Below are 55,812 nucleotides of genomic sequence, written 5' to 3'. Positions count from 1 at the left end.
ACAGCCGCGCCACCGCGAAGTCGCGGCTGATGGCGGCGGTGGAGGAGCGGCGCGAGAGCGACCAGGGCGCGCGGTTCCGTTCCGGAGGTCCGGTGTCGGACAGCGACTGACCGAGATGAGGAAGATCACAGAATGACAGCGTTCAGGGTCGGGGATCAGGTGACGATCCACAACAGCCAGACCGGCCCGGAGAGGATCGCCACGGTCGATGCCTTCACCGAGGGCAACCGCTGCATGGTGCTGTCCGACGGCACAAAATGGCGGGCGGACGGCCAGCGCCAGTGGCGTGTCGGCAGCGGCTACTACAAGGGGCCGGTGGTCGAGCGGACGCGGCCGGGTGACATCGAGATCGTGACCCGGCGCCGCGCCATCGGCGTGATCCGCAAGTTTGCCCAGGACCTGAACATGGACAGTTCCCTGGACGCGGCGGCGCTGACCCGCATCGTCGAGCGGATCCAGGCGGAGCAGGCCGCCGCCCCCAATCCCGCAGCGTCCGAAGACTGAGTTTCCATAGCCCCCCGGCCCTTCTTCCGAGAGGGCTGGGGGAAGGCTAGGCGTGTTGCGTTTGCATGCGAATGCGTATCATTATCATGGTATGCAGCCGTGAACCGGCCAAGCAACCGCATTCGGGCTGAATTCACATGATGGGCAAGAGGAAGGACGCGGCGCCTTGTCCAGCGTCGGTGCCGGTGCCGAAACCGGAGGCGTCCGGTCAGGTCAAGGCCGTTCCCCGCGACCAGGAGAACCGGCTGCCGCGCGGACGGTTGATCGTCGCGCTGGACGCGCTGCTGTCGAAACGCAACGTCACGCTTGCCGCCCGCGACCTTGGGCTTCAGACCTCGGCGCTCAGCCGGCTCCTGGCGCAGATGCGCGAGGAGTTCGGCGATCCCCTGTTCATCCGCTCTGGCCGCGGCCTGGTGCCCACGCCCTTCGCCGAAGCGTTGCGCCCGCGGGTCCAGATGCTGGCCCGTGGGATCGACGCTTTGTTCGAGCCGTCGGCGGAGCGCCCGGCGCTTGACGAAACCTTCGATCCGCGCTGGAACGTGCCGACCGGCATCGACGCCCCGCCGCTTCAGGTGCGGCCCGCCGGCCTGCTGGAGGGGCAGCCCTCGCCGGCGCAGATCGACGCGAAACTGGAGAGGATCGCGCCGGACGCGACCGCGCAGGACCGTCTGGCCCGCCACATCGGTGTGCTGGGCATCGCCGGCGGCGGCCACGGACGCCCGCTGACCGCCGAGGAGGCGGAGGAGGCGATGACCATCATCCTGGCGGGCGAGGCCGATCCGGTCCAGGTCGGCGCGCTTCTCGGCATGATGCGGATGCGCGGCTCCACCGCGCCGGAACTGGCCGGACTGGTGCGGGCGATGCGGGCGCATGTCGCCGCCGGGCTGGGCCGGACGATCCAGGCGGACATCGACTGGCCCTGCTTCACCTCGCCCAACTACCACAACCCGCCCTGGTTCTTTCACGCGGCGCGGCTGGTCGCGCAGGCCGGCCATCGGGTGTTGCTGCACGGCGGCACGGGCTGCAGCACGGTCTCCGGCCGTTACGAGTTCATCGCGCCCACCGTGGGCATCCCGGTCTGCACCAACACGCGGGAGATCGCGGCGGCGCTGGCGGCGCAGCGGATCGCCTACGCCCCGCTCGCCGCCTTGTCCCCGCAGATCTACCGGCTGATCGGGCTGCACCGGCTGACCCAGACCCGCTCCGCCGTGTTCGAGGCCGTGCATCTGCTGAAGCCGTCCAAGGCCAAGACCTCCCTGCTGGGCGCGGCCAAGCCGACCTATCGGGAACTGCACCGCGACGCCGCCCGCATCCTCGGCTGGAAGCACATGGCCGTGCTGGGCAGCGTGCGCGACGTCGCCCAGTTCACACCCTTCCGCCCCTCCTCCATCCACCGGCTGGTCAACGGCGAGGCGGAGGATCTCATCCTGCCCGCCTGCATGGAGGAGCCGCCGCCCACACCGCGCCCACGCGGCACCAGCCTGGAATATTGGCAGGGTGTGTGGACCGGTGCCGTGCGTGACACGCGGGCCGAGCGGATCATCATCGGGACTGCGGCCTTCGCCCTGTTCGCCCTTCCCGGCGCCACCGGGCCGGCCTTCGCCGACGCCCTGCGGCTGGCCGAGCAGCTCTGGAAGGCCCGTCTCGGCCAGACGGCGCTGGCCGTGCGGATTCCGGGCTGACGTATAAAAGACGTTCGAGCCGCGGCCGCTCAGCATATTGAGAATAATTCTTATTATCGATGTTGCCGCGCCGCAACAGTCGAGTCCCTCCCATCCCCGCCGAGGGCTGTGCAAGCCCATGAACAGGCGTTTTAAATTACTGAAAAACAATAGGAAAGTGCTCCCCGGCGGGTCGCTATGCGAACCGCCGGTGGGCCCGCCATGAGCCTCCGACAAACAGCATATCCCTGCATGCACTGGGGCTGAATGATGGTGATTTTGCAATTTAGAATTATTCTGAATGATCGCCGTTGAAGGGGGCGCCTCCCCGCTTGGTAGATACCCGCCGCTGATCGGCGCATCCGCCACGACGACTTTTCGGGAGAGCCTCATGTTGCAATCGAATGTCCCCGACCGCCTCCGACCCATCATCGCCGGCGCCGCCGCGACGGCGGGGCTGGCGATGTCCTTCTCCACCCTGGCGACGGTGGCCGAGGCTCAGACGGCTGGAATGGGGGCCGGGTCTGGCGCGGGGACCGCGCCGGGCACCGCGGCCGGCGCCGCCACTGTCCTCGACCCGGTGCGGGTGGGCGCCGACCGCCCGGCCGACAGCGGCAACGTGAACGCCAAGCCCACCGGCATCTCCCGTCTGCCCGACACGGTCAAGGACACGCCCCGCGTCGTCAACGTCGTTCCGGAAGAGATCATCGAGCAGCAGCGCGCCACGACGCTGGAGCAGGTTCTGCGCAACGTCCCCGGCATCACCATCTCGACCGGTGAGGGCAACGGCGGCCAGAACGGCGACCAGTTCCGCATCCGCGGCCTGACCGCCCGCGGCGACATCTACACCGACGGCCTGAAGGACTTCGGCGTCTACACCCACGACGTCTTCAACACCGAGACGGTGCAGGTCTTCAAGGGGCCGTCGGGCAACGGCTTCGGCGTCGGCAACTCCGGCGGCGTCATCAACCAGGGCACCAAGAAGGCCGGGCTGGACAAGCGCTACAAGGTCGAGCAGTCGGTCGGCTCCGGCCCCACCTACCGCACCACGGTGGACGTGAACCAGCCGATCAACGAGACGACGGCGCTGCGCATCAACGGCCTGTACCACGACCAGGACGTCGCCGACCGCGACAAGGTCGAGGCCAAGCGCAAGGGCATCGCCGCCGATCTGGGCGTGGGGCTGGGCACCCCGACGACCTGGCACCTGAACTACTCGTACCTCGACGGCGACAAGATTCCGGACATGGGCGTGCCGATGATCCGCGGCCGCGACGGCACGTTCCGTCCGGCGCCCGAGTTCGGGCTCGACCGGTCCACGTCCTACGTCCGCAACCAGGACCGCGACGACACCGACAACCACGTCGTGACCTCGACCCTGGCGCATGAGGTCAGCAAGACCCTGTCCTTCTACAACGACAGCCGCTACAGCCATTACGAGCGCGATTTCGTCTCCACCACCCCGACCGCGCTGACCGCGGCCAACAGCACGCTCTTCCTGAACGGCGGCAACCCGGTGATCGCCTACGGCGCCGGCGGCGGCCTTGCCTTCAAGCAGAAGGGCTGGGGCGTCCAGAACGTCGCGGGCGCGAAGGCGGAGGGCACCTTCCTCGGCCTCTACCACAAGGTCAACGGCGGCCTGGACCTCAGCTACCAGAAGGACGAGCGTCGCGGCGGCAGCTGGGTCAACCGCACCAACACCCAGACCATCCGCAACCCCAGCCACAACTACCCGGCCAACGCCTTCCTCACCTACCCGGCGACCGGCGTGCGTGAATCGAGCGTCGCCAACACCGGCCTGTTCATCACCGACCGCGTGTGGCTGTTCGAGCAGCTGTCGGTGCAGGGCGGCCTGCGCTGGGATTACTTCCGCAGCACCTTCCGCGCCTCCGACCCGGCGGTGGCGGGCGGCAGCGCCAGCACCCGGACGCTCAGCCCGTCGGCCAGCCTGATCTACGAGCCGACCAAGGACGCGTCGCTGTATGTCTCCTACGCGCGCTCCAACAAGCCGATCGGCGTGGACATCGCCGCGCAGCTCACCAACGGCACGGCGGAGACCCCGCGCAACGGGCGTGACTTCGATCCGGAGAAGACCGACCTCTACGAGATCGGCGGCAAGGCCGACTTCCTCGGCGGGCGGCTGGGTCTGAACGGCGCCCTGTTCCAGATCGAGAAGAGCAACACCTACTCGGTCGATCCGGCCACCGGCACGGTCACCGACGGCTTCTCCGAGGCCGGTCTCGGCACCCGCATCCGCGGCTTCGAGGCCGGGGTGAGCGGCAAGGTGGTCGAGGGCTGGAGCGTCTACGCCAGCTACGCCTACCTCGACGGCGAGATCAAGGAGTCGCGGACCAACGCGGCGGTCGTCGGCAACGAGGCTCCGAACGTGCCGAAGCACAACGCCAGCCTGTGGTCGACCTACGAGTTCGCCCCCGGCGTCGTGCCCGGCAAGGTCATGGTCGGCGGCGGCATCCAGTACGCCTCGGAATATTGGGCCGACAGCGCCAACACCGGCCGCGTGCCGGAGACGGTCTCGCTGGACAGCGTGGTGTCCTATGAGATCAACAACCTGTCCCTGGCGCTCAACGCCTACAACCTGACCGACCACCGCAACTACGCCTCGGCCTTCAACGCCTCGCGCGCGGTGCCGGCCTCGGGCCGCACCTTCATGCTGACCGCCGGCGCCACCTTCTGATCCCGGCCAGGCCGGACCGCGTTCCCGGACCATCCTCCGGAGGCCGGTCCGGCCTTCTTCTGCAAAAGGATTCCTCCCCGTGCTTCTGCAAATCCCCGACGTTCTGACCGCCGACGAGGTCGCCCACTGCCGCGCCGTGCTGGAGGCGTCGCCCTGGGTCGATGGGCGCGTCACCGCGGGCTCCCAGGCGGTGCTGGCCAAGAACAACCTGCAGATCCCGGAGGAGAGCGACACCGCCCGCGAGTTGGGCGTGGTCATCCTGAAGGCGTTGGGGCGCAACCCGGCCTTCAATTCCGCGGCCCTGCCGCTGCGCGTCCTGCCGCCCATGTTCAACCGCTACGACCTGGACATGACCTACGGCAACCATGTGGACAACGCCATCCGGGCCATTCCGGGCACCGGCGGCCTGCGGATGCGGGCCGACGTCTCCACCACGATCTTCCTCAGCGATCCCGGCGAGTATGACGGTGGCAATCTGGTCGTCGAGGACACCTACGGCACCAAGGGCGTGAAGCTGCCGGCGGGGCACGCGGTGGTTTATCCGTCCAGCAGCCTGCACCGGGTGACCCCGGTGACGCGCGGCTCGCGCTGGGCCTCCTTCTTCTTCACGCAGTCGCTGGTCAAGGACGATGGGCTGCGGGCGATGCTTTACGACCTCGACGTCGCGATCATCGACCTGCGCCGGGAACTGGGCGACCAGCACCTGTCCGTGCTGGCCCTGGTCAACCACTACCACAACCTGCTGCGGCGCTGGGCGGAGGTGTGATGAGCGGTGTTGCGGCGGCCCTTCCCGCGGAGGGTCCGGACATCATCGACGTGCAGCTCGCCCTGGGGCAGCAGTGCCTCGACCGTGGCGGGGCCGAGCGGGCGCAGGCGGTGGAGTGGTTCCGCATCGCCGCCCGCAGCGGCGACGCCCGCGCCGTCAACATGCTGGGACGCTGCCACGAGCACGGCTGGGGCGTGCCCGCCGATCCCGTCCTGGCCGCCGCCCATTACCGCCGGGCGGCCGAGCTGGGCGATGCGTGGGCGTTGTTCAATCTGGCCGACCTGCATTGCCGCGGCCTGGGCGTTCCGGCGGACGACACCGAAGCCTACCGGCTCTACGCCGCCGCGGCGCGCGGAGGCAACGTGAAGGCGCTGAACATGCTGGGCCTGTTCCACGAGGCCGGGCGCGCGGTGGCCGAGGACGGGGCGGGCGCCCGCCAGCTCTTCCAGGCCGCCGCCGAGGGCGGGGACTGCTGGGGCCGCTTCAACCACGCCCGGCTGCTGCTCCAGGACGGGCGGACGGAGGAGGCGCTGGCGTGGTTCGCGCGGGCGCTGGAGACCGGCTTCCCCGACTTTTACCGCGGCATGGCCGCCGCCCTGGCCGACCAGCCCGACCCGCGCCTGCGCGCGTTGGCGCGACGGGCAAGCGAGTTGGCTGAGGGCTGTTCTTAATAACCCTCTCCCCTCTGGGGAGAGGGTGGCCCGGAGGGCCGGTGAGGGGGATGCGCTTGTGCCGGACGTCTCGCCACGCGCAACCCCCTCACCCTAACCCTCTCCCCGGAGGGGAGAGGGGACAATCTTTGAGGACACCCGCGATGAGCGTTCCCGCCGACACCGTCTCGCTCTACGACTACGAGCGCCACTTCACCGCCCGCGTCGATGCGGCGACCCGCGCCTACATCGCGGGGACCGGGGCGGACGGCATCACCCGGCAGGCCAACCGCGACGCCTACGACCGGATGCGCCTGATGCCGCGGGCGTTGCGCGACCTGTCGGGGGCCAGCGCGGCGACGAGCCTGTTCGGGCAGGCCATGCCCTATCCCATCCTGATCGCGCCGATGGCCTTCCACCGGCTGGTCCATCGCGACGGGGAGCGGGCCACCGCCCAGGCGGCTGGCCTCACCGGCACCTGGATGACCGTCAGCACCCAGTCCAGCGTGACGCTGGAGGAGGTCGCGGCGGTCGCCGGCGGGCCGCTGTGGTTCCAACTCTACACCCAGCCGCGGCCGGAGGACACGCTGGCCCTGGTGCGGCGGGCGGAAGCCGCTGGCTACCGCGCGCTGGTGCTGACGGTGGACGCGCCGGTCAGCGGCCTGCGCAACATCGAGCAGCGCGCCGGCTTCCGCCTGCCGGACGGCATCGCCCCGGTCAATCTGGCCGGTCTGGCGCCGGACAGCTTCACCCCGCCGCGGCCCGGCAGCCCGGTCTTCCAGGGCATGCTGCACGCCGCCGCCACCTGGGACACGGTGCGCTGGCTGTGCGCCGAGACGCGGCTGCCGGTGCTGCTGAAGGGGATCATGAACCCCGACGACGTCGACCCCGCCATCGAGGCGGGGGCGGCGGGCATCATCGTGTCGAACCATGGCGGGCGGACGCTCGACACGCTGCCCGCGGTGGCGGAGGTGCTGCCGCTGGTCGCCGCCCGCGCGGCGGGCCGCCTGCCCATCCTGGCCGACGGCGGCATCCGGCGCGGCACCGACATCCTGAAGGCGCTGGCGCTGGGCGCCGACGCGGTGCTGGTGGGCCAGCCGGTGCTGCACGCCCTGGCGGTCGGCGGCATGGCGGGGGTGGCCCACATGCTGACCATTCTTCAGACCGAGTTGGAGGTCGCCATGGCGCTGAGCGGGCGGGCGCGGCTGGCCGACATCGACCGTTCGGTGATCTTCGACCCGCCGCGCATTTGAAAAGAACTTACTGGTAATACAGCGCGATGCGCTGGCCGGCGTTCTCCATCACCTGGGCCTCGACGCCGTAGACGTCGCGGATCACCTCGGGCGTGATGATGACCTCCGGCGGCCCCTGGTGCACCACCCGGCCCTCGCGCATCGCGACGATGCGGTCGGAGTAGCAGGAGGCGAAGTTGATGTCGTGCAGCACCAGCACGATGGTCTTGCCGAATTCGTCGGCGGTGCGGCGGAACAGCTTCATCATCGCCACGGCGTGCTTGACGTCGAGGTTGTTCAACGGCTCGTCGAGCAGGATGTATTCGGTGTCCTGGCACAGCACCATGGCGATGAAGGCGCGCTGGCGCTGGCCGCCCGACAGCTCGTCCAGGAAGCGGCCGGCCAGAGGCTCCAGGTCCAGATAGCGCAGCGCGTTGCGGATGTGCTTGCGGTCGGCGTCGGTCAGGCGGCCCTTGCTGTGCGGGTAGCGGCCGAAGGCGACGAGGTCCTCCACCGTCAGGCGGGACATGATCTGGTTGTCCTGGCGCAGGATGGACAGGCGGCGGGCCAGCACCTCGCCCGGCGTGGTGGTCACGTCCAGCCCGTCGACCGCGACCGTGCCCGAGGACATCGGCAGCAGGCGGCTGATGATCGACAGCAGCGTCGACTTGCCGGCCCCGTTCGCCCCGATCAGCGAGATCACCCCGCCCGCCGGCAGGGACAGGGACACCCCGTCCACGACGACGGTGCCGTTGTAGCGCTTCGTGATGTTCTTGACGTCGATCATCGGGCCGAACCCCGCACCAGGATGAACAGGAAGGCGAGACCGCCCACGAACTCGATGACGATGCTGAGCGCGGCGTTGTAGCCGAACACCCGCTCCAGCACGAGCTGGCCGGCGACCAGAGTCAGCACGGCGAGCAGCACCGCGGCCGGCAGGATCAGCGCGTGCCGGTGCGAGCGGACCACCAGATAGGCGAGGTTGGCGACCAGCAGCCCGAAGAAGGTGATCGGCCCGACCAGCGCCGTGGACACCGACACCAGGATGGACACCATCACCAGCACCGCCATCACCGCGCGCCGGTGCTCCACGCCGAGGTTGATCGCGGCGTCGCGCCCCAGCGCCAGCACGTCGAAGGTGCGCCGCCACCGCCAGCCGGCCAGCGACACCGCCAGCACCACCAGCGCCGACACCGTCAGCAGCTCGACGTCCACCCGGTTGAAGTTGGCGAACAGCCGGTCCTGCACCGTCAGGAACTCGTTGGGGTCGATGATGCGCTGAAGAAAGCTGGTCAGGCTGCGGAACAGCACGCCGAACACGATGCCGACGAGGAGCAGCAGATGCAGGCTGCGCCGGTTGTCGCCGCGCCCGGCCCCGTTGAACAGCCACCAGTAGAGCAGGCCGGAGAAGACGACCATTGACGCCACCTCCACCCCGAAGCGCAGCCGCGGATCGAGCGACGCCACCAGCCCGCTGCCGAACTGGAAGACCAGCACCGTCTGGATCATCCGGTAGAGATGGTCGAAGCCCATCACTGACGGGGTGAGGATGCGGTTGTTGGTGATCGTCTGGAACAGGACGGTCGACACGGCGACGGCGTAGCCGACCAGCACCATCGCAGCGACCTTGGTGCCGCGGAAGGCCAGGATGAAGTCCCACTTGCCGCGCGCGCCCAGCGTCATGAACAGCGCGATCGACAGCAGGGTCAGCGCCGACAGGCCGCCCAGGACGACCGTCGGCGAGAGGATGCGGCGGTCAGCCGGCATGGCCGTTCCTCCGCAGCAGCAGGTAGAGGAACAGGGCGCTGCCGATGACCCCCATCATCGTCCCGATCGGGATCTCGTAGGGATGGATCACCAGCCGCCCGGCGATGTCGCAGGCCAGCACCAGCCCGGCCCCCATCAGCGCGACCCAGGGCAGGGACCCGCGCATGTTGTCGCCGCGCACGAGGCTGACGACGTTGGGAACGATCAGCCCCAGGAAGGGGATCATGCCGCAGGTGGCGATCACCGCCGCGGTGGTCATCGACACGATGACCAGCCCCAGCGCCATCACCTTGCGGTGGTCGATGCCCAGGTTGGTGGCGACGTCCCGCCCCATCCCGGCGACGGTGAAGCGGTCCGCCGCCAGATAGGCGACGCCGGTCAGGGCGGCGCTCAGCCACAGCAGCTCGTAGCGGCCGAGCAGGATGGCGGAGAAGTCTCCGGTCTCCCAGCCGCGCACCGACTGGATCAGGTCCTGGCGGTAGGCGATGAACTCGGTCATCGCCGTGATGACCCCGCCCAGCATGATGCCGACCAGCGGCACCACCAGCGGCGAGCGCAGCGGCACCTGCCGCAGGATCGCCAGGAACAGACCCGTCCCGGCCAGCGCGCACAGGCTGGCGACGGCCATGCGCCCGAACACCGGCATCTCCGGCGCCAGCAGCGAGACCATCATCATGCCGAAGATGGCCGATTCCGCGGTCCCGGTGGTCGAGGGCTCGACGAAGCGGTTGCGCACCAGCATCTGGAGGAGCAGGCCCGACACCGCCATGGCGGCGCCGGCCAGGATCAGGGCCAGCGTCCGGGGCAGCCGGCTGACCAGCAGCACCTGGGTGGCTTGGTCCGGGGCGCCGCCGAACAGGGTCGCGAGGCTCACGTCGCTGACGCCGACGAACAGGCTCCACACGGCCAGCAGGCCGATGCCCACGGTCGCCAGCGGGAGCGTGGCGATTGGCAGGGTCTTCACGGATCAGGACTTCTTGGACAGCGCCGCCAGGAGATCGTCCACATCCTGCTGGAGCGCCGACAGCCCGCCGCCGACGATGTACCAGTTGCCGCCGTTCAGATAGACGACCTGGTTCTTCTGCCAGGCGGTGGTGCGGCGGACGATGTCGTTGTCGAGGAACTGCCGGGCCGGCTTGCCGTCCTGCCCGATGGCGGCGTCGCGGTCGATCACGAACAGCCAGTCGGGGTTGGTCTCCAGGATGAATTCGAAGGAGATGGCCTGCCCATGGTTGGCGACCTTCAGGCCGGGGGCGGCCGGCTGGATGCCGAACTCCGTGTGCAGAATGCCGAAGCGCGACCCCGGCCCGTAGGCGCTCATCTTGCCGCCGGTGGTCAGGACCAGCAGGCCCTTACCGGCGTTGCCCGCCACCGCCTTCAGCTCGGCGATGGAGGCGCGCAGCCGGTCCAGCTTCTGCTTGACCTCGGCGGTCTTGCCGAAGATGCGGCCCAGCGTCTCAGCGTTGGCGATGGCGCTGTTCAGGAAGTCGGTCTGGTCGGTCGTCATGTCGAGCGTCGGCGCGATGCGCGACAGCTCGGCGTATTTTGGGGCCGACCGGCCGCCGGCGATGATCAGGCCGGGCTCGGCGGCGTTCACCGCCTCGTAGTCCGGTTCGAACAGCGTGCCGATCTTCGCGTAGGACGGCCCGTCATACTTGGCGAGGTGCGGCGGCTTCAGCCCCGTGGGCACCCCGGCGATCGCCACGCCCAGCGCGTCCAGCGTGTCCAGCGCGGTCATGTCGAAGACCAGGACGGGGTCGAGCTTGGCGGGAAGCCGGGTCTCGCCCTGCGCGTGCCGCACCGTCATGTCCTGAGCGTAACCCGGGATGGGAGCCAGGGCGGCGAGGCCGACCACGGCGGCGGTCATGGCGAGGGCGTGGCGTCGGGTCAGCTTCATCCTTGACTCTCCTTCAACTTTGCCGGGACGGCCTATGCCGGATGGGCGGGCGCACTGTGGTCCCGAACGCGGCGGATCGTCAATGCGAATTGCTCGCATTCGCAGTATGCTTGACGGGCGTGGCTGAGGATTCCCGCTTTCCCTCCCCCAGGTTGGGAGAGGGGAAAAGACCGTGTGAGGGCTTGTGTTTCGACATGTTGCGATATATCTTGAACATATCGAAACACAGGAGAACACCCGTCATGAAGTTTTTCCCGAATCCCTGGTGCGGCCGGATGCGCCGCCATCATCCAGGTCCGCACGGCGACGGTCCCCATAGCGGCGGTCCCCGTCATGGCGGTGGGCGCCACGCCGTGGGGGACGGCTGGAGCCATGAGCGTCACGAGCGGCGGGGTGGCCGCGGCGGCCGGCGCGGCGTCTTCGAGGCGCCGGAGCTGCGGCTGGTCCTGCTGCGGCTGATCGCCGACGAGCCGCGGCACGGCTACGACCTGATCCGCGCCGTCGAGGAGCTGACCGGTGGCGGCTATGTGCCGAGCCCCGGCGTGATCTACCCGACGCTGTCGCTTCTGGAGGAGATGGGTCACATCGCCAAGGCGGATGCCGACGGCGCGCGCAAGCCCTTCGCCGTGACCCAGGACGGCACCGCCCAGCTCGCCCAGGACGCGGCCACCGTCGAGGCGCTGTTCGCCCGCCTTGCCGCCCTGGCGACCCGGCGGGCCCACACCGACGGCGCCCCGATCCGCCGCGCCATGGAGAATTTGAAGGCCGTGTTGATGCACCGGCTGGGGCGCGAGGGCGTCGACGCCGATACGGTGCACGCTGCCGTCTCAATCCTCGACGAGGCGGCCCAGCGCATTGAACGTCTTCCTTGAACACACCGTCACCGCAGCGAAGGATCATCATGAGACACGCCAGCAGCGTCCGCGTCCCGACCCCGAACGGCAGCCGCTACCTCCAACAGCTTTGCAAGCATTGGGCGCACAATCTGACGGTGGCGTACACGCCGGAGGCGGGGAGTGTCGTCTTCCCGCACAACGCCCGCGGCGCCGACTGGCCGGGCGACGCCACCCTGACGCTCCAGGCCCGGCCGGACGCGCTGGAGTGCCGGCTGGTCGCCAGCTCCGCCGAGCATCTGTCAGCCCTCAAGGGCGCGCTGGAGCGCCACCTCGACCGTTTCGCCTTCCGCGAGGTTCCGCTGGCCTATCCCTGGCAGGACGAGGCGGCCTGATCCGCTTGTTCCCTTTGTCCTTGTTCCGGCAGGGGATTTTGTCACCGGAATGTTCCCGGGCATGCATGGATATGCCTTGAACTCCCCCGCCCGAATACGGGAAGAACCATCCTGAAGGAACAGGGATGGCAGAAGGGGGTAACCATGCCGAAGCGCGGCAATGGGGAGACGGGGCGTTTTTCCGGCTGGCGTGCCGTCATGGCCGCCTGCACCGTCGCGGCGCTCGGCGCCATCGCGCCGGCCGCGTCGGCGGCGGAGCTGTCGATCGTCTTCACCTCGACGATGGCCGATATCGAGCCGGTGGAAGGCGAGGGCGGTCTCGCCAACCTCGCCACTCTGCTGCGCACCAAGCGGGCGGAGGGCGGCACCCTGTTCCTGCACGGCGGTGCGTCGCTGGCCGCGGGTGTTCTGTCCACCTTTGACCGGGGCGCCCACATGATCGACCTGCTGAACGAGCTTCAGCCCGACATGATGGCGGTGACCAAGCGCGATCTCGGCTTTGGCAAGGATGAGCTGACGCTGCGCAGCTACGAGGCGCGCTTCCCCTTCGTCAGCGCCAACACCATCGACCGCAACACCGGCAAGGTGATGGAGGGGCTGGAACCGTCGGCGCTGCTCGATACGCCCGTGGGCAAGATCGGGGTGGTCTCGGCGATCTCGCCGGAACTGACGGTCCAGTACATCGTGCCGGACATTGAGGTGCGCCCGCCCGCCACGATCGCCGCCGAGGCCCGCGCCCTGCGCGCGCAGGGGGCCGTTTATGTGGTCGCCATCCTGGACAACGCCCCGGAGGCGGTGGAGGCGCTGCGCGGCGAGCCCGCCATCGATGCGCTGCTCCAACTCTCCGCCAGCGGCAAGGACGTGCTGGAGGACGGCAATGGAAAAGTCTTCGGCGTCCATGTCAACGTGAAGGGATCGGCCTTCGTCCTGCGGCTGGACGGCGACGGCAAGGCGCCGCCCGCGCTGACCGGCGCCGACATCGTGCCGCTCGCCGGGCTGCCGCCGGATCCGGCGATGGAAAAGCGGGTCGGCGTCTATCTGACCCGCCTGTCGGAACTGCTGGACATCACCATCGGGACGACGGCGACCCCGCTCGACACCCGCCGCGCCGCGATGCGCACCGGCGAGAACGCCTTCGCCTCGCTGATCGCCGACGCCATGCGCGGCCATTTCAACACTGACCTGGCCTTCATCAACGGCGGCAACATCCGCGGCAACCGCCAGTATGAGGCGGGGACCGTGCTCACCCGCCGCGACATCCAGCGCGAACTGCCCTTCCGCGACTCCATCATCGCCGTCCCGCTGACCGGCAAGGCCCTGCGCGAGGCGCTGGAGGTCAGCGCCGCCGGGGTGAACAACCAGAAGGGCAGTTTCCTCCACCCGTCCAACATGGCGGTGGTCTACGACCTGAAGCAGCCGGCGGGCAGCCGCGTCGTCTCCGTCACGGTGGGCGGCAAGCCGCTCGACCCGAACGCAACCTATTCGGTGGCCCTGCCCACCTATCTGGCCCAGGGCGGCGACGGCTACAGCATGCTGAAGTCGCCCGGCGTTTCCTCCCCCTCCGCCTCCTCCTCTTCTGGGGCCGGCGGCAAGCTGCTGTGGGAGATCATGGCCCAGCACCTGACCGACCGGGGGACGGTGTCGCCCCGCATCGACGGCCGCATCACCGAGCGTTGAAGACGATGGAGCCAGCCTCCACCGCACCGGTCCCGCGCGCCCCCTTCCGGGGCGGCGTCGGGCGGCGCGTCGGGCTGGGCCTGCTGGTCATGGTGGGGGTGCTGCTGGGCGTGTCGGGTGCGGCGCTCTACGACCTCGCGCAGTTCCGGCACGCCCTGTCGGACCTGTCCAACGGGGCGCTGCCGCGCATCACCACCGGGGCGGTGCTGAACGGCGGCCTGCAGCAGGTGCTGTCGCAGGCGACCCGGCTGGGCGGTGCGACGAGCCACCCCGAACGGCGGGTCACCCTGGCCGAGCTGACGGCCAACCTGACGGCGGTCACCCGGTCGGCCCAGGCACTGTCCGACATCGAGGGCGGCGCCACGCTGGCCGGCGTCCTGGGGACCCTCGTCCCGACGCTGGCGGACCTCGACCGGCTGGTCGCCGAGCGCATCGATGCGGCGGCGCGCACCGACGACGCGCTGGACGAGACCCGCCGCCTGTCGGCGGAGGCCGGCGCGCTGGTCGCCGCCGTGCTGCCGACCCTGCCGGCGGACCGGCTGGGGCCGCTGACCGCCTGGACCAACACCGTCAACCGCGTGTTGAACGAGAGCACCCACGCCGGCAACAGCCGTTTCCAGCGCGAGATTGTGCGCGCCCAGCGCGACGCCGCGGCGGCGCTGTCGGCCCTGCCGGCGCTCCACGCCGGGCTGCCGCCGGAGCAGGCGGAACGCTTCGCTGCCCTGCACGGGCGGCTGGAGACGGCGCTGCTCGGCCCCACCGGCCTGCTGCCCAGCTTGATGGAGCGGCAGGCGGCCATCGCCCGCAGCAAGGCGCTGACCAACCAGGTGCTGGTGATGGTCGAGGAGGTCGTGAAGATCGCCCACGCGCTGTTCGAACGGATCAACGCGGCGGCGGCGGGCGAGGCGGACGGCCTGTCCGAAATGGCCGCGACGCAGAACCGCATCCTGGTCGGGCTGGGGGCGTTGGGCTTCCTGGTGGCGCTCGGCGTGTATCTGTACCTGCGACGCTTCCTGACCCTGCGTCTGGTCCGGCTGAACGACGCGGTGCTCGACCGGGTGGAGGGGCGGGAGACGCCGCTGCCCGACGGCGGCACCGACGAGATCGCCACCATCTCCCGCTCGATCCGCCACTTCCTCGACGAGATCGCGCGCCGCCAGCAGCAGGTGGAGGAGGCCCGCCGCCGCGCCGAGGAGGCGTCGCGCGCCAAGGGTGATTTCCTGGCGAACATGAGCCACGAGATCCGCACGCCGATGAACGCCATCCTCGGCCTCAGCCACCTCGCCCTGCGCGCCGGGCCGCCGCCGCGCCAGCGCGGCTACCTGACGCGGATCCGCGCCTCGGCCACGGCGCTGCTCGGCATCATCAACGACATCCTCGACGTCTCGAAGATCGAGGCGGGCATGCTGACGCTGGAGCGCGTGCCCTTCGACCTGTCCGCCGTGCTCGACATGGTGGCCGGCACCGCCGCCCTCTCCGCCGAGGAGAAGGGGCTGGCATTGCGGTTGGAGGTCGCTCCGGACGTGCCCACGGCCCTGCTGGGCGACCCGCTGCGGCTGGGGCAGGTGCTCCTCAACCTCGTCAACAACGCGGTGAAGTTCACCGAGAGCGGCAGCGTGGTTCTCGGCGTGGCCGCCGCGCCGCGCGGGCCGGAGGACACGGAGACCGAACTGCGCTTCGCCGTGCGCGACACCGGCATCGGCATGACGGCGGAGCAGGTGGCCCGCCTGTTCCAGCCCTTCGCCCAGGCCGACAGCTCGACCACCCGCCGCTATGGCGGGACCGGGCTGGGGCTGGCGATCAGCCGGCGGCTGGCTGTCATGATGGGCGGCGGCATCGCCGTGGACAGCGCCCCCGGCCTGGGCAGCACCTTCCGCTTCATGGTCGCGGTCGGCGTGCAGGACGACGCCGCGACGGCGCTGCCCGCCCTGGCCGATCCAGGGCTTGCGGGCTTGCAGGTGGACGAGCCGCTGCGTGGCCTGCGCGTGCTGGTCGCCGACGACAACGCCGTAAACCGCTTGGTCGCCCGTGAACTGCTGGAGGACGCCGGGTTGGCCGTCACCGCCGTGGCCAGCGGTGGGGAGGCGGTGCGGCTGGCGCTGGAGCCGGGGGCGGGCTACGCCGCGCTGCTGACCGACGTCCAAATGCCGGACATGGACGGCTTCGCGGTCGCGCGGGCGATCCGCCGCCAGTGCGGCCCCGACCGTCTGCCGATCATCGCGATGACCGCCCACGCCTTGGAGGAGGAGCGGCGGCGTTGTCTGGATGCGGGGATGGACGACCACATCGCCAAACCGGTGGAGCCGCACCGCCTCGTCGCCGTGCTGAACCGCTGGCTGAAGCCGTTCGGTCGGCGGAAGGCTTCGCCGATTGCCAAGGGCGTGGAGATGGATGCCGTGCTTCCTGACGGCTTGGAGGGGTTCGACCTCGCCCCGGCGCTGGCGCGGATGAACGGGCGGGCGGGCACGCTGCGCCGGGCGATCCTGGACTTTCTCGACCGCTACGGCGACGCGCCGGTCCGGCTGGAGCATCTGCGCAGCGCGGGAGACGGGCCGGCGCTGGAGCGTTACGCTCATGGACTGCGCGGCAGCGCCGGGACGGTCGGGGCGATGGCGGCCAGCGCCGCCGCCGCGGCGCTGGAACTGGCGGCGCGCGAGAAGCGGTGGGATGCGGTGCCGGGGCTCGTGGCCGACCTGTCCGCCGCCCTCGGTCCCGCGCTGGCCTCGGCGGAAACGCTGCGCGCCGTGGAAGTGGCTGTGGAGATGGCCGTGGAGGCGGTGCCGGACGTTCCGGCGGTTCCTCTCAACCTCGATGGGCTGGAGGGGGCGTTGCGCGCGCTGGAGGAGGCGCTGCGCAGCGGCAGCCTGTCGGCGGCGGCCCGCTTCGACGCTCTGCGCGGCCTGCTGGCCGGACGCGGCCATGACGAGGCGGTGGACAAGGTGGGGCGGGCCGTGGAAGCGTTGGATTTCGCCGCGGCCCGCGCGGCGCTGGAACGGCTCGCCGCCGCATGGATCAGGGAACGGGACTGGGAGACGACGCCGTGAGCGGTGGTCACATACTGATCGTCGATGACGATACGGCCAACATCCGCGCGCTCGCCAGCGTGCTGGAGGACCGCCACGAGGTGCGTTTCGCGACCTCCGGCCGCCGCGCGCTGGAACTGGCCTCTGCCGATCCGCCGGAGCTGGTGCTGCTCGACGTGATGATGCCGGGGCTGGACGGCTACGCGGTGTGCCGGCTGCTGAAGACCGACCCGGCCACCGCCGACGTCCCGGTGATCTTCATCACCTCGCTGTCCAGCCCGGAGGAGGAGGCCTTCGGACTGGAGACCGGGGCCGTCGATTACGTGACGAAGCCCTTCAGCCCGGCCATCGTGCGCGCCCGCGTCGCCACCCACCTGTCGCTGCGCCGGGCCAACCGCAGCCTGAAGGACGAGAACGAGCATCTGGAGGCGCTGGTCCGCGAGCGCACGCGCAAGCTGGCCCAGGCCCAGCGCGAGAAGATGGCGGCGCTGCGCCAGATGGTCGCCGGCGTGGCCCACGAGATCAACACGCCCATCGGCGTGGCGCTGGGCAGCGCGTCCCACCTCGGCGACCGGGTGGCCGCGATGACCGAGCGGCTGACCGCCAACCAGCTCCGCCGGGCCGAGCTGGAGCGTTTCCTGGCGAGCGCCGGGGAACTGGCGGCCCTGCTGTCCAGCACCATCGCCCGCGCCGGGGAGATCGTGCGCTGCTTCAAGGGGGTGGCGGCGGACCATGGCGGGCTGCGCCAGACCATCGCGTTGCGGCCTTTCCTGGAACAGGTGACGGAGAGCCTGCGCCCGCAGTGGGAGCCGCTGGGGCACCGCATGGCCGTGGACTGCCCCGCCGACCTGCGGATGGTCAGCAACCCGGCGATCCTGTCGGCGGTCCTGGAGCAGCTCGTCCGCAACGCGCTGGAGCACGCCTTTCCGGCGGGGCGGCACGGGCTGGTGACGGTGGGGGCCGCGGGGTCGGGGCCGGACACCGTCCTGCTGTCCGTCGCCGACGACGGCGCCGGCATCGCGGAGGGCACCGCCGGGCGCATCCTGGAGCCCTTCTTCACCACCCGCCGCGGCACCGGGTCGGTCGGGCTCGGCCTGAACATCGTGGACAATCTGGCGTCGGACCGGCTGGGCGGCACCTTCACCATCGCCTCGCGCTCCGGCGGCGGCACGCTGGCGACGTTGCATCTGCCGGTCCGCACCCCGCCGGATCTGTAGGCGAATTCCACCCCTTCCCCCGTTCCTGCACTTCTTGGGTGAGGACGCGGTTTTTCCGCAACGCCGCCTTGCGTCCGGCGCCTGCGCGCAACGCCGCGGAAATGTTTCACCATTGTGAAATTATGGATATCCTGCGCAACCATGAAGGCCCTTGACCGCGTGGGCGGATCGCGGCTGACGCAGGAGAACGGGCAATGACCGGACGAACCTCCCCCATCGCATCGGCGGTGCCTGGACGCATCCGCGTGCGCCACCCGCTGCTGCGCCGGACGGACCGGTTCCAGGAAGCGCTGGGGCGTTTGGAGGCGTTGGATGCCGTCCGGGTGACCGAGAGCAACCCGGCGGTGGGCAGCGTCCTGCTGAGCTACGACCCCGCTGTGTTGACGCCGGATGACGCCCGGTCCCAGGTGGAGGCGCTGCTGTCGGCGGTCCTGCACCCCGCGGAGGCCGCACCGTCGCCGGACGCCCCCGCCCCCGTCGCGGACAGCAAGCCGGCCGTGCCCGAGTTGAAATGGCGGATCAACCGCGCGGCCAAGATCGGAATGATGGGCAGCATGGCGGCGACCCTGGCGGCGCTGGGGGTGGGCAAGCGCGTCCATGCCGGCTTCGGCACGCTGTTCGTCGCCTTCATGCTCGTCCACATGACCGTTCAGCGCAAACGCCTCTTCCAATGACCGACCACCTTCAATGATCGACCACGCCCCGAACATGCCCGACGACTTTCTCAGCCGGTTGGCCGCCGCCCTGACCATCGCGCACCACATTCCGGGTCGGGTGCGGCTGAAGCTCGACGGCGCCGCGGAGCGCGCCCTGGCGTCGCTGGCCGACGACGCCAGGGCGCTGCACCGGGCGCTCACCGGTGCGGAGGGCATCCGCTCCGTCGCGCTGAACCCGCTCGCCCGGTCCTGCACCATCGAATACGACCCCGCAGTGATTCCGCCCTCGGCGTGGCCGGATCTGCTGAGCGGGGAAGCCAGCGCGGCGGCCGCGACGCTGCTGCGCATCGCCACCGCCGGCTTTGCGGGCGGCGCGCTCGAAAGGAGACCATGATGCTGCCGCTTCTGACATTCGCGTCCGGCGTGATCGCCGGGGCCATCGGCGTCCGGATGGTGAAAAACGCCAAGGCCAAGGCCGATCCCAAGATCGCCGACCTCAAGTCCATCGATGTGAAGGCCGCCGCCCGCGAGGGCGCCGGCAAGGCCCAGACCGCGGTGCGCGAGGCCGCGGTCACCGGCCTGCTCGCCATCGAGCGGACCTCCGCCGGTCTGCGCTCCCATCTCGCCACGCCGGTGGAGGAAGCCCCCGTCGAGGCGGCGCCCGCCGAGGCGGAGCCGGCAAAGGAAGATGTGGCGGAGCCGGCAAAGTCTGAGCCGGCGCCGTCCGCCGCACCGGGGGCCGCGTGAAACGCGCGAAACGGCGCGGCAAGGCGCGGGGCTCCGGCACGCTCGCCGCCAACATCACGCGCGACTTCACGCGCGGCATGGTGGCGACCGGCCTGCTGACCGCTGTCCAGGACCGCTGGGTGACGGGGGCTGAGCCCCCCGCGCCGCGCACCGTCCTGCGCCACGGCCTGCAGGGTGGTGCGGCGCTGGCCGCCGCCAGCGTCGCCGCCGACGCCCTGCGCAACCGCGACTACGCGCGCCTCGCGTTGGCGGTCGCCGCCGGGGCGGCGGGCGTGGTCATGATCGAACATCTGCTGAATCCGGCGGAAGAGCCGCCGCAAGAACGGCCGAAACACGAGGACCCCCATGGCTAAGAAGACCAAGAAGGCGTTGAAGAAGCTGAAGAAGCAGCAACGCCAGTACGAAGCCGCCATGGCCGCCGGCGGTACGCCGATGGGCGCCAATGCGGCGCGGGGGCAGGGGCTTCTCGGCGGGCTGAGCGGTCTTCTCCCGTCGCGCCGGTCCGAGCAGTTTCTGATCGGGCTGCTGGTCGGGGCGGCGGCGGCCTATGTGCTGTCCGACGAGGAACTGCGCGGCAAGATCGTGAAGTCCGGCCTGAAGCTCTACGGCAACCTCGCCGGCGGCCTCGCCGAGATGAAGGAGCAGATGGCCGACCTCCAGGCCGAGCTGGAGGCGGAACAGGCCGGAGCGTTATGAGCGGCCTGCCCTGGTTCCTGCGGCTGGAGCCGGTCCATCGGGTTCCGGGGCGCGTCCGGCTGCGCTACGCCTGCCGTCCCGGCGCCCCCGACGACACGACGACCCTGCACCGGGTGGTGGAGGCGGTCGCCGGGGTGACGTCGGTTCGGGTGAGCCGCGCTGCGCGGTCACTGGCCGTCCGCTACGATCCCGCGGTGACGGACGCCACGGCGCTGTGCCTTGCGCTGGCCGCCCTGCCGATTCCCGAACCGCCACCGCCCGCCCCGGCGGCGGAGGGCGGGGAAAATCACGGCGCGACGCTGGTCCGCAGCCTCGCCACGCTGGTCGGCGGTTTCCTTCTGCCCATGCCGCTGCGCCTGCCGCTGTCGCTGGCCGTCGCGATGCCGATGCTGCGCGAGGGCGTGGCCATCTACGGGCGGGAGGGTGTCAACTCCCATGTTCTGGAAGCGGCGGCGGTGGCGATCTCCCTGGCGCGACGGGATTTCACCGCGGCCAACACCACCGTCTTCATGCTGGCGCTCGGCGAATACATGGAGGAGTCCATCGCCCGCCGGTCGGACGCGCTGCTGAAGCGGCTGCTCCGCCCGTCGAGCGATCAGGTGTGGCTGCTGCGCGACGGCGTGGAGATCCAGTTGCCCGCCGACACCGTCCTGGTCGGCGACAGCGTGGTCATCGGCGCCGGGACGGTGATCCCGGTGGACGGCACGGTGCTGAGCGGGGAGGCGACCGTCAACGAGGCCGCCATGACCGGCGAGAGCGCCCCGGTGGTCAAGCAGCGCGGTTCCGCCGTCCTGTCCGGCACGCTGATGGAGGAGGGGCGGCTGGTCGTCTACGCCGAGCATGTCGGCAGCCACACCGCCGCGGCCCGCATCGCCGATTACGTCGAACAGTCGCTGACCGCCAAGAGCGAGGCGCAGCTCGACGCGGCGCGGTTGGCCGACCGGCTGGTTCCCACGGTGCTGAAGCTGGCCGGCGGCTCCTTCCTGATGACCGGCGACTGGCGCAGCGCCGCGTCGGTGCTCCAGGCCGACTATTCCTGCGCGCTGAAGCTGGCGACCCCGGTGGCCTTCAAGTCGGCCATGTACGGGGCGGGGCAGGCGGGCATCCTGATCAAGGGCGCCAACGCGTTGGAACGGCTGGCCCAGGCCGACACGGTCATCTTCGACAAGACCGGCACGCTGACCACCGGCGACCTTCAGGTGACCGATTCCATCGCCTTCGACCCGACCTTCAGCCCCGATGACCTGATCTGCCTCGCCGCCTCGGTGGAGGAGCATTACTTCCACCCGCTGGCGATGGCCGTGGTCAACGCCGCCAAGGAAACGCACAACCGCCACTTCGACCATCAGGAGGTCAAGTTCATCGTCGCCCACGGGGTGGCCAGCGTCATCGACGGCAAGCGCATCGTCGTCGGCTCCCGCCACTTCATCGAGGACGACGAGGGCATCGATACCACCGCCCACCGCGGGGCCATCGACGCGCTGCACCGCGACGGCAAGACGCTGCTGTTCATCGGCTTCGGCGGGGTGCTGGCCGGCGTGCTGGCGTTGAAGGACAGCGTGCGCGCGGCCAGCGCGGCGACCATCGCGCGGCTGCGGCGGGCCGGGGTGAAGCGGGTGCTGATGCTGACCGGCGACCACCAGGACCGCGCCGCCGAGCTGGCCGCGGAGCTGCATCTCGACGGCTTCCACGCCGACCTGCTGCCCACCGACAAGGCCCGCATCATCGAGGATCTCAGCCGCGAAGGCGCGCGCATCGCCTTCGTTGGCGACGGCATCAACGACGCCCCGGCGCTGGCCGGCGCCCATGTCGGCATCGCCATGCAGAAAGGGGCGGACATCGCCCGGCTGACCGCCGATGTGGCGCTTCTGGAGGATCGGATCGAGCGGGTGGCCGACGCCAAGGAGACGGCGAACGCCGCCATGGCGCTGATCGCCCGCAACTATCGGCTGACGGTCGGACTGAACAGCGCGATCCTCGGCGCCGCCGCGCTGGGCCTGCTGTCCCCGGTGGGCACCGCCGTGCTGCACAACGGGACCACGATCGGGATTCTGCTCAACGCGCTGCGCCGCGCGCCGGCGGCGTCGGTGCCCCCTCCCCAACCCTCCCCCGCTTCGCGGGAGAGGGGGGCTTGAGCGAAGCGGCGGCAGTCCCCTCCACCTCGTAGCGGGGGAGGGTCAGGGTGGGGGCAGGACCTCAGTGCCCCAACCCCTCCCACGCGGCGAAGGACTCCGCGGGCGGCGACAGGTACAGGCTGGGCACCCAGCCGTCCGGAATCGGCACGGTCGCCGCGTGGGTCCGGTTGTGGGCCAACAGCTTCGGCAGGACATGGGTGTGCGGACCCTCCGGGCTGCGGCCGTCGGGCGGCGGGATCGGCTGGCTGACCTCGATCCGGCCGAAGGGGCCGATGAAGACGCGGTCGGGGCTGAGCGCCGGCAGGTCGGGCGGCAGCGGGTTGCCCGGCGCCAGCAGCTCCGTCCCGGCGACCGCGCGCAGGCGGGCGATGGTGACGGGGTCGGAGCTGCGGACGCAGACGTCGGTCTGGAAGACGCCCAGCCCGAGGTCGAACAGCAGGGCGTCGCGGTCCGCTTCGGCGATGGCCTCGCGGTCGGGACCCAGCTCGGTCACCACGCCGCGCCGGTTCATCGCGCCGACGTGACGGGGCAGGCAGAGGGCCACGGCGAGGCTGCCGCTGCGCGTCCGGTAGGGCACCGCGCGGATCGCCGGCGTGGGGCGGAGGCGCAGCCCGCCGCGGGCGGTCCGCGCCTCCAGCTCCGGGCCGTCGTCGCGCAGGGTGGCGGGTTCGTCCGGGTCGCGGATGAACTCCGCGATGGCACCGAAGGCGCCGAGGCTCCAGCCGGTGGCCGGGTCGTTCAGCGCGTTGCGCAGCAGGGAAGTCAGGTCGCTCATCAAGGCGTCTCCGGTTGGCAAGTCGGGGAAGGCAGGGCGTGCCAGGGAAGCAGGAAGGGTTCGCCGCCGGCCTCGCCCCGGTGGACGGCGATGCCGTAGGAGGCGCGCAGATGGGCGTCGGTCAGCACCCGTTCGGGCGGCCCGTCGGCCAGCACGCCGCCGCCCGCCAGCAGGATCAGCCGGTCGCAGAAGCGGGCGGCCAGGGTCAGGTCGTGCAGCACCGCCACCACGCCGCTGCCCCGGCGGGCGGCGTCGCGCAGCAGCGCCATGCAGGCCAGTTGATGGCCGGGATCGAGGGCGGCGACCGGCTCGTCGGCCAGCAGGACGGGCGCCTCGGTCGCCAGCGCGCGGGCGAGCAGGACGCGCATCCGCTCGCCCCCTGACAGGGTGCCGACGATCCGGTCGCGCAGATGCGCGGCGTCGGTGGTGGCGAGCGCCCGCTCGACCGCCGCGCGGTCCGCCGCGGCGATCCCGCCCAGCGCGCCGCGGTGGGGCAGGCGGCCCAGCAGGACCAGCGCCTCGGCGCGCAGCGGCCAATGCACCGGGCCGCTCTGCGGCAGATAGGCGATGGCGCGGGCGAGCGCCCGGCGTCCGGTCTGCGCGGCGGTCCGTCCGTCGAAGGTGACGCGGCCCGCCGCCGGCTCGGCGAGACCGGCGAGTAGGCGCAGCAGGGTGGTCTTGCCGGCGCCGTTCGGGCCGATCAACCCGGTGAAGGCGCCGGGCTCGATGGCGAGATTCACGTCCGTCAGGATGGTGCGTTCGCCGGCGGTGGCGGACAGGGCGTGGGTTTCGATGCGCATCACGCCTCCTCCCGCCGCAGCCGGGCGATCAGGACGATCAGGAAGGGCGCCCCGATCAGGGCGGTGACCACGCCCAGCTTCAGTTCCGGCCGCGTCGGCAGCAGCCGGACGGCGATGTCCGCGGCCAGGGTCAGGCACGCTCCGGCGAGGCCCGCCAGCAGCAGCAGCCGTCCGGGCCGCGCCCCGGCCAGAGGGCGCATCAGGTGCGGCGCCACCAGACCGACGAAGCCCACGGCGCCGGTGACCGACACCGCGCTGCCCACCGCCAGCGCCGCCCCGGCGATCAGCCGGACGCGCAGCCCGGTCAGGTCGAAGCCAAGGCTGCGCGCCGCGTCCTCCCCCAGGGTCAGCGCGTCGAGCGCGCGGGCGCCGGACAGGCAGAGCGCCCAGCCCGCCAGCATCGGCGGCAGGACGAGCCAGAGCTGGTCGGTGCCGCGGTCGGCCAGCGACCCCATCAGCCAGAACACGATCTCCAGCGCCGCGTAGGGGTTGGGGGCGAGGTTGAGGGCCAGCGCGGTCAGCGACCCGGCGAGGCTGTTGATGGCGATGCCGCCGATGACCAGCGCCGTCGTTCCGGCACCCCGCGCCGCCATCAGGTTCAGCAGCACCGCGGCGGTGGCTGCTCCGGCCATGCCGCCGAGCGGCAGGGCCAGCGACAGCGCGGCGGACAGGCCGCTGTAGAAGACGATGACCGCGCCCAGCGCCGCGGCGCTCGACACGCCGACCAGTCCCGGCTCGGCCAGCGGGTTGCGCAGCCAGCCCTGCATCGCCGCCCCGGTCAGCCCCAGGCTGAAGCCGACCAGCAAGCCGAGCAGGGCGCGCGGCAGGCGCAATTCGGCCAGCACCAGCGCGCCCAGGGTGGGGCGCCCGGCGAGCCAGTCGGACAAAGCGGTGCCCAGGTCGAACGGCACATAGCCGACCGCCGCCGACACCGCGCAGAGCATCAGCGCGAGGAGCGTCAGCCCGGCGACCAGGGCGGGGTAGGGGATGCGCGAGTCCCAACTCATGGCCCAGCTCATGGCGGCGCCTCCCGCACGGCGGCCAGCCGTTCCGCGGCCTCGGCGATCTGCGGGCCGGGGCAGGTCCACAGGCGGGAGGGCAGCGACAGCGTGCGAACCTGACGCTTCAAAGCTTTCAGGGCCGGGTGGTGCAGCAGGGCGCCGGCCAGCGATGGCGGCGCGTCGGGCGCGGCGTCGACGATCAGCACGTCCGCGCCGCCCAGAATGATGGCCTCCAGCGGCAGGGCGCCCTGGCTGCCCAGCGGCAGGCGGTCGGCCATGTTCTCCAAACCGGCGCGGCTCAGGAGTTCGTCGACCAGCGACCCGGACCCGGCGACGAAACCGTTGGGGCGCAGCACCACCGCGGTCGGGCGCGGTCCCGGCGCCGCGGGGGGCAGGGCGTCCAGGCGGGAGCGCATTGCGGCGACCAGCTCCTCCCCCCGCTCCGGCTCGCCGACGGCGCGGGCGAGGCCGCGGATCTGCTCCGCCACCCCGGCCACGCTCTGGGGGACGTCCAGCTCCAGGAGCGGGGCGTCCAGCCGGGTCAACAGCCCGACCGCGACCCGCGTGGTGTAGCGTCCGGCGACGATCAGGTCGGGGTCGAGCGGCAGGATCTCTTCCGCCAGCCCATGGTTGATCGGCACCCGCGCCGCCAGCGGCGCCACGGTGGAGGCGCGGGGATCGCGCGCCAGCCACGTCACCGCGGCGAGGCGCTCCGGCCCGACGAGCCGCAACAGCAGCTCGTCGGCGCAGAGATTCAGGGAGACGATGCGCTGCGGTTTGCCGGGGGGCGTGGCGGGCGGCGCCTCCCATGCCGCCGCCGGCCCTCCCGCAATCAGCAGGAGGGCGGCGGCCAGCCCGAGACGAATGGGCCTCACAGCGACAGCCGCAGCCCGAGATACCCGGCCCGTCCCGGCGCGCCGTAGGTCCAGACCTCCTGATACCGGCGGTCGAACAGGTTCTCCACGCGCCCGAAGAGTTCGACCCCCTCGGACAGCGCGTAGGACCCGGCCATGTTGACCAGCGTGTAGGGGGCGAGGTTTACGACCTGCCGGTTGTAGAAGGGATCGTAGGCCCAGTCGCTGGACCGACCGTTGTAGACGACGCCGAGGTTTACGTTCGCGCGGTCCTCCAGGAAGCGGTGGTTGACGGTCAGGCTGGCGAGCTGCTTGGGCCGGCGCACCAGCTCCGCCCCCGTGGAATCCTCGCCGTCGGTCCAGGTGTAGGAGCCGCGGACGGTCAGCCGGTCGATCGGCTCCACCGACAGGCCAAGCTCGAAGCCGCGGATGTGGGACTCGCCCGGCATGTTGACGGAGGTCCGCCCGGTGCCGGTGATGAGGTCGCGGATGCGCTGGTCGAACCATGTGCCATCCACCGACGCCCGCGTGCCCCACAGTGCCTGATCGAAGCCGGCGTCCCAGCCGCGCGCCCGTTCCGGCTTCAGGTTCGGGTTGCCGGCGTAGGTGGCGGTGTAGCCGTACAGCTCGAACAGGGTGGGATTCTTGACGCCGGTGCCGTAGGAGGCGCGCAGCTTGGTCCCGCTGTCTTCGATCAGATAGGCCGCCGTGGTGCGCCATGTGGTGGCGTCGCGGAACAGGTCGTTCGCGTCGTGGCGGACGCTGCCGGTCAGGGTCAGCCGATCGAACAGGCCCAGCTTGTACTGGCCCACCAGCCCGGTGGAGCCGATGGAACGGTCGAAGCTGGAGAAGCTGCTGCGGCTGATCGCCTTGTCTTCCTCATGCTCCACGGCGGCGGTCAGCACATGGTCGGCGGGGCCGCTGTTCAGGGTCAGGTTGGTCTGGTAGTCGGCCTTGGTCTTGCGCCCGTCGTAGCGGCTGGTCACCGTCTTGGAGTCGTCGCGGTAGTCGCGCTGCTGGCGGCCATGGGTCAGGCCGACGATGTGCTCCCACTTTCCGTCGAGAAGGGCGATCTTGCCCTGGATGCGCCCGAAATACTGCTCCCCGGCGGTGCTGGTCCCGTCGTCGACGGCGCCGCGCCCGCCGACGAAGCCGTCGGTGTCGGTGCGGAAGCGGGTGTAGCGGCCGGTCACCGCGATCTCGCTGCGCTCGGTCGGGCGGACGGCGGCGTTTCCGGTCAGCGTGCCGTTGCGGTAGCCGTCCTTCTCCGGGTTGCCGAGCCGCTTGTCGGCGACCGACACGCCGTCGCTGGTGACGCCCTGGCCGCTGAGGAACAGGTCGTAGCGGTCGGTCCCCGTGCCGAAGGAGGCTCGCCCGGCGGCGGTGCCGAAGGACCCACCCTCCATGGCGGCGCGGAACCGGGGGGCGCCGGTGCCGCGGCGGGTCACGATGTTGACGACGCCGCCGACCGCGTCGGAGCCGTAGAGCGCGCTCTGCGGACCGCGCAGCACCTCGACGCGCTCGACATCACCGGCCAGCAGGTTGGCGAAATCATATTCGGAACCGGCGGCGGGATCGTTCACCTCGATCCCGTCGATCAGGACGAGCGTCTGGTTGCCCTCCGACCCGCGGATGCGGAGCTGGGTCAGGGTGCCCATCGGGCCGGTGCGGTTGACGGCGACGCCGGGCACCGTGCGCAGCGCGTCGGACAGCAGCTGGGTCTGGCGCTGCTCCAACTCCTCGCGGGTGATGACGGTCAGGGCGCTGCCGGTTTCCTCGGCGGCGGTGGGAACGCGGTTGGCGGTCACCGAGACCGGCGGAAGCGTCGTGATGGTGGGGGAATCGGCGAAGGCCGACGTGGGGATGGCCGACACGGGAAGGGCAAGGCTTCCCAGAAGGGCGGCGAAGGACGCCGTCCAGTGAAGGCGGGGAACGCGGACACTCATTGAGACCTCGGGCGGGACGCCGGTGGCACGTCACCGCGAACGAAGCCCCACCGGACGTTCCGCGAACGGACCCCCGGTTCGACGACCTTCGGTGCACCCCGCCCGAACGTGTTCGCGTGTGACCACGACTGACGGCAGGTCTCCTGGCTCGCGGGTTATCGTCGGCCCATCGCCTTCCCAGGATCGCGATCCCAGTGGCATTCCGATGGACGACTCGCCGCTTACAGTTGCGGGGGCAGCCCCGGCGTAGAACCCTCGCACGGCCAATCGCCGCGGGGTCCGCACCGTGTTCCCATTTTCAGCCCTTTCGGGCAACCGTCGGGTGCGAAGCTACGCGGGCGGAACGGCTCCGGTCAAGCCGCAATCCGCCCGCCCTCGTCCGACCGGTGTCAGAGCGTGGTTCTCGGCCCGACCGCGGACCCATCCGGTATAGGGGGATTCATCTCCTTGCAATTGCCGACGCAATAGGTCTGCGCCTCGATCCGGCCGCCGCAGGATTTGTAGCAATCGTTGTAATCGGAGGAGCAGGTGAGGTTGCTGTAGCAGCTGGGGTTCCGGTCGAAATCGCTGAACGTCTTGATCTTCTTCTTGTCCGCATCCTTGGGCAAGGATCGGAGATAGGCCTGATATTCGCCCTGGGCGCGGGTCGTCGCTTCGGCCCGGCAGGTCTGAACGGCCAGTTCTCTTGCGGATTGGCAGATCGTCTGTGCCTGCTTGCACTGGGCGACACAGAGCTTTCCCGCCTCGCTGACGGGTGGAAAATAGCTTGCGACCGTCTCGAAACGCGGACCGCAACCGGCCAATCCGGCCGCCAACAGGCAGCCGAGCAAAATGGAACGCCGCATCATTGTGGGTGTCCTGCCGTGAATTACCGTCAATCGCTATGAACAACCCACCGGTGCGGAATCATCCATCGGCGATGCAGAATTCGCAAAGTCGGCTTCCGGCCGGAAATCCGGCAACCCATGGGCGATCAACCGGACGGTACCGTTGCCTGCGGCTATCGCACCGATCACGGCCCGTAAAGAGCGCGCCCCCCTCTTGTCGCCGGGAGGGGGCCTGACTACATGACGGGTGAGGTCCGGGCCCCTCTGGCAGCGTCGCCCGGCGCTGTGATGTCGGACTTCCCATTGAGCCGTCGCCTTGGCGCGGCCTTGCGGAAGCTGGCCCTGTTCTTCCCCCTGGGTCCCGCCCCCCACAAGGTCCACCGCCGGACGACGGCACCCGACGGGCCTTTGGGAGACATCGACATGGACCGCACCGAACCAACATCCTGACCGACCGCCACGTCTCCACGGCGAACGATGGAGACGGGTGACCTGACGCGCCGTGGCCGAGCCGTTGCGCGCGCTTTCTCATTGGCCGCAGACCTTGCGGCCGAGATTCCAGTCCGGGCCCCTCTGGCCGATGCGTCCCGCCGTGGCGCATCGGTGATGTCGGACTGCTCATGTGACGATCGAAGTCTCCGCTTGCGGGAGCGGAGTGCATGAAGCAAGGGACAGTTCCATGGACCAGATCGTTTTAATGTGGGCCGGCTTCGCCGTTTTCGTTGGCGTGCTTTTGGCCTTTGATCTTGGTGTATTTTCCAAGAAATCCCATGTGATCTCCGGCCGCGAGGCGCTGATGCGCTGCGCGGCCTATTCCACGCTGGCGATGATTTTCGCGGCCGGCGTCTTTCATTTCCAGGGCTCCGAGAAGGGGCTGGAGTTCCTGACCGGCTACCTGATCGAATACAGCCTGAGCGTCGACAACATCTTCGTCATCGCGCTGATCTTCACGCATTTCGCGGTGCCGCCGCAATACCAGCACCGGGTGCTGTTCTGGGGCATCCTGGGCGCGCTGGTGATGCGCGGCGTGCTGATCGTGGCGGGCACGGCGCTGATTCAGGAATTCCACTGGATCATCTACATCTTCGGCGCCTTCCTGATCTTCAGCGGCATCAAGATGCTGATGTCGGTGGACGACGAGCCGGACATGGAGAACAACCGGATTGTCAAGTTCGTCCGCTCCCGCTTCCGCATGACCAACGGCTATGAGGGGCAGAAGTTCTTCGTGATGCGCGACGGCGTGCGGATGATGACGCCGCTGTTCCTCGTTCTGATCCTGATCGAATTCACCGATCTGGTCTTCGCCGTGGACTCCATCCCGGCGGTCTTCTCGGTGACCACCGACCCGTTCATCGTCTGGACCTCCAACGTCTTCGCGATCCTCGGCCTGCGCGCCCTCTACTTCGCGCTGGCCTCGATCATCCACCGCTTCCATTACCTGAAGTACGGCCTGTCGCTGGTTCTGGTGGTGGTCGGCGCCAAGATGATGTTGGTCGACATCTACAAGATGCCGACGGCGGTGGCGCTGGGCATCACCGCCTTCCTGGTCGGCGGTTCCATCGTCTTCTCGATGCTGAAGACCCGCGCGGATGCGGCTCCTGACGCCGCGGACGGCGAGGCCCGACGCTGGTGGGTGCCCGGCAGCCCGGCCAAGGGTGCCGGCGGTTCGACCCCGGCCTCCTCCAGCGATGCGGCCGCGGTGTCCTCGGACGGCAAGGGCCAGTAAGACGCCCGCTCCACGGGCAGGCGAAAAAGGCGGGGCGTCCGGTCCGGTGGGTCGGGCGCCCCGTGCGTTTCCGGGGAAAGGCATTCGCAAAAGTAGTAATGCCGGCTTGGCAGCGACGATGATGTGGATGTGCGGGGCGGGTCGCGCCCCGCTTGGTGGCTGACGCCAATCCTTTCCAACCCAAGGAAGAGACATCCATGTTTACCGGCACGCAGTTTACCGGCACGCAACCGGCCTCCATCGCCCTGTCCGCTCTCCCGGTTCCGTCAGGACCCCTGTCCGGCTTGCTCCAGGCCGCCCGCGACGAACTCGTCGACTTGGCGGCTGTCCGCGGGGTCGCGCTCTCCGTCGTGTTCGACATGCCGGCGCTGGTGCGCGTGAACGAGGCGGCGGTGGCCGCGGGCTCCTGGGAGCCGATGCTTCCGGCGGCCCATCCGGCCTGCCGTTCCCTGACGCCGGCCAACGCCTTCTGGATCTGCGGGAGAGCATCCTCCGGTGATGTGGTCACCGCCCAGGCCGGGCTGCTCTACGATTGCACGACGCAGTCCATCGGCGACCGCTTCAACGCCATGACGGTGTTCTACGACGATCCCGCCGTGCAGGCTCCGGAGGGCGAATGGTGCACCTGCACGTCCGACACCGCCAACGGCACGCGGGGGCAGGTGGTGTGGACGAACGCAGGATGGACGCGCCCCGATTTCCAGGGCCGTGGCCTGTTCCCGATTTGCCAACGGGTGAACAAGCTGGCGGCGTGGCTGCTGTGGTCGCCGACCTGGTTCATTTCGGTCGTCGACCCGGACATCGTCCCGGTCTGGGCGGAGCGCAAGATGGGGCCGCGCCACATCGACGACGAGCCGGCCATCACCTACAACCAGATCGGCCTGAAGACGCTGCCGATGCATCTCGTGCGCTTCAGCCGCGCGCAGTTCCTGGGCGATCTGGCGCAGCTCGCCGCGGACCTCGCCCAGGCGGCTTGACGGAGAATCCCGTCCGTCTCAGGAATCGATCAGCGCCAGCAGGGCCTGACGGCGATGGCCCAGTGACCAGCCGAACAGGAGGTGCCGGTAATTGACGGGCGGTCGGGGAAGTCCGGTGATCACCAGATGGTTGTAAACCGGCTCCCCGCCCTCCACCGCCTCGCGGTACTGCGCGTCGATGGCCTGGGCATAGGCGCTGTGCACATCCTCGAGATGAGGCTTGCCGATGTTCTGATCGGCCCAGCGGTCGCCGAAGACCCGTCGGGTCGGCTCCCCGATGTAGCGGAAGCACAGCGGCCCGCCGTCCCGCGCCGTCAGGATGACACAGCGCGGCAGCAGACCCGTGCTTCTCAGGTCGCCGTGCAGGCCCGGACCGAAGGTGGGATTCCGTTTCCACACGGCAATCATGTCCTGATGCCAGTCCAGCGCTGTGCGCAAGGGCTGACGGTGGATATCGACATGGGTTTCCGCCGGTTGTTGGGGCGGCGGGTCGCCGCGGTGGCCGTGCAGGATGCTCACCAAGCCACGGGCAAGCGTCCAAAACCCGTGCTCTTTGCCGGCGCGATCCTTGAAGGAAGCGGTCAGTGACGGTGTGATGGGCATGACGTCCGTCACTCGCCGACCCCCTTCCTTGGCGACAGAAATTCCGACGCCATCGCCTGATAGATCCGCCGTGCCGCGTCCAGAGCCACACTCCCCGCCTTGGCCCCGGCGGCGAGCATCCGCTCGGTCGGCTTGCTCGGCAGGGCTTTCGGCATCGCCGCCTCGAAGGCGTCGGCCGCGCTGTCGAAGCGGGCGACGGCTTCCCGCAGCGCCATACGCTCCAGGACCGCCACGGCATCGTTCAGCAGGGGGGCCACCCCATCGACGCGGTTCCCCTGGTCGGCCATCGCGGTGCGGCACGCCCGCAATTTGGCGAGAACACCCTCCAAGCCTTGCGCAGGGGTCGCCGCCATGGCGTCCAGGGTTCGATGAAGGTCCGCATCCCGCGCGCCGGGCCGGGCCTGCGCCATCGCTTGCACATGCCGCTCCAGGCGGATCAACGCGTGATCGCGGTCAGTCGCGGGGGGCGCGGCTGGATTGATGCCCGCATGATCGGCGGCGGATTGAAGCCGGTCGAGGAACAACGCCACGCCCTCCCCGAGGGCCAAGGCCTTGGTGTCCTCGACGATTCCCTCCTGGCAGAGGGCGTGGGCAAGGCGCGCCTCCCTCGCCGTCGTCAAGGGCAGTTGCCGGATCATCAGGCTCGACAATTCGCGGATGCCGCCGTTCAGGAGGTCGAAGGCGTAGGGACCGCTCGGCGGGTTGGCGACGATGTCGGACATCTGCTCCGCGGCTCGGGTGAACAGCGTGTCGCGCCGATCGAAAGCCGTGTTCAGATCAAGAGCGGCGTCCGGCCCGCGGCCGCCGTTCGGTCGTCCAGAGCGCATCCTGCCTGCCTTTCCGTGGTCCTGAAGACGATGGCCCGCCAATTCTGGTCTGTCCGTCCGAGGGCGCGCCTCAACGGATGAGCGCCCCAGTATTTCACAATGGTGGGTTGTCAACAACCCGTGCGACCAATTGTTCAAGGCGGGTGCGCTGATCGAATGCACATCAAAGCTGCGGCCGGGGTCGTCGAGGCCGATGCGTCAGTCCGATGTGTCGGTCCGTTGCGTCGGGCTGTGAACCATTCGCCATCATGACGAGGCTCGGCCCCTTGATCGGTGCGCCGTTGTGTCCATATACCATCCACGTGGATGGTGAAAGGATGGTGTGAGGATGTCTGGGCACGCCCGCGATCAGAAGCCGAAGGCCGGAGACAGTGAGAAAATCACGATCAATCTCGGCTATGTCGACCTCGGTCACATCGATCTGCTGGTGCAGGAGGGGTTTTATGCGAACCGCACCGACCTCATCCGCACCGCCATCCGCAACCAGATCGACCGCCATGGCGACGCCTTGCGGCAGGCGGTGACGCGCAAACGCGTCGATCTCGGCCTGCGCCATTACAGCCGCGGCGATCTGGAGGCGGCACGGGATGCCGGGGAGATGCTCGACATCCGTGTCCTCGGGCTGGCCACGATCGCCCAGGACGTCACCCCGGACCTCGCCCGCGCCACCATCGCCTCGATCGCAGTGCTGGGCGCGCTGCACGCCAGCAGCGCCGTCAGGGCGGCACTTGCGGACCGTATGCGCTGAGGGCGCAAGGCCGCTTTTCCGAAAGACGACGGGCGGGGCTGCCCCGCACGCCCCTGTCCGAGCACAGAAAGCACCCGACATGACCGACCGCGTCCCTGCCGGAATGGCCGAGGCGTTGCGCCTCACCCGGGCCGGCGACCTCACCGGGGCAACCGCCCTCATTCAACGCCTGCTGCGTGGGACGTCCGATGCGCCTCCCGGTGCCGGCCCGACCGTCATCGACGTCGAGCCGCTGCGGGTGGACACTTCACCGGACCTCGCTGACGCGCCGCCGCGCCGCGCCGCGGCCTTCAAGCCCGCCAGCGCCTTCGCCGGCCGGCTCCATCCCGGACCACGGGCTGGCCTGGGCGAGACCCTGCGCGGCCTCGCCGCCCGCGCCATGCCGGCGGGACTCGACCTTGGGATGGGCGGCGTCGCCCGACCGGCCGCCGACCCGCTGCCGGACGGCGCCTCCTTCACCACGGCGTCCTATGGCAACGCGGCCGGGACACGCTCCTACAAGCTTTACGTCCCGGCCAACCGCCGCGACGGGCAACCGCTTCCGCTGGTGGTGATGCTGCATGGCTGCACCCAGTCGCCGGACGACTTCGCCGCGGGCACCGGTATGAACCGGCTGGCGGAGGAGCATGGCTGTCTGGTCGTCTATCCGGAGCAGCCGTCCTCGGCCAACGCCCAACGGTGCTGGAACTGGTTCAACCCTGCCGACCAACGGCGCGGCGACGGCGAGCCCTCGCTGATCGCGGGGATCACCAAGCGGGTCATGAGCGACCACGCCGTTGACGCCGACCGCGTGTTCGTCGCCGGGCTCTCGGCCGGCGGTGCGGCGGCGGCCATCATGGGAGCGGCGTATCCCGACCTTTATGCCGCCGTCGGGGTGCATTCCGGCCTTCCCCAGGGTGCCGCACATGACATTCCTTCCGCTTTTGCCGCTATGCGCCAGGGTGGTGGAGCGGCGGGACGGTCGTTCGCCCGGCCGGTGCCGACCATCGTCTTTCACGGCGACCGCGACAGCACGGTTCATCCGCGCAACGCCGACGACGTGATCGCGCAGTCCGGGGCGAGCGCGGCGGGCGCGCGAACGACGATGGAGCATGGCCGGGTGCCGGGCGGGCACGGCTACACCCGTCGCCTCCACATGGACGCCTCCGGCCATGCGCTGTGCGAGCAGTGGACGATCCAGGGCGCCGGGCACGCCTGGGCGGGAGGCAGCCCAGCCGGCTCCTACACCGATCCGCGGGGGCCGGACGCTTCACGGGAGATGCTGCGCTTCTTCCTCGAAAACCCGCGACGCCGGTCATCCGCGCCATAGTTCGGTCGTTCAGGGCGCTCGCCGGCCGTGCGTCCGGAAGAACCCATTGAGCGCGTCGAACGGTTCGGCCTCGCCGAGGGCGTCGAAGCGCCCGTGGTCGGCCAGCATGCGGGCCGCCCGCAGGAAGCCGCCCCAAGCGGCACGGTTGAGGCCGCTGCCCAGACTGATGCGCCGGACGCCCAAGGCAGCGATCTGCTCCACCGACAGGCCGATCGGGGACGAGACCAGCAGGTTGAGGGGCTTCGGATGGACGGCGTCGACCGCCGCCTTGATGACGTCCGGGGTCCGCAAGCCCGGCGCGTAGAGGACATCCGCTCCCGCCGCGGCGTAGGCCGGCAAGCGACGCAACGCCTCATCGACGGCCGCCGGGTGATCCACCAGCAGGGACTCGCAACGTGCGGTCAGGAGGACGCCGGTTCCCCGCAGCGCCTCCGCCGCCGCGGCCACGCGCTCGACGGCGTGATGGAACTCGTACAGCGGCTTTATCGGGTCGCCCGTGGCGTCCTCGATCGACAGGCCCGCCACGCCGGTGTCGGCGCAAAGGCGTATGTTGCGGGCCAGCCCCTCGCAGTCATGGGCGTAGCCGGACTCGAAATCGGCGTTCACCGGCAGGTCGGTTGCCGCCACCATCTCGGCGATGTGGGCCAGCATGTCGCTGCACGGCACGGCCCAATCGGCATCGGGAAGCCCACGCGCGAAGGCGAAGCCCGCCGAGGTCGTGGCCAACGCGCGGAACCCGAGCTGCTTCAGCATCACGGCGCTTCCGACATCCCACGGATTGGGAATGACGAAGCAGCCGGTCTGGTGAAGGTCGGCGAAAGCAGCACGGGCTCGGTCGTGGTCAGCCATCACAGGATCCCTCCAGGGCAACGGATCAACCTCAGCAGGCTGACGAGGGCAGGATACGCTTCCGCTCCAACGTCGTCCAATTGCGGGGCGAAACCGTCGCCTCGCTTCCCTTCCCTTTGGCTCCAGCGGCAACAGAATCCTTGATGGGCGGATTTTTGCGCCGCGAGAACCGCCTCCAACTCCTGTTGCAGGATGGTGGCCAAGCTATTCCAGCCATCGGCAGAACCATTATCCATCCCACCAGGAAGGCACTCATGTCGGAACAAGCACTGAAGGAACTTTTCATCAAGGAGTTGCAGGACACCTACAGCTCGGAAACGCAGATCATCGAGGCCCTGCCGGCCATGGTCGAGGCCGCCTCGTCGCCTCAGCTCAAGCAGGCTTTCGAAACCCATCTGCGCGAGACCGACGGTCAGGTCAAACGCCTGGAGCAGATTTTCCAGATCCTCCAGGCCGACCCGGGCGGGAACACCTGCGAAGCAACCCAGGGCCTGATCGAGGAAGCCGAGGAGATCATCGGGGAGGGCCTGCCGGCGGAAGTGCTCGATGTCGCGCTCATCATGGCGGCGCAAAAGGTCGAGCATTATGAGATCGCCAGCTACGGCTCGCTGAGGACATTGGCCGAAACCTGCGGGATGACCGATATCGCCCGTCTGCTCGAACAGACCCTCGAAGAGGAAAAGGCAACCGATCAGAAACTCAACCAACTCGCCGAGGGTGACATCAACATGCGTGCCTTCAGGGCAGCGTAGGGCGCGGCCGCAGTTCCCGGCTTGGAACTGCGGCACCCTCCCCGGACAACACGAGCGAACCGACCGCCAGACCGGTCTGTTGTCGCACTCCGCAGGAAGGGTGGGGCATGAGTGGCATTGCAGGCTTCGCTGGCTCGGTCCGGGCGGTTGTGATCGGGGCGAGCGGTGGCATCGGCGCCGCCGTGACGCATCGATTGCTCGCCGATCCCGGGGTGACGGAGGTGTTGGCCTTGTCCCGCCGCCCGGTCGCGCCGGCGGGCAAGCTGCGCACCGGCTTCCTCGACCTTGCCGATGAGTCCTCCATCATCGATGCGGCGGCTTTGGCCGAAGCGGTCGATCTCGTTTTCATCGCCAGCGGCCTGCTGCACCAGGATGCGGTGCAACCGGAGAAGAGCTGGCGCACGCTGGATCCGACCGCCATGGCGCGGCTGTTCCAGGTCAACGCCATCGGCCCGGCGCTGGTCGCCAAGCACTTCCTGCCACGGATGCCGCGGCACGGACGGACGGTCTTCGCCGCTCTATCCGCCAAGGTCGGCAGCATCGCGGACAACCGCCTTGGCGGCTGGTATGGCTACCGGGCGTCCAAGGCGGCACTCAATCAGATCATTCGCACCACGGCCATCGAACTGGCGCGTTCGCGACCGGATGCAATCTGCGTTGCGCTGCATCCGGGCACCGTCGATACCCCCCTGTCGCAACCGTTCCAAGCTGCCGTGGCCCAGGACCGGCTGTTTACTCCTGCGCTTGCCGCCGCGCACCTGCTCAGCATCCTTGGCGGGTTGACGCCAACGGACAGCGGCGGACTGTTCGCATGGGACGGTCAGCGGTTGCCCTATTGAACGGTCGCCATGGCGGCCGCCCACTATGACCAACCGGCTTGCCAACAGTTTTAACGCCGCTCCGGCGGGAGGCTGCTCCGCAGCTCCTGAACCATGCCCGGGAGTGAATCATGTCAGTTCGGAGGCGTCCTGCGCTTTCATCGATGGCAGGGTGAAGCAGACGATGGGGAAATGAACGCGGGGTGAATAAGTCCAAGCTCAAGCTGAGCCAGAAGAAGGCATATTTGTCGATGAGAAGACTTTCTTTTTAATGCGAAAGCATTTTTGCCCGACTACAGGCGGCCTGTTTATGTCACGGGAATCGCGGGCGTTAGTAAAATTTTTACCAAGATTCTTATTTTTCCGTTAAGCGAACCACCTCAACCTCTGGGCTAAGACGTTGGTCTAGAGTTCTATGAGGTCCGAGATGGCTGCCGAAACTACCGAACTGATGGACGTCACCTTCACGGTGAACGCCTGGGGCGCACCCGCAGGCGGAAAGTGGCCGCATTTCGTGCTGCGGCTGGATGGGGTTGAGATCGGACAGGCGACCGTCGCTTCGGCGTCGCTGGGCCGCTACACCTTCAACGCCCGCGTTCCGGCCGACAAGGCCCACAAGCTTCAGCTTCAGTACGACAACGACGGCTCCGTGAACGGGGAGGACCGCAACCTCTTCGTCAAGTCGTTCGAGGTGAACGGGAAACCGATCCTCAGCATCGACCCGCTGGTGACCTACGACACCGGCGACATTGACGGCAAGAACGTCATCGCCGGGCAGACCGAGATGTACTGGCGCGGCGCGCTGAACGTCGATCTGCCCAAGGCCATGTTCGCCAGCGCGCAAGAGCCGGAGCCCGAGGCGCCGGCCACCATGACGACCGAGATCGTCGTGAAGGCTTGGGGCGCCGCCGCCAACGGCACACCGCCGCATTTCAAGCTGCTGGTGGACGACAAGGTGGTCGGCGACGCCTGGGTCAGCGCGACCAGCCCGACCGGCTACACCTTCAAAGTCGATGTGGACCCCAACGAGGCCCACAAGATCCAGATCCACTACGACAACGACGCCACCGTCAACGGCCAGGACCGCAACCTGTTCGTCCAGGGCATCACCATCGACGGGCAGGAGATCAAGTCGACCTCCCCGATGGCCTCCTACGACAAGGGTCCGGTGGACGGCAAGTTCGTGGTCGCCGGCCAGGAAGGGCTGTTCTGGGGCGGCGCGCTCACCTTCGGCGTGCCGGAGGAGTATTTCGACGGCCCCTACGTCCCGCCGCCGCCGCCGCCGCCGCCGGTCAAGCTGACCCCGACGGACATCGTCGTCAACGCCTGGGGCCAGTCGGCCGGCGGGGTGGCGCCGCACTTCAAGCTGCTGGTGGACGGCAAGGTGGTCGGCGAGGGCCGCGCGACCTCCAGCGACCCGCAGCCTTTCCGCTTCACCGTCGATCTGGACGCCAAGGAAGCCCATAAGATCCAGATCCACTACGACAACGATTCCGTGGTCAACGGCCAGGACCGCAACCTGTACGTCAAGTCGGTCTCCATCAACGGCCACACCGTCGCGGCGACCGACTCCATCGTCACCTATGACAAGGGCGCGGTGGACGGAAAGGACGTGGTGAAGGGGCAGGAAGGGCTGTTCTGGGGCGGTGCTCTGAACGTGGACGCCCCGGCGTCGCTGTTCCAGCCCTCGGCCGAGCCGCCCCCCGCGCCGCCGACCGGCCCGGCCTTCTACGTCGCGGCCAACGGCAAGGACAGCTGGTCGGGCAAGCTGTCCGCGCCGAACGCCGACGGCACCGACGGTCCCTTCGCCTCGCTGGAGCGCGCCCGCGACGCCATGCGCGACAGCGACGTCGACACCACCTATGTGCGCGAGGGCACCTACCGCCTGACCAAGACGCTGGAGCTGACCGGCGCCGACAACGGCCACAGCTTCCGCAACTATCCCGGCGAGACGCCGGTGCTCAACGGGGCGGAGAAGGTCACGAACTTCGTCAGCGAGGGCAACGGGATCTATTCCGCGAAGCTGTCGCAGGCCACCGACCTCGACCTGACCATCGGCGGGGTGCGGCAGACGCTGGCCAGCAAGGGCATCGTCGACGCTGACAACCCCACCACCACCGGATGGTACTTCGCCGACGCGGCCAACGGTGGCCCCAGCGGCTGGTCGGTGCGCTACCACACCGGCGACATGTCGTCGGGCGACATCGTCGCCGGCATGAAGATCCAGCTGATGGACGCCGAACGGCTGTCCGACACGCTGACCGAGATCGCCGGCGTCAACGACGCCACCCGCACCATCACTCTGAAGAACGGCACCTCGCTGCCCTTCGCCGAGGGGACGACCTACAAGCTGCTGAACAACCCGTCCTTCGTCGATCAGGCGGGCGAGTTCGCGTGGCGGGCGTCGGACAAGGCGCTGGTGTTCAAGCCGGAAAACCCGGCCACCCTGGCGCAGGACGGCGTCGAGGTGGCGCGGCTGGGCACGCTGATCCGCCTGACCGGCAGCAGTGACGTGACCATCGAGGGGCTGGGCTTCACCAACACCACCACCTGGGGCTACGCGGTGGAGCTGAAGGGGGCGTCGGGCAACAGCATCGGCAACAACAGCTTCCTCAACGTCGGCACGGCGATCAAGCTGACCTCGGCCTCCTCCAACAACCTGGTGGGCGGCAACACGCTGGACCATCTGGCGGTCAACGGCATCGAATTGGACGGCCGCAGCAACGGCAACACCATCTACGCCAACGACATCTCCCATATCGGGGAGGTCCGGAAGGGGGTTGCCGGGATCATCGGCACCGGGGTGGACAACAACCTGATCGCCCACAACGACGTGGACTCCAGCGCGCGTTACGGGATCTCGCTGAAGAACTGGGACTCCAGCAACATCAACCGCAACAACGTCATCGAGTACAACCGCGTCACCAACACCAACCTGGAGACGGCGGACGGCGGCGGCATCGAGGTGCTGGGCCGGTCCAGCGTCGACACCGGCACGATCATCCGCGGCAACTGGGTGGAGCATGTCGGCGGGCTGGCGACCAGCAACACCGACCAGTGGCTGACCAACCACAAGGGCTTCGGCATCTATCTGGACGACATGGCCGGCGGCGTCACGGTGACCGGCAATTTCCTGAAGGACACCGGGCTGGCCGGGGTGCACATCCACGGCGGCGACAACAACCTCGTCACCAACAACTTCTCGATCATCGCCAGCAACGCGGAGGAGTTCATCCGCGTCGGCTGGGCGCCCAAGCACGGCGATCCGGGCCTGCCGCGCAACAACACCATCACCGGCAACGTCATCAGCGGGACCCTGCCGCTGGACGACTACATGGAGCTGCTGACCGCCGGGAACCCGGTGATCGACGGCAACCTCGTCCACAACGTGCCGCGCTACGGCGACAACGACGTGACGGGCAAGCCGCTGTTCAACAACCCCTATTGGGGCGACTACTCGCTCCAGCCGAACTCCCCGGCGCTGGCCATGGGCATCCATGACCTGGACTGGGCGATGATCGGCCACAGCGGCTACACGGCATCGGACGGCATGCCGCACTTCTGGGACGCCTGATCCCCGGTCCGGACCGGGCCTGAGCGGGATCAAAAGCGGGCGGAGGCTCGTTCTTCCGGGACAGGTCCCCGGGGAAGGAGGCTCCGCCCGTGCTCCCGCGTCCACACGCCTTGCGGCGGTCCGCCGCCGTCCTTCTGCTCATCGCGGCCGGGGGGCTGGCGGGGTGCGCCGACCCCCGGGCCGACGTCGCGCTGGCCGCCCAGAGCGCGCTGGTCGGCATGCCCAAGGGAACGCTGCTGTCCTGCGCCGGCGTGCCGCACCGGCAGGCGGCCAGCGGCGCCCTGGAGTTCTTCACCTACCGCGCGGGCTCCATCGATTACTATGCTCCACCGCCGCCGCCGGTGGGCTACGGATGGGGGTATCCGTGGGGCTATCCCGGCTGGCGTCATCGCGGGCTCGACTACGACCCGTGGGACTACTATCCTCCGCGGCCTGGTGACGTGGTGGACAACCGGTGCGAGGCGACCTTCACCTTGAGGAACGGAGCCGTCGAGCAGCTGGTCTACCGGGCGTCGTCGCTGGGCGCCTGTGCCGCGATCGTGCAAAACTGCATGGCGCTCGTGCCGCAGAGCCTTCCGCCAAGGCCCACCCCGTCCGGCTAGAGCCGGCAGAGGCATCCACCGTGAAACCATCGAGGAAAACGCCGGTGATGAAGGCACCGTTCCGCTCGGCTCTGCTGGCCCTGTGCGCCTTCGCGTGTCTGGCCGGTTCCCCCGCCGCGGCGCAGGACGCGCAGAGCGAGACCAAGCCGAAGTTCGGACCCGACGCCGTGCCGATGACCCAGGACCGCGACTATCTGCGCCGGGCCGGGGCGCCGGACTTCTGGGCGATGATGCCTTATTACACGGCCCAGCAGACGGGCAGCGCCTGTTCGGTCGCCAGCGTGGCGATGATGATCAACGCGCTGCGCGGCCTGCCGCCGCTCTCGTCCAACCGTCTGGTCACCCAGGCGCGGGTGCTGAACGAGGTGGACGACGACGGCTGGAAGGCGGCCACCGCGGAGAACGGGGACGGCGTGTCCTTCGCCGATTTCGCCGGGCTGGTCCAGAAGTCCGTGGACGCCTTCGGGCTGGACGCCACGGTGGAGGTCTTCCGGCCGAAGGACGCCTCGCCGGAAACGCTGGGCGAGCTGCGGCGCATCCTGGACGAGAACGAGCGCGACGACAGCGACATCATCCTGCTGGCCTACGATCAGGGCACGCTGACCGGCGATGCCACGGTGGGCCACATCGCGCCGCTCGGCGCCTACGACGCGGAGACCCACCGGGTGCTGGTCATGGACGTGGACCGGCTGTGGTACGTGCCCTACTGGTCGAGCGACGAGAAGCTGCTGGAGGCGATGGTCAAGCCCGACCGCTCCGACCCCACCGGCAGCGGCCTGATCCATGTCCGGCTGAAGGATGTCCGGCTGAAGGGGCGGACGGCGGGATAACAGCGTTGCCTCATGTTGCGTCGCAGCGCGACCCGTTGTCGCATTCCGCATCCGTGGATCAACCGGGATTGAGCTAATGATTAACCTACCGAAGGTTAACTTTGGAGGGTTTTGAGCGAATATTTCGTTATTTCGCCTTCAAAGAAATTTAATTTCGCTTTTTGCTGCCATGCACTCAAGGTATTGCTGCGATGCGCAATGCCTGGGTTCCAAGAAAAAAGCGATAAAAAACCATGTCCGACGAGATTTACGAGCGGGTGCTGTCCAACCCCAAGTTCGCCGCGATGACGGCGAGCCGCGCGCGCTTCAGCTGGCGGCTGGCGCTGATCGTTCTAGCGGTCTACTACGCCTTCGTGCTCGCTTCGGCGCTGGCGCCCGACCTGATGGCGCGCCCGCTGGCCGAGGGCATGACCTTCCCGGTCGGGCTGGCCGCCGGCATCGTCATCACCGTCTTCTGCTCGCTGATGACCGGTGTCTACGTGCTGCGCGCCAACAGCCGCTACGACGCGATGAACCGTGACCTGCTGAATGAGGTGGGCCGATGAACGCCGCGCGTCGTCTTGTTTCCGCCTGCGCCGCGCTGCTGCCGGCGCTGATCGTGGGGACCGCCCAGGCCGCCGCCATCGACGGCGCGGTGGAGCGCCAGCCAGTCAACGTGACGGCCATCGCCATGTTCCTGCTGTTCGTCGCGGGCACGCTGGGCATCACCTATTGGGCGTCCAAGCGCACCCGCTCGGCGTCGGACTTCTACACCGCGGGCGGCGGGATCAGCGGCTTCCAGAACGGGCTGGCCATCGCCGGCGACTACATGTCGGCGGCGGCCTTCCTCGGCCTGTCGGGCATGGTCTTCGCCAAGGGCTTCGACGGGGTGATCTACACCATCGGCTTCCTGGTCGGCTGGCCGCTCATGCTGTTCCTGATCGCCGAGCGGCTGCGCAACCTCGGCCGCTTCACCTTCGCCGACGTGGCGTCCTACCGGCTGGGCCAGACGCCGATCCGCTCGCTGGCGGCGGTGGGGTCGCTGACCGTGGTCTGCTTCTACCTGATTGCGCAGATGGTCGGGGCGGGCAAGCTGATCCAGCTTCTGTTCGGGCTGGACTACACCTATGCCGTGGTGATGGTCGGCGTGCTGATGATCCTGTACGTGACCTTCGGCGGCATGCTCGCCACGACCTGGGTGCAGATCATCAAGGCTGTGATGCTGCTCGGCGGCTGCACCGTGCTGGTCGGGCTGGCGCTGGCCCAGTTCGGCTTCAACCCGGAGCGGCTGCTCCAGCAGGCCGTCGCCGCCCACGCCGCGAACGCCGCCATCCTGCGCCCCAGCGCCGCCATGGCCGACCCCATCGCCGCGGTGTCGCTCAGCCTCGCGCTGATGTGCGGCCCGGCGGGGCTGCCGCACATCCTGATGCGCTTCTTCACGGTTCCCGACGCCAAGGAGGCGCGCAAGTCGGTCGTCTACGCCACCGGCTTCATCGGCTACTTCTTCATCCTGACGGTGACCATCGGCTTCCTCGCCATCGTGATCGTCGGCACCAACCCAGCCTATCTCGACACGGCGGGCAAGATCCTGGGCGGTGGCAACATGGCGGCCATCCATCTGTCCAAGGCCATCGGCGGCAATCTCTTCCTGGGCTTCATCTCGGCGGTCGCCTTCGCCACCATCCTGGCGGTGGTCGCCGGCCTGACGCTGGCCGGCGCGTCGGCGGTCAGCCACGACCTCTACGCCCGCGTCCTCAAGAAGGGCAACGCCACCGAGGCGTCGGAGATGCGTGTGTCGCGCTTCGCCACGTTGGCGCTGGGCGTCATTGCCATCACGCTGGGCCTGCTGTTCGAGAACCAGAACATCGCCTTCATGGTCGGTCTGGCCTTCGGTCTGGCGGCGTCGGTGAACTTCCCGGTGCTGATCCTGTCGATCTTCTGGAAAGGGCTGACCACGCGCGGCGCCTTCATCGGCGGCTTCGCCGGTCTGGTGAGCTGCGTCGCCTTCGTGGTGCTGGGGCCGACCGTGTGGGTCAGCGTCTTCAAGTTCCCGACGCCGATCTTCCCCTACGAGCATCCGGCGCTGTTCTCGATGGTCATCGCCTTCGCGACGACCTGGCTCTTCTCGGTGACCGACCGCAGCGCGCGGGCGGCGGCGGAGGCGAAGGCCTACGAGTACCAGTACATCCGCTCGGAAACCGGTCTGGGCGCGGCCGGCGCGGTTTCGCACTGACCTTGTGACGAAAACGGCCCCTCTCCTTCTCCAGGAAGGAAAGGGGCCGTGCCTCTTTCAGGGCCGTGCTTTCCTCAGCGGCGCTGCGCCGACTGGGAGTAGATGTAGGAGTCGAAGCTGTTCTCGGCGACGCGGAACCACAGCCGCTCCTCGTCGCGGAAGGGCTTCCACGCCTCGTAGACCTTCTTGAAGCGCGGGTTCTTCGCCGACAGCTCGTCATACAGCTCGTTGGCGATCTTCTCGCAGGCCATCATGACGTCGCGCGGGAAGGCGCGGAGCTGGGCGCCGCCGGCCACCAGACGCTTCAGCGCCGCGGCGTTGACGGCGTCGTACTTGGCGATCATCCAGGTGTTGGCCTCCCAGCAGGCCTGCTCGAGGATCGTCTTGTAGGACTCGGGAAGCTGCTCCCACGCGGTGATGTTGATCATCAGCGGGATCTGGGCGGAGCCTTCCCACCAGCCCGGCGAGTAGTAGTATTTGGCGACCTTGTGGAAGCCCAGCTTCTCGTCGTCGTAGGGGCCGACGAACTCCGCCGCGTCGATGGTGCCGCGCTCCAGGGCCGGGTAGATGTCGCCGCCGCCGATCTGCTGCGGGACGAGGCCCAGCTTGCCCATGATCTGCCCGGCCAGCCCGCCGACCCGCATCTTGAGGCCGCTCAGATCCTCCACCGTCTTGATTTCCTTGCGGAACCAGCCGCCCATCTGGGCCGTCGTGTTGCCGGCGGGGATGTTGTAAATGTTGTGCTCCCGGAACAGCTCCCGCATCAACTCCAGCCCGCCGCCGTGCATCATCCAGGAGATGTGCTGGCGCGTGTTCAGGCCGAAGGGCATGGCCGTGTCGAAGCAGAAGGTCGGGTCCTTGCCGATGTAGAAATAGGCGGCGGACTGGCCGCACTCGACCGTGCCGTTCTGCACCGCGTCCAGCACTTGGAGCGCCGGCACGATCTCGCCCGCTGCGAAGGTGCGGATCTGGAACTTGTTGTCGGTGGCCGCGGCGACCCGGCGGGCAATCAGCTCCGCCCCGCCGAAGATGGTGTCGAGGCTCTTGGGGTAGCTCGACGCCATGCGCCACTTGATCTCGGGCTGGCTCTGCGCGAGGGCCGGTGCGGCTACGACGGTGCTGGCGGCCAGACCGACCCCGGCGCTGGCGAGGAAGGAACGACGTTTCATGGCGGGGAAATCTCCCTTCCCATTCATTATGTTTATACCGCCGGTCTTAGCGGAAAACATCGGGGCGGGCCAGTGGTGCCGGCTGCGGAGCTGGGCTTCGCTTTGGGCATTGCCGGGATGGTGTTTGCGGTCCATCATCCGCCGGTCGCACAATAAAGAACCCGAACCGCGAAGAGGAAACGCACGGGCATGGATGCACAGGATCTGCGCGCGCTCCAGGCGCCGCTGAAGGACAAGTACAAGGACGCCCCGGACTCGGCGGTGGTCACGCTGAAGGCCCGCGGGGCGCTGGACGATTCCGGCATCGCCTGCAAGGTCGAGACGGGCCGCGCGCTGGTCGAAGCCGGCCTGCATCCGGCGACCGGCGGGCCGGGCACCCAGGCCTGCTCCGGCGACATGCTGCTGGAGGCGCTGGTGGCCTGCGCGGGGGTGACGCTGAAGGCGGTCGCCACGGCGCTGGAGTTCAAGCTGCGCGGCGGCACCGTGTCGGCGGAAGGGGACCTTGATTTCCGCGGCACGCTGGGCGTGGCGAAGGACGCGCCGGTCGGCTTCCGCGCCATCCGCCTGCGCTTCGACCTGGACACCGACGAGCCGGCGGAGCGCATCGCCACCCTGACCAAGCTGACCGAGCGCTATTGCGTCGTCTACCAGACGCTGGCCAACCCGCCGCCGATGGCGCTGTCCATCGAGACGGGAACCTGATGGAAGAATGGCCGGTCCGGCGGGTCCGGGTCGGCCATCCCAACCGGCCATTCCCCACCGTCAGTCGTTGAGGAAAGGATTGTAGAGGCGCTCCTCCCCGATGGTCGAGGTCGGGCCGTGGCCGGGGATAAAGGTCACGTCGTCGCCCAGCGGGAACAGCTTGCTGCGGATCGACTCGATCAGGTCGCCGTGGTTGCCCTTGGGGAAGTCGGTGCGGCCGATGGAGCCCTGGAACAGCACGTCGCCGACGATGGCGATCTTGCTCGGCTTGTGAACGAAGACCACATGGCCCGGCGTGTGGCCCGGGCAGTGGTGAACGTCCAGCGTCAGGTTGCCGACCGTCACCGTGTCGCCTTCGTCCAGCCAGCGGTCCGGCGTGAAGGAGCGGACCGGCGGGAAGCCGAACATCTGGCTCTGCATCGGCATGCCGTCGATCCAGAACTGGTCCTCGCGGTGCGGCCCCTCGATGGGCAGTTTCAGCTCGTCGGCGAGGTCGGCGACGGCGCCGGCATGGTCGATGTGGCCGTGGGTGACCAGGATCTTTTCCAGAGTCACGCCCTTCGACTGGGCGGCGCGCAGGACGCGCGGCAGATCGCCGCCGGGATCGACGGCGGCGCCCTTCATCGTCTCCGGACACCAGAGCACCGTGCAGTTCTGCTGGAACGGAGTGACGGGAACGATGATGGTCTGCATGCCGCGTCCTTCGCCGGTCTAAGATCAATGGTCAGGGAACGATTCGTTCACGACCTTACGCGCCACGGTTTTCCAGGGCAAGAACCGGTACCAATTCCTGGGCAACACGGCTATATGGAGGGCACTTTATCTTTATCCCATTCCGCCGCGGGGGGCGGTGCCGGACCGAATGCTGTCGCAAAAAGCCAAATACGCCCTGCGTGCGCTGATCATGCTGGCCGAACGGACGGATGACGAACTCGTCCTGATCGCCGAAATCGCCGAGCGGGAGAACATTCCGCGCAAGTTCCTGGAAGCCATCCTGGTGGAGCTGCGCAAACATGGCCTGCTGTTCGCCAAGCGCGGCAAGAGTGGCGGCTATCGTCTGGCGCGCCCGGCGGAGGAGATTTCCTTCGGCGAGGTGATTCGGCTGATCGACGGGCATCTGGCGCCGATTCCCTGCGCCAGCAAGAATTCCTTCCGTCCCTGCGAGGACTGCATCGACCCGCCGACCTGCTCGGTGCGCTGGCTGATGGTCCAGGTGCGCGACGCCACCGCCCAAGTGCTCGACAACCAGACCCTGTCCGATGCCCTGCGCCACCGTCAGGCGACCGGCGGCCTGCCCGTCAACTTCGACATCTGAACCGGTCCCGATCGTTTAAGGCACCAGATCGACGGCGATGAACACGCGGTCCAGCGCGCGGTTCGTCGCCTCGCGCAGGATTCCGGTATCCAGAAGTTCGTCGACCAGCAACTGGGCGCCGCGAAAGGTGCTGCCCAGCCGTTTCTGCACCCGCCGCACCGTCAGGGCGGGTTCCTCGAACAGAAGCTCCAGCAGGTCCGGGGTGCGGGAATTGCGGCGCTTGGCCCCCACCCGCTGGTGCCAGCCCTCCGCCATGCGGTCCAGCGACAGGGCGCGCTCCCGCTCCCGCCGCGCCGTTTCCGCCACCGTGTCGGCCAGCCACAGCCGCCACCCTTCCTCCCGCCCGCAGGCGGCGAGGCCGGCGGTCGTGCGGTCGGCGTGCAGCGAGACGGACATCGGCAGCCAGACGTTCGGCACCCGGCAGCAGCGCGCCAGCGCCAGCGCCCCCATCAGCCGGGCCGAGGGCACCGCCCAGCCGGGAATCCGCAGATCGGGCGCGGGGCGGAGCAGTTCTGCCAGCATCCCCACGCCGCCGAGCAACGCCGGCGAATCGCCGGCTTGGTCCAGCCGCTTGAGAAGGGTGGCCGCCTCCGCCTCCCGGTTCGCGGAGAAGGCCAGCCGTCCGGGATCGCGGCCGGACACCTCCGCCTGAAGGCAGCGCCACAGCGCCTCCGACCAGCCCAGGGTCCAGGCTGGGGGCGCGTCGTCCGCGACGGGCGCGGCGTCGTCATCTTCGTCATCGGGCGGGAAGGGGAGGCGGGCATCCGACCCGGCCTCCAACTCCGCCACCGCGCGCCAAGCGTCGGCGGCGGCCCCACGGGATGGCAGCGGCGCGCGGGCGTTTCCCACATGGCGGGTGGGGGCTGCGATAAGCCCTTGCGTGAACAGGGCGCCTTGCCACAGCGCACGGACCGATTGGGCCGCTCCCCGTCCGGCGGTGGGAACGAGGTCGGTGCCGATGGTCGCCACAAGGAAGTCCGCCGGGTCCACCGCCACACCGTCGAGCCGCGCCGCCGCGCAGGACTCCCGGCGCGCCGCGTCGGCCCATAACCGCCGCCGGCGCGCCGGGTCCTGGACCACTTCGGCCAGCCGGCCAAGCGCGCGTTCGGCTTCCAAAAGGGCGGCCAGAAGTGCGGGGGAGAGGGGCTGGGCTGTTTCGGGCATGGCCGTTCGGGACAGGAGACGGAGAGGGCGCGCATGATAGCGATCCCATGCAACGCTTCCAGCGCGATCCAAAGCCTCTGATTTCACAAATTTATGTGAAATTGTCTTTCTTTGGCGTGGGGAGTGACAAAAAACAGCCTTGCGGCCTTCGAGAAATCATGCAAACTCTAGGAGGCAAATGGATATTACATATACATTATAAAGAGTGTGAATATGGCCCGGTCGGTCCGGTGCCATGGCCGACTTTGTGAACAGCGGTGCGGCGCGTGGCCTTCAGGGCCGCTCTCCGTTCCCCAATGAACCATACCGAGGGAGTGTGCCATGTCGTTTCGCAATCGGCTCTCCGCGCTCCGCGCGAACCGGTTTCCCCTGGGCAGGCTTTCCATGGGCCGGCTGTCCGCACTGGCCGCGGGCGTCGCCCTCGCCATGCTGACCATCGCGCCCGCCAAGGCGCAGACTACCTTGCTGAACGTCTCCTACGACCCCACCCGTGAATTCTATGTGGAGTTCAACAAGGCGTTCGCCAAGAAATGGCAGGCGGAAAACGGCCAGACGGTGACCGTCAAGCAGTCGCACGGCGGGTCGGGCAAGCAGGCGCGTTCGGTCATCGACGGGCTCGACGCCGACGTGGTGACGCTGGCGCTGGCCTACGACATCGACGCCATCGCCGACTCCGGCGCCCTGCCGAAGACGTGGCAGACGCGCCTGCCGAACAACAGCTCCCCCTACACCTCGACGATCGTCTTCCTGGTCCGCAAGGGCAACCCGAAGCAGATCAAGGACTGGGACGACCTGCTGAAGCCGGGCGTCCAGGTCATCACCCCGAACCCGAAGACCTCGGGCGGTGCGCGCTGGAACTATCTGGCGGCCTGGGCCTATTCGCTGGAGAAGAACGGCAACGACGAGGCCAAGGCCAAGCAGTTCGTCGCCGACCTGTTCAAGAACGTGCCGGTGCTGGACAGCGGCGCCCGCGGCTCCACCGTCACCTTCACCCAGCGGCAGCTCGGCGACGTGCTGCTGGCCTGGGAGAACGAGGCCTTCCTGTCGCTCCAGGAATTCGGCGCCGACAAGTTCGACATCGTCGTGCCGTCGCTGTCGATCCTGGCGGAGCCGCCGGTCACGGTCGTCGACTCGGTGGTCGACCGCAAGGGAACGCGGAAGGCGGCGGAAGCCTACCTGAACTTCCTCTATACCCCCGAAGCGCAGGAGATCGCGGCGAAGAACTTCTACCGCCCGCGTCTGCCGGAGGTCGCTGCGCGGTATGCGGATCGCTTCCCGAATGTTAAGCTTGTGACCATCGACGGTTCCTTCGGGGGCTGGCGCACGGCCCAGGAGAAGCACTTCGCGGATGGCGGCGTCTTCGACCAGATCTATCAGAAGGGCCGCTGACCCGTGGTCGCGGCAACCACCAGCGACGCCGTGCTTCCCAATGCGGGGGGCACGGTGTTGAGCGTTCTTCGAAAACCCAGCGTCCTCCCCGGCTTCGGACTGACCCTGGGATTCACGCTGACCTATCTGTCCCTGATCGTCCTGCTGCCGCTGGCCGCGCTGGCGCTGAAGGCGGCGGGGCTGGGCTGGTCCGGCTTCTGGGACGCGGTGCTGACGCCGCGCGTCCTGGCCGCCTTCAAGGTCAGCTTCGGGCTGTCGCTGGCCGCCGCCGCGGTCAACGCCGTCTTCGGCTTCATCGTCGCCTGGGTGCTGGTGCGCTACCGCTTCCCCGGCGACCGGATCGTCGACGCGCTGGTGGACCTGCCCTTCGCCCTGCCCACCGCGGTGGCCGGCATCGCGCTCAGCGCGCTCTACGCGCCCAACGGCTGGATCGGCTCGCTGCTGATGGAGTGGTTCGGGCTGAGGGTGGCCTTCACGCCGTTGGGCATCGCCATCGCCCTGACCTTCATCGGTCTGCCCTTCGTGGTGCGCACCGTGCAGCCGATCCTCCAGGACCTGCCGCCGGAGGAGGAGGAGGCCGCCGCGGCGCTGGGCGCCACGCGCTGGCAGTCGTTCCGGCGGGTGGTGTTCCCGGCGCTCCTGCCGGCCCTGCTGACCGGCTTCGCTTTGGCCTTCGCCCGCGGGGTGGGGGAGTACGGTTCGGTGATCTTCATCGCCGGCAACATCCCCGGCCTGTCGGAGATCATTCCGCTGCTGATCGTCATCAAGCTGGAGCAGTACGACTATGCCGGCGCCGCCGCGGTCGGCGTGCTGATGCTGATGGCGTCCTTCGTTCTGCTGCTGGCCCTGAACCTGCTGCAAGCCTGGATGAGGTCGCGCCATGCTCGTTAAGAAGGCCGTCGGCTTCACGCCGGCGCTGGCCGACAGCCGCTGGGTGAAGGGGCTTCTGATCGCCACGGCGCTGGCCTTCCTGCTGCTGTTCCTGGTCCTGCCGCTGGTCTCGGTCTTCGTCGAGGCGCTGCGCCGCGGCACGGACGCCTACTGGGCGGCCCTGGTGGAGCCGGACGCGGTGGCGGCGATCAAGCTGACGCTGATCGTCGCGGCCATCGCCGTGCCGATGAACCTCCTCTTCGGCGTGGCGGCGTCCTGGTGCATCGCCAAGTTCGACTTCCGCGGCAAGGACGTGCTGATCACCCTGATCGACCTGCCGTTTTCGGTGTCGCCGGTGATCTCCGGCCTGATCTACGTGCTGCTGTTCGGGCTGCACGGGCTGATGGGGCCGTTCCTGAAGTCACAGGGCATCCAGATCATCTTCGCCGTTCCGGGGCTGGTGCTCGCCACCGTCTTCGTCACCTTCCCCTTCGTCGCCCGCGAGCTGATCCCGCTGATGCAGGAGCAGGGCAACGAGGAGGAGGAGGCGGCGCTGGTGCTGGGCGCGTCCGGCTGGCAGACCTTCTGGCGCGTCACCCTGCCCAACATCAAATGGGGCCTGCTGTACGGCGTCCTGCTGTGCAACGCCCGCGCGATGGGGGAGTTCGGCGCGGTGTCGGTGGTGTCCGGTCACATCCGGGGCGAGACCAACACGATGCCCTTGCATGTCGAGATCCTCTACAACGAATACAACTTGGTCGCTGCCTTCGCGGTGGCCTCGGTGCTGGCCATGCTCGCCCTCGTCACGCTGGTCGTGAAGACGGTTCTGGAATGGCGCTTCGGGGCTGAGCTGGCGGCCACCCGGCATTGAGGCGACGCACGTCATGGCGATCCAGGTTTCCGGCATCACCAAGCAATTCGGCAGTTTCCGCGCGCTCGATGCGGTGGACCTCGAGGTCCGTTCCGGCGAGCTTCTGGCCCTGCTCGGCCCGTCGGGGTCGGGCAAGACGACCCTGCTGCGCATCATGGCGGGGCTGGAGTTCGCCGATTCCGGCAGCCTCCTGCTCAACGGGGAGGAGGCGCTGAGCCTGACCCCGCGGGAGCGGCAGGTCGGCTTCGTCTTCCAGCATTACGCGCTGTTCCGCCACATGACCGTCTTCGAGAACGTGGCCTTCGGGATGAAGGTGCGGCCGCGCGGCCAGCGCCCGGCCTCGACCGAGATCAAGCGGCGCGTCATGGAGCTGCTGGAGCTGGTCCAACTCGCCCATTTCGCCGACCGCTATCCGGCGCAGCTCTCCGGCGGGCAGCGGCAGCGCGTGGCGCTGGCCCGCGCGCTCGCCATCGAGCCGAAGGTGCTGCTGCTCGACGAACCGTTCGGCGCGCTCGACGCCAAGGTGCGCAAGGAGCTGCGGCGCTGGCTGCGCAAGCTGCACGAGGACATCCACATCACCTCCGTCTTCGTCACCCACGACCAGGAGGAGGCGCTGGAGCTGGCCGACCGCGTCGTGGTGATGAGCCAGGGCCGGATCGAGCAGGTGGGCAGCCCGGCGGAGGTCTACGACCGCCCGGCCTCGGCCTTCGTCTACGAGTTCCTCGGGCAGGTGAACCGTTTCGACTGCGTGGTGACGGATGGGGTGGCGCGGACCGCCAACGGCGCGCTGTCCATCCCCGCCGATGGCACGGTCCGCGGCCCGGCCATCGCCTATGTGCGCCCGCACGATCTGGGGCTGAGCCCCAGCGCCGCGGGGCCGGGCCGGGTGTCGGGCATCCATGTGGTGGGGCCGGACGCGCGGATCGAGATCGACCTCGCCGGCCTGCCGCTGGAGGCCGAGATGGACCGCGAGCGCCTGTCCGCCCTGGGCCTGCGCCCCGGCGACCAGTGCGCCGTCCACATCGCCCGCGCCCGCGTCTTCCCGCAGCCGTGACGGCATACGCATGGCGCCCGCCCTATCCGCGAAAAGGGGCGGGGAGGGCGCCCGGCCTCCTGCCAACGGAGTCCCGGCGGGCCATGGGGCCTGCTCCGTCCGGGTCGCGGACTAAGTCCAACGCCGAATCGTAACGCCATTGCCTTCTGGCGATGCGGACGGTGGATGTGTTGAGCCTTCCGCATTGCACCCAATGCAGGAGGCTCCGGTGGATCATTCAGGACTGTCGCAGGCCACCGGCTCCGCCGCCCTGCGGACGGGCGCCGGGGCCGGAGCCTGGTCGCCGCCGCTGGCGCTCACGCTGCCGGTGATCCTGGCGTTGCTTCTGCTGCCGCTCGTGCTGGTGGAGATGCCGCCGCTGCTCGACTACCCGAACCATCTGGCGCGTGTGGACGTGCTGCTGCATTACCGGACCGACCCCTTTCTGGGCGACCATTACACCGCCTCCCTGACGCCGGTTCCGAACCTGCTGATGGAGGCGGTGATGCTGCCGCTCGCCAGCGTGCTGCCGCTGTACGTCGCCGGGCGGGTCTACATGGCGCTGGCCGGAGTGCTGACCCTGTTCGGGGCGATGCTGCTGAACCGCACGCTGTTCGGGCGGTGGAGCCTGTGGCCGCTGTGCGGCGCGCTGTTCATCTACAACGCGACGCTGATCGGCGGCTTCATGAGTTTTTCGCTCGGCCTCGGCTTTCTGCTGGTCGGGCTGTCGCTGTGGATCGCGCTGGCGGGACGGCGCTGGCAGGTGCCGGTGGGGATGGGCTGCGCCCTGTTCCTCTATTTCGCCCACGCCATCGTGCTCGGCTCCTTCCTGATGTGCCTGTTCGCGGTCGAGGCGGTGAAATATGTGGGGCAGGGGCGCAAGCCGCTGACGTTCGCCAACCTCGGGCGCGACGCCCTGCGTTTCGCCGCGCTGCTGGCCCTTCCCGCGGCGCTGTTCGCCGGCACGGTGGGGACGCACCTCCTGCAGTCCGACGCGGCGGCGGTGGGTGCGCGCGACAGCACGCCGGTCCTGCTGCTGAAGGAGGTCTACTGGCGGCTGAAGAAGCTGACCGAGCTGAAGCAGTGGCGCTACCGGCTGCACGACATGCTGGCCCCGGTCCTGAACTACAACACGCTGCTGGATGTGGCGACCTTGCTGCTGATCCTCAGCGGCATGGTGGCGGCGCGTCTGGCCGGCTGGCTGCGCGCTGCGCCGGCGATGATGCTGGCGGTGGGGCTGTTCGTGCTGGCCTTCTTCGTCGTGCCGGACCCCTTCTTCGGCACCTATTTCGTGTCGATCCGCTTCTGGATTCTGGCGGCCTTCCTGCTGGTGGCCGGCACCGACATCCGCTTTCCCAGCGCCCGCGCCGCGGCGGCTTTCGCCGCCGGGCTGCTCGCCCTGCTGACGGTGCGGACCGGCGTGCTGACGCTCAACTGGCTGGCCTACGAGGACGATGTGGCCGACCTGCGCCATGCCATGGAGCGGATCGAGCCCGGACGGTCCGTCCTGATCGCCTGGGCGGGGCAGGAGGCTGGCTGCTGCAACACGCGGGAATTTCTGCTCACCCAGCCGCCCTGGCGGCATGCGCTGGTCGCCTTGCCCAGCCTGATCCATCTGCCGTCGCTGATCACCGTGGAGCGGCGCGCCTTCGTCCCGACCCTGTTCAGCCATCCCGGCAAGCAGCCGTTGACCGTGACCCAGCCCTACCGCGACCGCTGCATGGCGATCTACGAGGGGGTTCCGGTGGACGTGCGCCTGCTCTCCCGCCCCGAAGAGGCGACCCTGCGCGACCATGTGGAGCCCTGCCCGCACTACATCGGCTGGCGGGACAAGTACGATTACGTGCTGGTGATGTTCTCCAACGTCTTCCACGCCGCCGGGCTGAAACCGCCGCCGGGCGTGCAGGAGGTCTACCGCGGCACCGTCTTCGACCTGTGGCGGGTCGAGCGCTGACTCAAACGGTCAGTCGTTCTCGCCGGCCGGCTCGCTGAGGGCGTCGTAGCCGCGGTCGCGGACGCTTTTCAGGCTCCGGTCGATGGTCTCGGCGTCCAACCCGGTGTTGCGCAGCACGAGGCTGGCGAGTTGCAGGCTGGCCTCCAGCGTTTCCGGCACCACGGCGCTGGCTCCGGCCCTCTTCAGCCGCGCGCCGCGGTCGAGGTCGTGGGCGCGGGCGGCGATGGCCAGGCGCGGGGCGGCCCGGCGGATCGCCTCCACGGCGCGCTCCGCCATGTCGGGGCGGTTGACGGTGATGACGGCGGCCCGCGCCCGCTCGATCCCGGCGGCGCGCAGCACGCCGATCTGGCTGGAATCGCCGTAATAGACCGGCAGCCCCTCGGCCCGCGCCGCCGCCACCCGCTGCGGGTCGAGGTCCAATGCGACGTAGGGGATGTCGTGGGTGCGCAGCAGCCGGGCGACGGCGCGCCCGACCCGGCCGTAGCCGGCGATCAGCACATGGCCGGTGATGTCGCTGGTCTCCACGCCGAAGGCCTCGGCGCCGTAGCGGGCCTCGACCCTCTGGGCCAGCCGCTGGGCGATGGCGCCGACCAGCGGCGTGACCGCCATGCTGAGCGCCACGCAGGAGGACAGCAGCAGCCCCGTCTCGCCCTCCAGCACCGTCAGCCGCGTCGCCTTGCCGATCAGCACGAAGGCGAACTCGCCGCCTTGCGACAGCAGCAGGCCGATGCGCAGCGAGGTCGCCAGCCCGAGCCCCGACAGGC

The 55,812-nt window shown here is 69.1% G+C and carries 53 protein-coding genes and 1 riboswitch (2 of these 54 cut by a window edge); of the genes, 36 read left to right on the top strand and 17 right to left on the bottom strand.

Annotated features, from left to right (window positions below; translation table 11 throughout):
* The 7 genes from AMK58_RS20900 to AMK58_RS20870 form a co-directional block, all read left to right on the top strand.
* A protein-coding gene (locus tag AMK58_RS20900; protein ID WP_051140563.1) for a hypothetical protein crosses the window boundary here: on the top strand, positions 1-110 show its end. 481 nt of this gene lie to the left of the window's left edge; only the last 110 of its 591 coding nucleotides appear in the window; its start codon lies beyond the left edge, outside the window; it ends in the stop codon at positions 108-110.
* Between the two features lie 22 nt (positions 111-132).
* Entirely contained in the window at positions 133-504 is a 372-nt protein-coding gene (locus tag AMK58_RS20895) for a hypothetical protein (protein WP_035678079.1), read from the top strand.
* A gap of 137 nt (positions 505-641) precedes the next feature.
* Positions 642-2,186 carry a glycosyl transferase family protein gene (locus AMK58_RS20890; RefSeq protein ID WP_035678082.1) on the top strand — a complete coding sequence of 515 codons (1,545 nt, stop codon included), beginning with the start codon at positions 642-644 and terminating at the stop codon, positions 2,184-2,186.
* A gap of 370 nt (positions 2,187-2,556) precedes the next feature.
* Positions 2,557-4,860, top strand: coding sequence for a TonB-dependent receptor (locus AMK58_RS20885; protein WP_051140564.1), 2,304 nt, complete (start codon positions 2,557-2,559; stop codon positions 4,858-4,860).
* Positions 4,861-4,939: 79 nt separating this feature from the next.
* Entirely contained in the window at positions 4,940-5,626 is a 687-nt protein-coding gene (locus tag AMK58_RS20880; protein WP_035678085.1) for a Fe2+-dependent dioxygenase, read from the top strand.
* Positions 5,626-6,297, top strand: coding sequence for a tetratricopeptide repeat protein (locus AMK58_RS20875; RefSeq protein ID WP_035678087.1), 672 nt, complete (start codon positions 5,626-5,628; stop codon positions 6,295-6,297). Before AMK58_RS20880 ends, AMK58_RS20875 begins: the two co-directional genes overlap by 1 nt.
* Positions 6,298-6,440: 143 nt before the next feature.
* Positions 6,441-7,529 carry an alpha-hydroxy acid oxidase gene (locus AMK58_RS20870; RefSeq protein WP_035678089.1) on the top strand — a complete coding sequence of 363 codons (1,089 nt, stop codon included), beginning with the start codon at positions 6,441-6,443 and terminating at the stop codon, positions 7,527-7,529.
* Positions 7,530-7,536: 7 nt separating this feature from the next.
* Here AMK58_RS20870 and AMK58_RS20865 read toward each other — a convergent pair whose 3' ends face one another.
* Genes AMK58_RS20865 through AMK58_RS20850 form a run of 4 tightly spaced genes read right to left on the bottom strand, consistent with a single transcriptional unit; the run spans position 7,537 to position 11,172 of the window.
* Positions 7,537-8,295: an iron ABC transporter ATP-binding protein gene (locus AMK58_RS20865; protein ID WP_035678097.1), complete on the bottom strand. Its 759-nt coding sequence runs from the start codon at positions 8,293-8,295 to the stop codon at positions 7,537-7,539.
* Positions 8,292-9,275, bottom strand: a complete 984-nt coding sequence (locus AMK58_RS20860) for an iron chelate uptake ABC transporter family permease subunit (RefSeq protein WP_035678100.1) — start codon at positions 9,273-9,275, stop codon at positions 8,292-8,294. The genes AMK58_RS20865 and AMK58_RS20860 overlap by 4 nt, the downstream gene beginning before the upstream one ends.
* On the bottom strand, positions 9,265-10,230 hold the full coding sequence (locus tag AMK58_RS20855) for an ABC transporter permease (protein ID WP_301340876.1): 966 nt from the start codon (positions 10,228-10,230) through the stop codon (positions 9,265-9,267). Before AMK58_RS20855 ends, AMK58_RS20860 begins: the two co-directional genes overlap by 11 nt.
* Positions 10,231-10,242: 12 nt before the next feature.
* Positions 10,243-11,172 carry a siderophore ABC transporter substrate-binding protein gene (locus tag AMK58_RS20850; protein WP_035678103.1) on the bottom strand — a complete coding sequence of 310 codons (930 nt, stop codon included), beginning with the start codon at positions 11,170-11,172 and terminating at the stop codon, positions 10,243-10,245.
* Between the two features lie 242 nt (positions 11,173-11,414).
* Between AMK58_RS20850 and AMK58_RS20845 the strand changes: the two genes are divergently transcribed.
* The 11 genes from AMK58_RS20845 (at position 11,415) to AMK58_RS20795 (ending at position 22,551) form a co-directional block, all read left to right on the top strand.
* On the top strand, positions 11,415-12,044 hold the full coding sequence (locus AMK58_RS20845) for a PadR family transcriptional regulator (RefSeq protein ID WP_236778255.1): 630 nt from the start codon (positions 11,415-11,417) through the stop codon (positions 12,042-12,044).
* 29 nt (positions 12,045-12,073) lie between these two features.
* Positions 12,074-12,400: a DUF2218 domain-containing protein gene (locus AMK58_RS20840; RefSeq protein WP_035678106.1), complete on the top strand. Its 327-nt coding sequence runs from the start codon at positions 12,074-12,076 to the stop codon at positions 12,398-12,400.
* A gap of 144 nt (positions 12,401-12,544) precedes the next feature.
* The gene (locus AMK58_RS20835) at positions 12,545-14,077 is read left to right on the top strand and encodes a bifunctional metallophosphatase/5'-nucleotidase (RefSeq protein WP_035678109.1); all 1,533 of its coding nucleotides are present in this window, start codon (positions 12,545-12,547) and stop codon (positions 14,075-14,077) included.
* Between the two features lie 5 nt (positions 14,078-14,082).
* Entirely contained in the window at positions 14,083-17,121 is a 3,039-nt protein-coding gene (locus tag AMK58_RS20830) for a hybrid sensor histidine kinase/response regulator (protein WP_059399370.1), read from the top strand.
* Positions 17,118-18,317, top strand: a complete 1,200-nt coding sequence (locus tag AMK58_RS20825; RefSeq protein ID WP_158283117.1) for a sensor histidine kinase — start codon at positions 17,118-17,120, stop codon at positions 18,315-18,317. Before AMK58_RS20830 ends, AMK58_RS20825 begins: the two co-directional genes overlap by 4 nt.
* Before the next feature lie 194 nt (positions 18,318-18,511).
* Positions 18,512-18,991, top strand: coding sequence for an HMA2 domain-containing protein (locus AMK58_RS20820; protein ID WP_035678149.1), 480 nt, complete (start codon positions 18,512-18,514; stop codon positions 18,989-18,991).
* A gap of 13 nt (positions 18,992-19,004) precedes the next feature.
* Entirely contained in the window at positions 19,005-19,367 is a 363-nt protein-coding gene (locus AMK58_RS20815; protein WP_236778254.1) for a cation transporter, read from the top strand.
* Positions 19,364-19,720 carry a hypothetical protein gene (locus AMK58_RS20810; protein ID WP_059399369.1) on the top strand — a complete coding sequence of 119 codons (357 nt, stop codon included), beginning with the start codon at positions 19,364-19,366 and terminating at the stop codon, positions 19,718-19,720. Before AMK58_RS20815 ends, AMK58_RS20810 begins: the two co-directional genes overlap by 4 nt.
* A complete protein-coding gene (locus AMK58_RS20805; RefSeq protein ID WP_175424479.1) occupies positions 19,717-20,073 on the top strand; it encodes a hypothetical protein in 357 nt (118 codons plus the stop codon). The genes AMK58_RS20810 and AMK58_RS20805 overlap by 4 nt, the downstream gene beginning before the upstream one ends.
* Complete coding sequence (locus tag AMK58_RS20800) at positions 20,066-20,416, top strand: YtxH domain-containing protein (protein WP_035681461.1); 351 nt, start codon at positions 20,066-20,068, stop codon at positions 20,414-20,416. Before AMK58_RS20805 ends, AMK58_RS20800 begins: the two co-directional genes overlap by 8 nt.
* The gene (locus AMK58_RS20795) at positions 20,413-22,551 is read left to right on the top strand and encodes a heavy metal translocating P-type ATPase (RefSeq protein ID WP_059399368.1); all 2,139 of its coding nucleotides are present in this window, start codon (positions 20,413-20,415) and stop codon (positions 22,549-22,551) included. Before AMK58_RS20800 ends, AMK58_RS20795 begins: the two co-directional genes overlap by 4 nt.
* A gap of 61 nt (positions 22,552-22,612) precedes the next feature.
* On the opposite strand, the gene AMK58_RS20790 is transcribed toward AMK58_RS20795, so the two are convergent.
* The 6 genes from AMK58_RS20790 to AMK58_RS20765 all read right to left on the bottom strand — a co-directional run bounded on the left by AMK58_RS20790 (position 22,613) and on the right by AMK58_RS20765 (position 28,775).
* The gene (locus AMK58_RS20790) at positions 22,613-23,326 is read right to left on the bottom strand and encodes a DUF6925 family protein (protein WP_059399367.1); all 714 of its coding nucleotides are present in this window, start codon (positions 23,324-23,326) and stop codon (positions 22,613-22,615) included.
* Entirely contained in the window at positions 23,326-24,126 is an 801-nt protein-coding gene (locus AMK58_RS20785; protein ID WP_059399366.1) for an ABC transporter ATP-binding protein, read from the bottom strand. Before AMK58_RS20785 ends, AMK58_RS20790 begins: the two co-directional genes overlap by 1 nt.
* Entirely contained in the window at positions 24,126-25,145 is a 1,020-nt protein-coding gene (locus tag AMK58_RS20780; RefSeq protein WP_059399365.1) for a FecCD family ABC transporter permease, read from the bottom strand. Before AMK58_RS20780 ends, AMK58_RS20785 begins: the two co-directional genes overlap by 1 nt.
* Positions 25,142-26,002 carry an ABC transporter substrate-binding protein gene (locus AMK58_RS20775; RefSeq protein WP_059399364.1) on the bottom strand — a complete coding sequence of 287 codons (861 nt, stop codon included), beginning with the start codon at positions 26,000-26,002 and terminating at the stop codon, positions 25,142-25,144. Before AMK58_RS20775 ends, AMK58_RS20780 begins: the two co-directional genes overlap by 4 nt.
* Positions 25,999-27,927 carry a TonB-dependent receptor plug domain-containing protein gene (locus AMK58_RS20770; RefSeq protein WP_035678154.1) on the bottom strand — a complete coding sequence of 643 codons (1,929 nt, stop codon included), beginning with the start codon at positions 27,925-27,927 and terminating at the stop codon, positions 25,999-26,001. Before AMK58_RS20770 ends, AMK58_RS20775 begins: the two co-directional genes overlap by 4 nt.
* A gap of 116 nt (positions 27,928-28,043) precedes the next feature.
* Positions 28,044-28,262: riboswitch (cobalamin riboswitch) on the bottom strand.
* A gap of 54 nt (positions 28,263-28,316) precedes the next feature.
* Complete coding sequence (locus AMK58_RS20765; RefSeq protein ID WP_035678155.1) at positions 28,317-28,775, bottom strand: hypothetical protein; 459 nt, start codon at positions 28,773-28,775, stop codon at positions 28,317-28,319.
* Between the two features lie 658 nt (positions 28,776-29,433).
* On the opposite strand from AMK58_RS20765, the gene AMK58_RS20755 reads away from it, so the two are divergent.
* Both AMK58_RS20755 and AMK58_RS20750 read left to right on the top strand, forming a co-directional pair.
* Positions 29,434-30,480, top strand: coding sequence for a TerC family protein (locus AMK58_RS20755; protein WP_035678158.1), 1,047 nt, complete (start codon positions 29,434-29,436; stop codon positions 30,478-30,480).
* Between the two features lie 197 nt (positions 30,481-30,677).
* Complete coding sequence (locus AMK58_RS20750; protein WP_035678162.1) at positions 30,678-31,457, top strand: hypothetical protein; 780 nt, start codon at positions 30,678-30,680, stop codon at positions 31,455-31,457.
* An 18-nt stretch (positions 31,458-31,475) separates the two neighbouring features.
* Here the strand turns inward: AMK58_RS20750 and AMK58_RS20745 are convergent, their stop codons facing one another.
* Positions 31,476-32,060: a hypothetical protein gene (locus AMK58_RS20745; RefSeq protein WP_211105266.1), complete on the bottom strand. Its 585-nt coding sequence runs from the start codon at positions 32,058-32,060 to the stop codon at positions 31,476-31,478.
* An 8-nt stretch (positions 32,061-32,068) separates the two neighbouring features.
* A complete protein-coding gene (locus AMK58_RS20740; protein WP_035678165.1) occupies positions 32,069-32,887 on the bottom strand; it encodes a hypothetical protein in 819 nt (272 codons plus the stop codon).
* Positions 32,888-33,215: 328 nt separating this feature from the next.
* Between AMK58_RS20740 and AMK58_RS20735 the strand changes: the two genes are divergently transcribed.
* Together AMK58_RS20735 and AMK58_RS20730 are read left to right on the top strand one after the other, a co-directional pair.
* Entirely contained in the window at positions 33,216-33,635 is a 420-nt protein-coding gene (locus AMK58_RS20735; protein ID WP_035678168.1) for a CopG family transcriptional regulator, read from the top strand.
* Positions 33,636-33,714: 79 nt separating this feature from the next.
* Complete coding sequence (locus tag AMK58_RS20730) at positions 33,715-34,944, top strand: extracellular catalytic domain type 1 short-chain-length polyhydroxyalkanoate depolymerase (RefSeq protein ID WP_035678170.1); 1,230 nt, start codon at positions 33,715-33,717, stop codon at positions 34,942-34,944.
* A 9-nt stretch (positions 34,945-34,953) separates the two neighbouring features.
* Here the strand turns inward: AMK58_RS20730 and AMK58_RS20725 are convergent, their stop codons facing one another.
* Positions 34,954-35,793, bottom strand: coding sequence for an isocitrate lyase/PEP mutase family protein (locus tag AMK58_RS20725; protein ID WP_035678171.1), 840 nt, complete (start codon positions 35,791-35,793; stop codon positions 34,954-34,956).
* 254 nt (positions 35,794-36,047) lie between these two features.
* On the opposite strand from AMK58_RS20725, the gene AMK58_RS20720 reads away from it, so the two are divergent.
* From AMK58_RS20720 to AMK58_RS20690, 7 genes are all read left to right on the top strand, one after another.
* Positions 36,048-36,545, top strand: a complete 498-nt coding sequence (locus tag AMK58_RS20720) for a YciE/YciF ferroxidase family protein (protein WP_035678173.1) — start codon at positions 36,048-36,050, stop codon at positions 36,543-36,545.
* 107 nt (positions 36,546-36,652) lie between these two features.
* Positions 36,653-37,384: an SDR family NAD(P)-dependent oxidoreductase gene (locus AMK58_RS20715; RefSeq protein ID WP_059399362.1), complete on the top strand. Its 732-nt coding sequence runs from the start codon at positions 36,653-36,655 to the stop codon at positions 37,382-37,384.
* A 406-nt stretch (positions 37,385-37,790) separates the two neighbouring features.
* Complete coding sequence (locus AMK58_RS20710) at positions 37,791-40,937, top strand: carbohydrate-binding domain-containing protein (RefSeq protein ID WP_059399361.1); 3,147 nt, start codon at positions 37,791-37,793, stop codon at positions 40,935-40,937.
* A gap of 89 nt (positions 40,938-41,026) precedes the next feature.
* A complete protein-coding gene (locus AMK58_RS20705) occupies positions 41,027-41,539 on the top strand; it encodes a hypothetical protein (protein ID WP_035678177.1) in 513 nt (170 codons plus the stop codon).
* Between the two features lie 47 nt (positions 41,540-41,586).
* Entirely contained in the window at positions 41,587-42,369 is a 783-nt protein-coding gene (locus AMK58_RS20700; RefSeq protein ID WP_035678180.1) for a phytochelatin synthase family protein, read from the top strand.
* Between the two features lie 233 nt (positions 42,370-42,602).
* Positions 42,603-42,914 carry a DUF485 domain-containing protein gene (locus AMK58_RS20695; RefSeq protein WP_035678182.1) on the top strand — a complete coding sequence of 104 codons (312 nt, stop codon included), beginning with the start codon at positions 42,603-42,605 and terminating at the stop codon, positions 42,912-42,914.
* The gene (locus tag AMK58_RS20690) at positions 42,911-44,581 is read left to right on the top strand and encodes a cation acetate symporter (RefSeq protein ID WP_035678185.1); all 1,671 of its coding nucleotides are present in this window, start codon (positions 42,911-42,913) and stop codon (positions 44,579-44,581) included. The genes AMK58_RS20695 and AMK58_RS20690 overlap by 4 nt, the downstream gene beginning before the upstream one ends.
* Positions 44,582-44,655: 74 nt before the next feature.
* On the opposite strand, the gene AMK58_RS20685 is transcribed toward AMK58_RS20690, so the two are convergent.
* Positions 44,656-45,750 carry a TRAP transporter substrate-binding protein gene (locus tag AMK58_RS20685; RefSeq protein WP_059399360.1) on the bottom strand — a complete coding sequence of 365 codons (1,095 nt, stop codon included), beginning with the start codon at positions 45,748-45,750 and terminating at the stop codon, positions 44,656-44,658.
* Positions 45,751-45,939: 189 nt separating this feature from the next.
* Here AMK58_RS20685 and AMK58_RS20680 point away from each other — a divergent pair, with 189 nt between their 5' ends.
* Positions 45,940-46,452, top strand: a complete 513-nt coding sequence (locus tag AMK58_RS20680; RefSeq protein WP_035678186.1) for an OsmC family protein — start codon at positions 45,940-45,942, stop codon at positions 46,450-46,452.
* Positions 46,453-46,512: 60 nt separating this feature from the next.
* Here the strand turns inward: AMK58_RS20680 and AMK58_RS20675 are convergent, their stop codons facing one another.
* The gene (locus AMK58_RS20675) at positions 46,513-47,145 is read right to left on the bottom strand and encodes an MBL fold metallo-hydrolase (RefSeq protein ID WP_035678189.1); all 633 of its coding nucleotides are present in this window, start codon (positions 47,143-47,145) and stop codon (positions 46,513-46,515) included.
* A 169-nt stretch (positions 47,146-47,314) separates the two neighbouring features.
* On the opposite strand from AMK58_RS20675, the gene AMK58_RS20670 reads away from it, so the two are divergent.
* Positions 47,315-47,767, top strand: coding sequence for an RrF2 family transcriptional regulator (locus tag AMK58_RS20670; RefSeq protein WP_014198135.1), 453 nt, complete (start codon positions 47,315-47,317; stop codon positions 47,765-47,767).
* Between the two features lie 15 nt (positions 47,768-47,782).
* Here the strand turns inward: AMK58_RS20670 and AMK58_RS20665 are convergent, their stop codons facing one another.
* Entirely contained in the window at positions 47,783-48,931 is a 1,149-nt protein-coding gene (locus tag AMK58_RS20665; RefSeq protein ID WP_059399359.1) for a hypothetical protein, read from the bottom strand.
* Positions 48,932-49,315: 384 nt separating this feature from the next.
* On the opposite strand from AMK58_RS20665, the gene AMK58_RS20660 reads away from it, so the two are divergent.
* From AMK58_RS20660 to AMK58_RS20640, 5 genes are all read left to right on the top strand, one after another.
* Positions 49,316-50,320, top strand: coding sequence for a sulfate ABC transporter substrate-binding protein (locus tag AMK58_RS20660; RefSeq protein ID WP_276509464.1), 1,005 nt, complete (start codon positions 49,316-49,318; stop codon positions 50,318-50,320).
* A 57-nt stretch (positions 50,321-50,377) separates the two neighbouring features.
* On the top strand, positions 50,378-51,211 hold the full coding sequence (gene cysT, locus AMK58_RS20655; RefSeq protein ID WP_211104806.1) for a sulfate ABC transporter permease subunit CysT: 834 nt from the start codon (positions 50,378-50,380) through the stop codon (positions 51,209-51,211).
* The gene (cysW, locus tag AMK58_RS20650) at positions 51,201-52,061 is read left to right on the top strand and encodes a sulfate ABC transporter permease subunit CysW (RefSeq protein ID WP_035678197.1); all 861 of its coding nucleotides are present in this window, start codon (positions 51,201-51,203) and stop codon (positions 52,059-52,061) included. The genes cysT and cysW overlap by 11 nt, the downstream gene beginning before the upstream one ends.
* 13 nt (positions 52,062-52,074) lie before the next feature.
* Positions 52,075-53,115, top strand: a complete 1,041-nt coding sequence (locus AMK58_RS20645) for a sulfate/molybdate ABC transporter ATP-binding protein (protein WP_059399358.1) — start codon at positions 52,075-52,077, stop codon at positions 53,113-53,115.
* 208 nt (positions 53,116-53,323) lie between these two features.
* Positions 53,324-55,048, top strand: coding sequence for a hypothetical protein (locus tag AMK58_RS20640; RefSeq protein ID WP_236778253.1), 1,725 nt, complete (start codon positions 53,324-53,326; stop codon positions 55,046-55,048).
* 9 nt (positions 55,049-55,057) lie between these two features.
* On the opposite strand, the gene AMK58_RS20635 is transcribed toward AMK58_RS20640, so the two are convergent.
* Positions 55,058-55,812 carry the 3' portion of a monovalent cation:proton antiporter-2 (CPA2) family protein gene (locus AMK58_RS20635; RefSeq protein WP_035678202.1) on the bottom strand. 946 nt of this gene lie beyond the right edge of the window, so only the last 755 of its 1,701 coding nucleotides appear in the window; its start codon lies off the right edge, out of view; the stop codon is at positions 55,058-55,060.

The sequence above is a fragment of the Azospirillum brasilense genome (assembly GCF_001315015.1).
GTDB classification, from domain to species: domain Bacteria; phylum Pseudomonadota; class Alphaproteobacteria; order Azospirillales; family Azospirillaceae; genus Azospirillum; species Azospirillum brasilense.
This window is presented reverse-complemented; position numbering and strand designations above follow the sequence as displayed.

Bases quoted from the DNA above. Each gene is read 5' to 3' on its own strand.
- AMK58_RS20895 (WP_035678079.1), top strand. From the start codon at position 133: ATGACAGCGTTCAGGGTCGGGGATCAGGTGACGATCCACAACAGCCAG.
- AMK58_RS20890 (WP_035678082.1), top strand. From the start codon at position 642: ATGATGGGCAAGAGGAAGGACGCGGCGCCTTGTCCAGCGTCGGTGCCG.
- AMK58_RS20885 (WP_051140564.1), top strand. From the start codon at position 2,557: ATGTTGCAATCGAATGTCCCCGACCGCCTCCGACCCATCATCGCCGGC.
- AMK58_RS20875 (WP_035678087.1), top strand. From the start codon at position 5,626: ATGAGCGGTGTTGCGGCGGCCCTTCCCGCGGAGGGTCCGGACATCATC.
- AMK58_RS20870 (WP_035678089.1), top strand. From the start codon at position 6,441: ATGAGCGTTCCCGCCGACACCGTCTCGCTCTACGACTACGAGCGCCAC.
- AMK58_RS20865 (WP_035678097.1), bottom strand. From the start codon at position 8,295: ATGATCGACGTCAAGAACATCACGAAGCGCTACAACGGCACCGTCGTC.
- AMK58_RS20860 (WP_035678100.1), bottom strand. From the start codon at position 9,275: ATGCCGGCTGACCGCCGCATCCTCTCGCCGACGGTCGTCCTGGGCGGC.
- AMK58_RS20850 (WP_035678103.1), bottom strand. From the start codon at position 11,172: ATGAAGCTGACCCGACGCCACGCCCTCGCCATGACCGCCGCCGTGGTC.
- AMK58_RS20845 (WP_236778255.1), top strand. From the start codon at position 11,415: ATGAAGTTTTTCCCGAATCCCTGGTGCGGCCGGATGCGCCGCCATCAT.
- AMK58_RS20840 (WP_035678106.1), top strand. From the start codon at position 12,074: ATGAGACACGCCAGCAGCGTCCGCGTCCCGACCCCGAACGGCAGCCGC.
- AMK58_RS20835 (WP_035678109.1), top strand. From the start codon at position 12,545: ATGCCGAAGCGCGGCAATGGGGAGACGGGGCGTTTTTCCGGCTGGCGT.
- AMK58_RS20830 (WP_059399370.1), top strand. From the start codon at position 14,083: ATGGAGCCAGCCTCCACCGCACCGGTCCCGCGCGCCCCCTTCCGGGGC.
- AMK58_RS20820 (WP_035678149.1), top strand. From the start codon at position 18,512: ATGACCGGACGAACCTCCCCCATCGCATCGGCGGTGCCTGGACGCATC.
- AMK58_RS20815 (WP_236778254.1), top strand. From the start codon at position 19,005: ATGATCGACCACGCCCCGAACATGCCCGACGACTTTCTCAGCCGGTTG.
- AMK58_RS20810 (WP_059399369.1), top strand. From the start codon at position 19,364: ATGATGCTGCCGCTTCTGACATTCGCGTCCGGCGTGATCGCCGGGGCC.
- AMK58_RS20800 (WP_035681461.1), top strand. From the start codon at position 20,066: ATGGCTAAGAAGACCAAGAAGGCGTTGAAGAAGCTGAAGAAGCAGCAA.
- AMK58_RS20795 (WP_059399368.1), top strand. From the start codon at position 20,413: ATGAGCGGCCTGCCCTGGTTCCTGCGGCTGGAGCCGGTCCATCGGGTT.
- AMK58_RS20790 (WP_059399367.1), bottom strand. From the start codon at position 23,326: ATGAGCGACCTGACTTCCCTGCTGCGCAACGCGCTGAACGACCCGGCC.
- AMK58_RS20785 (WP_059399366.1), bottom strand. From the start codon at position 24,126: ATGCGCATCGAAACCCACGCCCTGTCCGCCACCGCCGGCGAACGCACC.
- AMK58_RS20780 (WP_059399365.1), bottom strand. From the start codon at position 25,145: ATGAGCTGGGCCATGAGTTGGGACTCGCGCATCCCCTACCCCGCCCTG.
- AMK58_RS20770 (WP_035678154.1), bottom strand. From the start codon at position 27,927: ATGAGTGTCCGCGTTCCCCGCCTTCACTGGACGGCGTCCTTCGCCGCC.
- AMK58_RS20765 (WP_035678155.1), bottom strand. From the start codon at position 28,775: ATGATGCGGCGTTCCATTTTGCTCGGCTGCCTGTTGGCGGCCGGATTG.
- AMK58_RS20755 (WP_035678158.1), top strand. From the start codon at position 29,434: ATGGACCAGATCGTTTTAATGTGGGCCGGCTTCGCCGTTTTCGTTGGC.
- AMK58_RS20750 (WP_035678162.1), top strand. From the start codon at position 30,678: ATGTTTACCGGCACGCAGTTTACCGGCACGCAACCGGCCTCCATCGCC.
- AMK58_RS20745 (WP_211105266.1), bottom strand. From the start codon at position 32,060: ATGCCCATCACACCGTCACTGACCGCTTCCTTCAAGGATCGCGCCGGC.
- AMK58_RS20740 (WP_035678165.1), bottom strand. From the start codon at position 32,887: ATGCGCTCTGGACGACCGAACGGCGGCCGCGGGCCGGACGCCGCTCTT.
- AMK58_RS20735 (WP_035678168.1), top strand. From the start codon at position 33,216: ATGTCTGGGCACGCCCGCGATCAGAAGCCGAAGGCCGGAGACAGTGAG.
- AMK58_RS20730 (WP_035678170.1), top strand. From the start codon at position 33,715: ATGACCGACCGCGTCCCTGCCGGAATGGCCGAGGCGTTGCGCCTCACC.
- AMK58_RS20725 (WP_035678171.1), bottom strand. From the start codon at position 35,793: ATGGCTGACCACGACCGAGCCCGTGCTGCTTTCGCCGACCTTCACCAG.
- AMK58_RS20720 (WP_035678173.1), top strand. From the start codon at position 36,048: ATGTCGGAACAAGCACTGAAGGAACTTTTCATCAAGGAGTTGCAGGAC.
- AMK58_RS20715 (WP_059399362.1), top strand. From the start codon at position 36,653: ATGAGTGGCATTGCAGGCTTCGCTGGCTCGGTCCGGGCGGTTGTGATC.
- AMK58_RS20710 (WP_059399361.1), top strand. From the start codon at position 37,791: ATGGCTGCCGAAACTACCGAACTGATGGACGTCACCTTCACGGTGAAC.
- AMK58_RS20700 (WP_035678180.1), top strand. From the start codon at position 41,587: ATGAAGGCACCGTTCCGCTCGGCTCTGCTGGCCCTGTGCGCCTTCGCG.
- AMK58_RS20695 (WP_035678182.1), top strand. From the start codon at position 42,603: ATGTCCGACGAGATTTACGAGCGGGTGCTGTCCAACCCCAAGTTCGCC.
- AMK58_RS20690 (WP_035678185.1), top strand. From the start codon at position 42,911: ATGAACGCCGCGCGTCGTCTTGTTTCCGCCTGCGCCGCGCTGCTGCCG.
- AMK58_RS20685 (WP_059399360.1), bottom strand. From the start codon at position 45,750: ATGAAACGTCGTTCCTTCCTCGCCAGCGCCGGGGTCGGTCTGGCCGCC.
- AMK58_RS20680 (WP_035678186.1), top strand. From the start codon at position 45,940: ATGGATGCACAGGATCTGCGCGCGCTCCAGGCGCCGCTGAAGGACAAG.
- AMK58_RS20675 (WP_035678189.1), bottom strand. From the start codon at position 47,145: ATGCAGACCATCATCGTTCCCGTCACTCCGTTCCAGCAGAACTGCACG.
- AMK58_RS20670 (WP_014198135.1), top strand. From the start codon at position 47,315: ATGCTGTCGCAAAAAGCCAAATACGCCCTGCGTGCGCTGATCATGCTG.
- AMK58_RS20665 (WP_059399359.1), bottom strand. From the start codon at position 48,931: ATGCCCGAAACAGCCCAGCCCCTCTCCCCCGCACTTCTGGCCGCCCTT.
- AMK58_RS20660 (WP_276509464.1), top strand. From the start codon at position 49,316: ATGGGCCGGCTGTCCGCACTGGCCGCGGGCGTCGCCCTCGCCATGCTG.
- cysW (WP_035678197.1), top strand. From the start codon at position 51,201: ATGCTCGTTAAGAAGGCCGTCGGCTTCACGCCGGCGCTGGCCGACAGC.
- AMK58_RS20645 (WP_059399358.1), top strand. From the start codon at position 52,075: ATGGCGATCCAGGTTTCCGGCATCACCAAGCAATTCGGCAGTTTCCGC.